At 41.2% G+C, this 42617-nt stretch carries 33 protein-coding genes, 6 tRNA genes, 1 other RNA gene and 1 pseudogene; 13 read left to right on the forward strand and 28 right to left on the reverse strand.

Features of this window, described 5'->3' with window-relative positions; translation table 11 throughout:
- Window positions 1-205: 205 nt before the first annotated feature.
- On the forward strand, window positions 206-2080 hold the full coding sequence (locus JIG41_RS07725) for a hypothetical protein (RefSeq protein ID WP_199524533.1): 1875 nt from the start codon (window positions 206-208) through the stop codon (window positions 2078-2080).
- A gap of 82 nt (window positions 2081-2162) precedes the next feature.
- Here JIG41_RS07725 and JIG41_RS07730 read toward each other — a convergent pair.
- The 12 genes from JIG41_RS07730 to rppH all read right to left on the reverse strand — a co-directional run bounded on the left by JIG41_RS07730 (window position 2163) and on the right by rppH (window position 12420).
- Window positions 2163-2237, reverse strand: a tRNA-Arg gene (locus tag JIG41_RS07730).
- Between the two features lie 132 nt (window positions 2238-2369).
- Window positions 2370-3035 (reverse strand): FlgO family outer membrane protein, encoded by a 666-nt coding sequence (locus JIG41_RS07735; RefSeq protein ID WP_199524534.1) that lies wholly within the window; start codon window positions 3033-3035, stop codon window positions 2370-2372.
- An 8-nt stretch (window positions 3036-3043) separates the two neighbouring features.
- Window positions 3044-3721, reverse strand: a complete 678-nt coding sequence (locus JIG41_RS07740) for a FlgO family outer membrane protein (RefSeq protein WP_199524535.1) — start codon at window positions 3719-3721, stop codon at window positions 3044-3046.
- Window positions 3722-3735: 14 nt separating this feature from the next.
- Window positions 3736-4329, reverse strand: a complete 594-nt coding sequence (locus tag JIG41_RS07745) for a FlgO family outer membrane protein (protein ID WP_036970392.1) — start codon at window positions 4327-4329, stop codon at window positions 3736-3738.
- A 67-nt stretch (window positions 4330-4396) separates the two neighbouring features.
- Window positions 4397-4987 carry a hypothetical protein gene (locus JIG41_RS07750; protein WP_199524536.1) on the reverse strand — a complete coding sequence of 197 codons (591 nt, stop codon included), beginning with the start codon at window positions 4985-4987 and terminating at the stop codon, window positions 4397-4399.
- Between the two features lie 75 nt (window positions 4988-5062).
- Window positions 5063-5647 (reverse strand): SPOR domain-containing protein, encoded by a 585-nt coding sequence (locus JIG41_RS07755; RefSeq protein WP_199524537.1) that lies wholly within the window; start codon window positions 5645-5647, stop codon window positions 5063-5065.
- A 465-nt stretch (window positions 5648-6112) separates the two neighbouring features.
- Window positions 6113-6994, reverse strand: coding sequence for a UTP--glucose-1-phosphate uridylyltransferase GalU (gene galU, locus JIG41_RS07760; RefSeq protein WP_065978397.1), 882 nt, complete (start codon window positions 6992-6994; stop codon window positions 6113-6115).
- A 26-nt stretch (window positions 6995-7020) separates the two neighbouring features.
- Window positions 7021-7872, reverse strand: a complete 852-nt coding sequence (locus JIG41_RS07765; protein ID WP_036970397.1) for a thymidylate synthase — start codon at window positions 7870-7872, stop codon at window positions 7021-7023.
- A gap of 13 nt (window positions 7873-7885) precedes the next feature.
- Window positions 7886-8689 carry a prolipoprotein diacylglyceryl transferase gene (gene lgt, locus JIG41_RS07770; protein WP_036970400.1) on the reverse strand — a complete coding sequence of 268 codons (804 nt, stop codon included), beginning with the start codon at window positions 8687-8689 and terminating at the stop codon, window positions 7886-7888.
- Between the two features lie 14 nt (window positions 8690-8703).
- Window positions 8704-9513, reverse strand: a complete 810-nt coding sequence (locus JIG41_RS07775; RefSeq protein ID WP_074989477.1) for a sulfite exporter TauE/SafE family protein — start codon at window positions 9511-9513, stop codon at window positions 8704-8706.
- Window positions 9514-9588: 75 nt separating this feature from the next.
- Window positions 9589-11865, reverse strand: coding sequence for a phosphoenolpyruvate--protein phosphotransferase (gene ptsP, locus JIG41_RS07780; protein WP_074989476.1), 2277 nt, complete (start codon window positions 11863-11865; stop codon window positions 9589-9591).
- 36 nt (window positions 11866-11901) lie between these two features.
- On the reverse strand, window positions 11902-12420 hold the full coding sequence (gene rppH, locus JIG41_RS07785; protein WP_036970409.1) for an RNA pyrophosphohydrolase: 519 nt from the start codon (window positions 12418-12420) through the stop codon (window positions 11902-11904).
- A 540-nt stretch (window positions 12421-12960) separates the two neighbouring features.
- On the opposite strand from rppH, the gene mutH reads away from it, so the two are divergent.
- The gene (mutH, locus tag JIG41_RS07790) at window positions 12961-13632 is read left to right on the forward strand and encodes a DNA mismatch repair endonuclease MutH (protein ID WP_036971710.1); all 672 of its coding nucleotides are present in this window, start codon (window positions 12961-12963) and stop codon (window positions 13630-13632) included.
- Window positions 13633-13738: 106 nt separating this feature from the next.
- Here mutH and nagP read toward each other — a convergent pair whose 3' ends face one another.
- The 5 genes from nagP to JIG41_RS07815 all read right to left on the reverse strand — a co-directional run bounded on the left by nagP (window position 13739) and on the right by JIG41_RS07815 (window position 19519).
- Entirely contained in the window at window positions 13739-15043 is a 1305-nt protein-coding gene (gene nagP, locus JIG41_RS07795; RefSeq protein WP_199524538.1) for an N-acetylglucosamine MFS transporter NagP, read from the reverse strand.
- Between the two features lie 212 nt (window positions 15044-15255).
- Window positions 15256-16422, reverse strand: coding sequence for an FAD-dependent monooxygenase (locus tag JIG41_RS07800; protein ID WP_199524539.1), 1167 nt, complete (start codon window positions 16420-16422; stop codon window positions 15256-15258).
- Complete coding sequence (gene ubiH, locus JIG41_RS07805) at window positions 16419-17600, reverse strand: 2-octaprenyl-6-methoxyphenyl hydroxylase (RefSeq protein WP_199524540.1); 1182 nt, start codon at window positions 17598-17600, stop codon at window positions 16419-16421. The genes JIG41_RS07800 and ubiH overlap by 4 nt, the downstream gene beginning before the upstream one ends.
- A gap of 15 nt (window positions 17601-17615) precedes the next feature.
- Entirely contained in the window at window positions 17616-18935 is a 1320-nt protein-coding gene (pepP, locus tag JIG41_RS07810; protein ID WP_065978400.1) for a Xaa-Pro aminopeptidase, read from the reverse strand.
- A gap of 20 nt (window positions 18936-18955) precedes the next feature.
- Window positions 18956-19519, reverse strand: a complete 564-nt coding sequence (locus JIG41_RS07815) for a UPF0149 family protein (protein WP_036970422.1) — start codon at window positions 19517-19519, stop codon at window positions 18956-18958.
- Between the two features lie 194 nt (window positions 19520-19713).
- On the opposite strand from JIG41_RS07815, the gene ssrS reads away from it, so the two are divergent.
- A non-coding RNA gene (ssrS, locus tag JIG41_RS07820) (6S RNA) lies at window positions 19714-19897 on the forward strand.
- Window positions 19898-20267: 370 nt separating this feature from the next.
- On the opposite strand, the gene JIG41_RS07825 is transcribed toward ssrS, so the two are convergent.
- The 8 genes and pseudogenes from JIG41_RS07825 to JIG41_RS07860 all read right to left on the reverse strand — a co-directional run bounded on the left by JIG41_RS07825 (window position 20268) and on the right by JIG41_RS07860 (window position 26933).
- On the reverse strand, window positions 20268-23348 hold the full coding sequence (locus JIG41_RS07825) for an efflux RND transporter permease subunit (RefSeq protein ID WP_065978401.1): 3081 nt from the start codon (window positions 23346-23348) through the stop codon (window positions 20268-20270).
- Window positions 23348-24646, reverse strand: a complete 1299-nt coding sequence (locus JIG41_RS07830; protein WP_065978402.1) for an efflux RND transporter periplasmic adaptor subunit — start codon at window positions 24644-24646, stop codon at window positions 23348-23350. Before JIG41_RS07830 ends, JIG41_RS07825 begins: the two co-directional genes overlap by 1 nt.
- A pseudogene (locus JIG41_RS07835) lies at window positions 24627-26055 on the reverse strand (efflux transporter outer membrane subunit). Before JIG41_RS07835 ends, JIG41_RS07830 begins: the two are co-directional and overlap by 20 nt.
- Before the next feature lie 305 nt (window positions 26056-26360).
- Window positions 26361-26436, reverse strand: a tRNA-Phe gene (locus JIG41_RS07840).
- Window positions 26437-26463: 27 nt separating this feature from the next.
- A tRNA-Thr gene (locus tag JIG41_RS07845) sits at window positions 26464-26539 on the reverse strand.
- Window positions 26540-26596: 57 nt separating this feature from the next.
- Window positions 26597-26672: transfer RNA gene (locus tag JIG41_RS07850), tRNA-Phe, on the reverse strand.
- Between the two features lie 35 nt (window positions 26673-26707).
- A tRNA-Thr gene (locus tag JIG41_RS07855) sits at window positions 26708-26783 on the reverse strand.
- A 74-nt stretch (window positions 26784-26857) separates the two neighbouring features.
- A tRNA-Phe gene (locus JIG41_RS07860) sits at window positions 26858-26933 on the reverse strand.
- 265 nt (window positions 26934-27198) lie between these two features.
- Here JIG41_RS07860 and JIG41_RS07865 point away from each other — a divergent pair.
- A complete protein-coding gene (locus JIG41_RS07865; RefSeq protein WP_199524541.1) occupies window positions 27199-29961 on the forward strand; it encodes an ATP-binding protein in 2763 nt (920 codons plus the stop codon).
- A gap of 25 nt (window positions 29962-29986) precedes the next feature.
- Here the strand turns inward: JIG41_RS07865 and JIG41_RS07870 are convergent, their stop codons facing one another.
- Window positions 29987-30259, reverse strand: coding sequence for an oxidative damage protection protein (locus JIG41_RS07870; protein ID WP_036970432.1), 273 nt, complete (start codon window positions 30257-30259; stop codon window positions 29987-29989).
- Between the two features lie 15 nt (window positions 30260-30274).
- Complete coding sequence (mutY, locus tag JIG41_RS07875) at window positions 30275-31351, reverse strand: A/G-specific adenine glycosylase (RefSeq protein WP_206770731.1); 1077 nt, start codon at window positions 31349-31351, stop codon at window positions 30275-30277.
- A gap of 372 nt (window positions 31352-31723) precedes the next feature.
- On the opposite strand from mutY, the gene trmB reads away from it, so the two are divergent.
- The 5 genes from trmB to arcA all read left to right on the forward strand — a co-directional run bounded on the left by trmB (window position 31724) and on the right by arcA (window position 36579).
- Complete coding sequence (trmB, locus tag JIG41_RS07880; RefSeq protein ID WP_074989461.1) at window positions 31724-32449, forward strand: tRNA (guanosine(46)-N7)-methyltransferase TrmB; 726 nt, start codon at window positions 31724-31726, stop codon at window positions 32447-32449.
- A gap of 17 nt (window positions 32450-32466) precedes the next feature.
- Window positions 32467-33495, forward strand: coding sequence for a methyltransferase (locus JIG41_RS07885; protein ID WP_199524542.1), 1029 nt, complete (start codon window positions 32467-32469; stop codon window positions 33493-33495).
- A gap of 118 nt (window positions 33496-33613) precedes the next feature.
- Window positions 33614-35236: an ATP-binding protein gene (locus JIG41_RS07890; RefSeq protein WP_036970444.1), complete on the forward strand. Its 1623-nt coding sequence runs from the start codon at window positions 33614-33616 to the stop codon at window positions 35234-35236.
- A complete protein-coding gene (locus JIG41_RS07895; RefSeq protein ID WP_036970447.1) occupies window positions 35236-35757 on the forward strand; it encodes a YfiR family protein in 522 nt (173 codons plus the stop codon). The genes JIG41_RS07890 and JIG41_RS07895 overlap by 1 nt, the downstream gene beginning before the upstream one ends.
- 105 nt (window positions 35758-35862) lie before the next feature.
- Window positions 35863-36579, forward strand: coding sequence for a two-component system response regulator ArcA (gene arcA, locus JIG41_RS07900; protein WP_036970449.1), 717 nt, complete (start codon window positions 35863-35865; stop codon window positions 36577-36579).
- A gap of 6 nt (window positions 36580-36585) precedes the next feature.
- Here arcA and arcB read toward each other — a convergent pair whose 3' ends face one another.
- Window positions 36586-38913 carry an aerobic respiration two-component sensor histidine kinase ArcB gene (arcB, locus tag JIG41_RS07905; RefSeq protein WP_199524543.1) on the reverse strand — a complete coding sequence of 776 codons (2328 nt, stop codon included), beginning with the start codon at window positions 38911-38913 and terminating at the stop codon, window positions 36586-36588.
- Between the two features lie 174 nt (window positions 38914-39087).
- Here arcB and folE2 point away from each other — a divergent pair, with 174 nt between their 5' ends.
- The 4 genes from folE2 to JIG41_RS07925 all read left to right on the forward strand — a co-directional run bounded on the left by folE2 (window position 39088) and on the right by JIG41_RS07925 (window position 42454).
- Window positions 39088-40008, forward strand: coding sequence for a GTP cyclohydrolase FolE2 (gene folE2 / locus JIG41_RS07910; protein WP_182396174.1), 921 nt, complete (start codon window positions 39088-39090; stop codon window positions 40006-40008).
- Window positions 40009-40088: 80 nt separating this feature from the next.
- Entirely contained in the window at window positions 40089-40688 is a 600-nt protein-coding gene (locus JIG41_RS07915) for a DUF2726 domain-containing protein (RefSeq protein ID WP_036970456.1), read from the forward strand.
- A gap of 103 nt (window positions 40689-40791) precedes the next feature.
- Complete coding sequence (gene mtnN, locus JIG41_RS07920; protein ID WP_065978410.1) at window positions 40792-41499, forward strand: 5'-methylthioadenosine/S-adenosylhomocysteine nucleosidase; 708 nt, start codon at window positions 40792-40794, stop codon at window positions 41497-41499.
- 1 nt (window position 41500) lies between these two features.
- The gene (locus JIG41_RS07925; protein WP_065978411.1) at window positions 41501-42454 is read left to right on the forward strand and encodes a regulatory signaling modulator protein AmpE; all 954 of its coding nucleotides are present in this window, start codon (window positions 41501-41503) and stop codon (window positions 42452-42454) included.
- The last annotated feature ends 163 nt before the right edge of the window (window positions 42455-42617 follow it).

Here is a 42617-nt window from a genome sequence, read left to right on the forward strand (position 1 = left end):
ATATTACCGCGGTTAACGAGGGCTTGATTATAGTGAGACCAGTTTGTGATTTTGCTCATTGTTGTTGCACGGGCTAGTAGGATATAGATGATCTGATCACAGGCTGGCAAGATAGTTCAAACTTTTAGGAAACAACGCCTTTAGTAGTACTAACATACTTAATGAAATGATTAATTCCGACCTACACAACCAGACACAGTTTGAATTGGAGGAAATAAAAAAGTCAATTAAAACATACGTTAGAACCAGCAATTACTATAGTTCCAAAAACAAACTAGATCAGAACAACTGTATAATAATTACAGGTGCACCTGGTGTAGGAAAAACCACATTATCGAGGGTTTTAGTTCATGAACTAATTGTTGAAGAAGAAAAAAGAAATAAAAGCAACTATGAATTTATATACATTGATTGTATTAATGACTTTAACAGAGCATACAAAAGCAAACTAAAGCAAATATTTTTATTCGATGATTTCTTAGGAAGAAATTACCTATCTGAGGTAAGAAACAGTGACGATAGAAAATTAAAAGAAATCATCGATAGGATAAGAAAATCAGCAAACAAAAAGCTGATACTAACGTCTAGAGTATCTATTTTAAATCAGGCTAAAAATATTTCAGATGACTATGACAGCTCAACGTTCATTTCAAATGAAGAATTAATTGACGTTTCAGATCTATCAAGAATAGAAAAAGCTAAAATACTTAGCTCATATTTCTTCAATACAATGAGTACTATAAAAGAAACTGGTGAGTGTACAATTGAAATTGAAGATTTCACAAATCAAGATTTTTATTTGAAAATTATTGATCACAGAAATTATAACCCTAGACTTATCGAACACATATTAAACAAAGATAATTTCAACGCTTCCGAACACACATCTTTTAAAAATTTTTCTTTAGCCGCCTTAAACAACCCATCTAAAGTTTGGGAAAAACCAATAAAAAACAATTTAAATGATATACAAAGAGAGATTCTATATTCGGTTATATTTACTAAAGAAAGAACAAACCAAGAAAAAATTTACGATCTAACTTTAAAAAATAACAATATAAAATCACAGGAATTCTTCGACTCATTAAAAGTTATGAATGAATCCTTTATAAGCATTTCAATAGACTCAAATAATTGCAATAGATACATAAAACTACTTAACCCATCAATAGCAGACTTCCTGATTCCTAAACTAATTAACGAGTCACCATCAGAACTCGCTAGTTTAATTGTAAGTATGGGTAGCTTACTTGACATATACACGCTCCCAAACAATATGGAATTAAAGAGAGAGAAAAATAAGTATATAAACAAACATTTATTTTTTAAAAAACTAGTAGAGAACTTAAAAGATAAAATAAAGTTTGATAAAGAAACCATAACACTAAGCATTTATGCGCTGAAGAATGCTAACAGTGAAAAAAATAATTGTTCTGAAAGCCTACTGCTTGACAAGATAATAGAGAATACAAGCACAATAACCCAATACAAGCAAATAAGCGAAATACTTGAAATAACTAAAAAATTTAAACACTCAAAAGAATTTGATTTTGAAAAGTTGAGTAAAGAACATCTAGACTTATTAGATGACCATGGTGAACTTGCTGATTTTTCATTCTTCTACAACTCAAATACAACAGATTGGCATTTAGATAAAGAAATTGAATACAAGGCTATAGAATACTGGAGTAGTAACCTCGAAGAAAAGTTAAAATCAGAAATAAGTTCAGTTGACTTTATTAATGATGACATCATTGATCATTACAATCAGTTTGATGAAGTTGATGAAGTTGATGAAGAAAGCGTAACTGAAGAAATATATGATGAAGTAGAAAAAATTGTTTTAGATATTTGTAATGAATACGACATCAATATACATGAAGATGGCATCTTATCATGTTTTGATATTGACAGTTATTCTGAAAGCTTAATAGATGAAATCCTTAACACTCTTGAAAATACTGTAAAACATGAGATTGATGAAAATCAAGGCACACTTGGTTTGGAGTTTGAAGATGAAGATGAAGATATAGATGATGAAGATAGCGAAGATGATGAGATTAGGAACCTATTTTATTAAAGGTGAAATTTAAAAATCTCTACAAATATGCTACACCAAAATGAAAAACGACAGACAATAACCAATAAACTATTGATTTTACTGGTAGCCCCTACAGGAATCGAACCTGTAACTGCCCCTTAGGAGGGGGCCGTTATATCCATTTAACTAAGAGGCCACGTTTGCGCTGGGTTTTCTAGTGAAGGTCACTAGCGGTATGCAACTCGTAAAATTATAACGGGCTAAGGCTTTGGTAATCAAGAGATTATACCAACCGACTACGGTTTTAGCCGGTTGGTATTAATTTTTGTTAGTTTAGCTGGGCTGTTGCCGACTGTATCGACTCATTTTGCAGCACAAAGTACGGAATTACTTTGTTTGAGGTGGCGACAACTTGCTTGGTGGTTAAGTTGATCACGCGGGCATTCACTTCAACGCCATTGGGGCGATAAATTAAGGTGCCCGCTAGCACATGACTTGCAATTCGGCGCTTGGTTAATTCGTTGATATCGCGTGAAAAAACAAAATCACCTGTTTTATCAATAACCACACTATCGCGCGTCTTAAAATCAATAACACCGTAGCCAAATTTTTGCAGTTGATGATACAAGGTTTCTGCCACTTGATTACCAAGTTGGTTACTTTGTTGTAGGCTTTCATTTAAATCGACAAACGAGGTCACGGCTATGCCAAGCTCGGACTCTTGTTGCATGGTGTCGGCTATATCAAGCGCCATTTGTTCAACGTAATTACCTAACGTTTTATAATGCTGATAAGGCTTAAATTGACGACTATTGGTTTGTAACTCTGATTCATTTTGCTGCTGAGCAAGTAGCATCATGGTGTTTATATCATAGTTAGTTGGTGCGTTGCTCGCAGTCTGGTTGCTTGGCTCAGGCGCTTGGCTAAGTAACTCACACCCAGATAAACTGAGTGTGATAGCGGCGGTTAATGCAACAAGTTTAAACTTGCTCATAGCTTACCTCACTCACTCGCTTGTTTAAGCATAATACCGTCGGTACGGTTGCTACTATCAAGAGCATCAACCACTGACTGCGGAATAAAGCCTTGTGCCGAGCCAACCACAGCTTTGCTGGCAAGCCCAATAATACGTGCATTTACCAACACACCACCTTGGTGGTTTACTAACGTGCCTGCAAGTATGTAATTAAAGTTTTGATCTTGACTCAACTCTAAATAATCACGGCTAAACACAAAATCACCGCTTGGAGTTACACGAATGTAGTCTGTGGTTTTAAAATCAACAACAGGCACACCAAACGTATGCAGTTCGTGCATGAAGCTTTCGGCAATTTGATTACCTAGTAAGCTCGATGTGTTGTATTGATCATCTAAAAAGATGAAACTCGATACGGCAAGGGGTGTTTTATCACTAACGTATTGAAGATTTTGTGCCATGTCTTGCATTAATCCACGTACATAATGATTTATATTTTTGCGCGTAGGGGCTGCAGTAAAGGTGGTGTTATTTTTAACGGCCTGACTACTTTGATAAACCGACACATTTGTTTGTGGTGCGGCAACCGCGCGCTCACTGCGGGTAAGCTGTGGCTCTTTGGTGTCTATCGTTTGTGAGGGTGACATCATTTGTGCGCAGCCGAACCCTAATGGTAAACATAAGCTGAGTAGTAAACGTCTCATGAGTGGACTCCTAATTAGTATTCACTGCGGTAGATCATGCCACCGCGCTGCTGAACTTTTTCACTTCCCCACATTACATTAATGGGGATCTCGGTACTGGCTGCAGACACGATCCGCTGATCGGCTGCATCCACTAAACGGGCATTAACAATATAGGCATGTTGTTGCCGCGTTAAGGTGCCGGTGATCACAAAGTCAATATTCTGACGTTGGCGCAAATTTTTTGTATTTCTGCTTAACATACTATCGGCAGATGATTGTAAATTTAAATTATTTTCTAATCGGTACTCAATGGTATGGTAACCAAGCTGAGCAAATTGCGTCATTAAGCTTTCTTGAATTTGTTGACTAAGCCCTGCCCCCTGACCTTCTGCAAGGCCCGAATCAAGTGCATCAGCCAAGTAAAAGCTGGTTACAGCAATGCGTGCATTACTTTTAAAAGCCCCTTGAATTCGGCTTAATTGCGAACTTAAATCAGCCACATACTGGTGTACCGTATAAGGCGCCATAACGGCTTTTGGTGCTGCTGTACTTACCACTGGTTTTGGCTCTTCAGAGAGCTTACAACCCGCTAAGCTTAAAAATATTAATGACACTAGTAGACGCATAATTGCCATCCCATATCGAACATGGTTAATTAAAAGCAATAACTGTGCCTACTTAGTATAAATCGTTTTAGCGACGTGATAAGTCGAGTGGTTCGCCTAGAAAAGGCGCGGTTAAACAGTGCTGTTGTAGCTGTTTAGCAAGGTAACAAAACACGGTTGCTTCGTTGTAGTTGGCAAACGGGCCAACACGCAGTGCATACCGTGTTTGTGATTTTGTGGGGCGTTCTAAAAATACAAACTCTAGTTTATCAAATGCACCGGGATACTGTTTTTTCATTATTAACACTTGGCGCTTAATTTGGCTCGGGTCTAAATACACTCCAAGCTGAGCCCCAGCAGGCGCCTGAGCATTTCGCGCTACGGCATCATTGTAAGTTATTGACGCGTTATCGGAATGAGTTTGATCACTCTCAGATGCTTTAGAGAGCATTTGCACGTCTGGCTTACTATTGAGTTCGGCCGTCATAATGCGTAAATCATTTTCCATTTCGGTTAAACGGGCAATACTTTGCTGCTGTGATTGATATTGAGCCGCAAATTGCTGTATTTGTTTCTCTGTATATAGCGGCTCTGGTTGCTGTTGCAGCAACATACATGCAGGCAACAGACTTACACTGGCAGTAATTAATAAGTGTTTGAACAACGTTGAAATTGACATATTTATCATCAGCTAAAAAAACAGAACTTAAGCACAGCAAATAAAATGCCAGCTTTTAGCCTTTATATCAGCACGCTATAGGTAAATGCGATTATCGGTATAATTACTTACCCAACAATCAAGCCCTTGACGCTTAATGGCTTCACAATCAGCGGTTGCGTTTTTAAGGTATTTATAGCCACCAAATTTTAAACGGTAATAGGTGTTTTGATTAACATCAGCCACTTCAACATTTAATAGCGGTTTGCCCTGAAAAATCTCGGGGGCTAAGGCCTTCATTTTTTTAAATGTAATAGCTAAGTTTTTTTCTGAATTTACTGCAACAAGCTGTAATGCAAAACTGTATTCAGGTTTAACCTGTTCGCTGCTCTTACGCTCGTCTGATTTAGCCATAGAATCTGGCTCTTCTATAGTAGGCAGCCCAGCTGCAGGTAACGCGCTATCTTTGCCATCTGCGCTCTCTGTGCCTAGCTCAGGCAGCGATTGCACGTTTGCTAATAGGCTTTGCTCATTGGCCTGAACATTCATTGACTGAAATAGATGACTAAACGACAAAAAATTAAATAATGTGGTAGGTAATGAATGGTGACTACAACCCGATACAACAAACAGCACCATTAGGCACGCGCTGTAACGCAACGGTTTTAAGCAATATTTCATAAGCAGGATTCTTAAACGTACCATTATATATTTGCTTCTTAATCTGAGAAGACCGTTTGTTAGTACTTACCTGCCTGTAAAAAGCCTGAAATATCGTTTAGATATTAAACAAGAAAACACTAACAAATTGCTTTTTTATTATTATATTTTCAGTACAGTGCTTCTACTAACTGCAATAAAAACTTAGTAGCACCCTCAGCTTAAGTTTTCATATACGACAACCTAAAGCAGTAAAAATCCGTTTCATTATAGGTATTTTTATGAGTATAGCTTAATTAGCTATTCTACAGTGGGTAACTAAGCACTTTTCTGTAATAACTATCTTAGCAATCTGCTAATACAAAGGTATATCAGAAAAGTCCTTAATTAGGTAATAATCGACAATTGTGGATGACATGTAAATAACAAAAAAGTGCCATATAGGCACTTTTTTTACATCATTTTTAACTAATCAAATAGAATTGATTATTTAACCAGCGTTTTTATGAAGTCGGTGAGCTCATCTTTAAATTCATCGCGTCGTAATGAAAACTCAACAATCGCTTTTAAATAGCCTATTTTGCTACCACAGTCATGGCTTTTCCCTTTCATTGAGTAGGCATCAACGGTTTCTTTTTCCATTAACATTGCAATCGCGTCTGTTAACTGAATTTCATCGCCTGCCCCTGCTGGGGTTTTTGCAAGAAGTGGCCAAATGTTTTTACTTAATACATAACGACCAACCACGGCGAGGTTTGAAGGCGCTTGATCAATTGGCGGCTTTTCAACCATATTTAAAATAGCGGCACTTTCACCTTGTTTAATTTTCGCATCACCTAGGTCAACCACACCAAACTTATCAACTTCGTTAAGTGGCACAGGCTCAACCATAATTTGGCTTTGACCAGTACTTTCAAAGCGTCCAATCATCTCTGCAAGGTTGTCTTTTTTTAGATCGCTCGCCACATCGTCAATAATCACATCGGGTAAAATAACCACAAACGGTTCATTACCAATGATTGGCGCAGCACAGTTAATTGCGTGGCCTAACCCCTTCGCTTCACCTTGGCGTACTTGAATAATCGTGACATCTTTAGGACAAATAGACTGTACTTCTGCAAGTAGTTGACGTTTAACACGCTTTTCTAATGTTGCTTCTAACTCAAAGCTCGTATCAAAGTGGTTTTCAATAGAATTCTTACTTGAATGCGTCACTAATACGATTTCTTTAATTCCCGCTGAAATCGCCTCATTAACCACATATTGAATCAAAGGGCGGTCAACGATAGGTAACATTTCCTTTGGAATCGCTTTTGTTGCAGGCAACATACGCGTGCCAAGACCAGCAACTGGGATCACTGCTTTCATTGATTTCTCCTTAAACTTTTTTCTTTTTACACTGAAAACGGATACTTAATTGCATCGTGACACTGATAACCTTCTACTTCAAAATCGTCTTTTGTGACCCAAGTTTCAATGTCTTCAAGTGATTTAATATTTGGATTTATTTTAAGTGTAGGTGATGCAAATGGCTCACGCTTAAGCTGTACATCACGCATTAACTCTAACTGATTTTCGTAAATATGTGCATTTGCTATTTTATGATACGCCTTTCCGGGCTTGTGTCCGGTGATTTGTGCAACCAACGCTAATAACACAAAACATTGAATTTGATTAAAATTCAAACCCAGTGGCACATCACAACTACGTTGATACGAGGTTAAGTATAGAGTATCACCCAGTAATGAAAAAGTGTGCGTATGCATACACGGACGTAAACAACCTAGTTCAAACTCGCCCGGATTATAAAACGTGACAATTTCACCTCGGTCATCAATGCCGTTAGATAAGTTAGTAATTACCTTTTTAAGTTGATCAAGGTGTGTACCATCTGGGCGCTGCCAGCTACGGCCTTGTACGCCGTACACACGGCCCATATCATCTTCACCACGTCGATGCGGGTTTTCGAGCCAAGCTTTATTTTCGTTCGCGTTGGCATTCCATGTCATGCAACCGATATCACGAAACTGTGCCGCACTGTCGTAACCACGAAGGTAGCCTAACAACTCTGCAATGGCTGCTTTATAAAAGCTTTTACGTGTTGTTATAAGCGGAAACTTATTGTTTGCTACATCGTACTCAAGGTCAGCATTAATAACGGTTAAACATTTGGTGCCTGTACGCTTATTTTCGACCCACACGCCTTCATCAACAATGCGTTGACATAAATCTAAATACTGTTTCATTGACTTGCTCTAATTATGCTTTGCTTGCAACGCGTCGTTGCGGCTTCATGTAGGCCCATATTAACAAACCAAGGCCCCCAAATACCATTGGCAGCGAGAGTATTTGTCCCATTGAAATCACACCTGCAAATAGGCCTAAATGCGCGTCTGGCTCACGGAAATACTCAACAACAAATCTAAATACGCCGTAGCCTAATAAAAATAAACCGGCGACACTCCCTGCTGGGCGTGGCTTTTTAATAAACCATTGCAAAATTAAAAATAGCACCAAGCCTTCTAAAAATGCTTCGTATAGTTGTGACGGATGGCGTGGTTCTGGCCCACCGGTAGGGAAAATAAACGCCCAAGGTACATCGGTTACGCGTCCCCATAACTCACCATTAATAAAGTTACCTATGCGGCCGGCTAGTAGGCCCAAAGGCACTAATGGCACCACAAAATCGCCGACCTCTAACAATGATTTTTTACGTGTCCAGGCAAAGACCATAATTGCGGTAATAACCCCCAGTGTGCCGCCATGGAATGACATGCCACCTTGGTCGATTCTGAATAAATAAAACGGGTTTTCAATAAAATAACTAAACTGATAAAACAACACATAGCCAATACGCCCACCGAGTATTACCCCGAGCATACCGTAAAATAATAAGTCGCTTACTTGCTCTTTCGTCCACCCAGAATTAGGTTTTGCAGCTTGACGGTTTGCCAGCCACATAGCTAAAGCAAAACCAATTAAATACATTAAACCGTACCAACGTACGCTGAGCGGTCCTACCGAAAAAATAACCGGATCTATCTCTGGAAATTGAAGAGCCATAAAAATAAAAACCTTTAACTAAACACCATTTTAAGCGCAATTATGACAAGTAATAGCGCGAATACTTTTTTTATTGTTGCCACAGGTAAATAATGCGTCGCTTTTGCACCATAAGGAGCAATTAATGACGACGTGATAACGATGCCGACTAATGCGGGTAAATAAACAAATCCGGCAAAACCATCACTAAAGGAGGTTACTTGCCAACCTGCAGACACATAACCAACCGAGCCAAACAGCGCAATGACAATACCACATGCTGCGGCACAACCAATGGCCTTTTTAATATCGACAGAGAAATAATGCAGCAAAGGCACAATAAGTGCACCGCCACCAATACCAATCAGTCCTGATAACGCCCCCATTATTGCACATAAAAAGCCAATTACGGGACCTGAGGGCAATGGTTTTTCACTTGCAGCCTTGGTACGTGTAGATAACACCATGCGTAACGCGATAAACACCACACTCGTGGCAAAAACTAAACGTAATAACTGCTCAGGAATAAAACTCGCCGCAAAGCCACTCACGAGTGCACCAATACCTACACCGGTCATGACCCAAGGAGCAATTTCCCACGGCACATTAGCATTACGATGATGAGCCAACGCTGAAGAGGTAGACGTAAAAATAATGGAAGCAAGTGAGGTGGCTATGGCAATAACTAATACATGGCTTGAGTCAGCAACATTAAATGATACCAACATGGCGCTCAGTACAGGCACAATAATTAAGCCACCACCAATGCCAAGCAGACCGGCTAAAAACCCTACTACACTGCCTAAAATAGCGCAGTACACCATTAAAAGTATTACGTCATGCATAGCACACTCATATATTCAGTTTGTTATATGTATATACTAAACGAATATATAAACGCTTCACAGTACAATTTACTCTCATGCTTGCCCTTGGCTAGGGGTGTAAAATAACTCACCCAATTGGTGCTCTATCATAAAGTTACGTGTGAGCCTCAATACTTGCTTAGCGGTAGGCTGCAATAAACATTCGCTAAGCAGCTCCTCCATATCGCTTACTTTTAAGCGACGCAGTACAAATTTAATTTTACTGATTGATGAAAGGTTCATACTTAAGCGACGATACCCCATGGCGATTAGTAATAATGCCCCTTCTGGGTCACCACCAAGCTCACCACATAAACTAAAGGGTAATTCATGGTTTTGGCACTCTTGAGCAACTTTAAGTAGCACTCGCAGCACACTAGGATGATAGGGGTTAAAGAGCTCTGCAACACGCGCATTAGAGCGATCAACGGCCAGCATATATTGAGTTAAATCATTGCTACCCACAGAGCAAAAGTCGACTTTTTGTGACCACTCTTCGAGCATGAATATACTTGAAGGGACCTCTAACATAATGCCAACTTCTGGGCGGTCAATGGCTTGCTCTGGGTATTGTTCTTCTAGTTCGAACAGCGCTTGTTCAACTAACTTAATTGACTCGTCGACTTCTTCAGAGCCACTGATCATGGGTAACATTATTCTAAGGTTACCTAAACCGATATTGGCCTTTAACATCGCTCTGAGTTGATCTAAAAATAGTTCAGGATGATCCAAGGTGACGCGAATACCCCGCCACCCTAAGAAAGGGTTCTCTTCTGTGATATTAAAGTAGTCTAATACTTTATCACCGCCGATATCTAAGGTGCGCATTACCACAGGATTCGGGTGATAGCTGGTAAGCACTTCTCGGTACCACTTTTCTTGCTCCGACTGCGAAGGAAATTGCCCCTTTTGCATAAACCAGGCTTCGGTACGATACAAACCCACTCCATCACAAAACAGTTTGTTGTCTTGCTCTGTGTTTAATTCAAGGCCTGCATTTAACAATAAGCTAATGTGCTCGCCATCTAAGGTGACCGCATCTAGGTTCTGCTCTGCGACGAAACGATCATTCAGTAATGTTTCTTGGTATTTTAATTGGCTGTATTCATCGTGGAGCATTTGCGAAGGTGAGATATATAAACGCCCTGCGTAGGCATCTAAAATCATCGGCTTACCTTCAAATTGCAGTAAGGGAACGTCTTCAATACCCCAAATAGCGGGTATCCCCATTGCTCGCGTTAATATTGACGCATGGCTGTTTGCTGCCCCATTTACACTAACCACCCCCGCTAAATGCCCTTTGGGCACTTCGGCAAGCATGGCAGGTGTTAGCGTACTGGCAATTAAAATGGTGTCTTTAGGGTAAGGTTTTGCCGCATGCTCGGTATTAACTAAGTGGTGTAAAACACGCAAACCAATGTCTTTAACATCTACTGCGCGCTCTTTTATGTATGGGTCTTGCATGGCGTTAAACTGCGCCACCAGCTTTTCGATAACTATTTTTAATGCGCTTTTTGCACTCCAGCCTTGTTGAAGTTGCTCTTCAACATTTTTGCCTAGGCTTTTTGCATCAAGTAGCTGCTGATACACATCGAATACCGCAAGCGCTTCTTGCGGAATCGAATCGCTTAATGTCATCGATAACGTATTAAACTCGTTGCGTGTTGCCGCAACAGCCTGCGTAAATAATTTACGTTGCGTACTTATGTCATCGTCTTTTTGCAACTCAATCGATTTAAAATCGAGTTTAGGCAACACCACAAAAGCTTCACCAATGGCAATACCCGGCGCGCTCGACACCCCTTTGAGTACCGAAGTCTGATGCGAGAACTCATCAAGCCTTAAAATCTCTTTGATCTCGGCATGTGCAAGCTGCGATGCAAGTTGTGCCGAAAGAGTAATTAAAAAAGATTCTTCATCGGGACTAAAAACACGCGCTAACTTTTGCTGAACTACAATAACGCCCAGCACTTTTTTTTGATGCACCACAGGCACAGATAAAAACGCGTTATAGCCTTCTTCATTAACTTCTGGAGAGAGTTTAAAGCGAGGGTGTGATTTAGCGAACGCTATATTAATTGGCTCTTCGCGTTGCGCCACTAAGCCAACTAAGCCTTCGGTAAAACCAATTCTAAACTTACCCACAGCATCTGGGTTAAGTCCTTGCGTGGCCATTAATACAAAGTTGTCTTGGCTATAATCAGCAAAGTAAATTGAGCAGCACTGTGTTTGCATGGCATCTTTTACCATTTGCACAAAACACGCTAAGGCACTGTTTAAGTCCGCTTGTTGCGACACAGCCTCAGCAATTGATCTGAGCGTGGCTAACATGATGCTGCTCCTTTCATTTAGTTGATAAAGTTGCCCTTATCGCTTTTGTCGCCAATTATCTTTATGTTGTTCTCGTTTATTAAACGGCATTGCAAACGGGGCAAACTCTTTCATTACACGACGGTAAACATCGCGCTTGAATGACACAACTTGCCTCACCGGATACCAATAGCTCACCCATCGCCAGTCATCAAACTCTGGATGATGAGTTTTAAGTAAGTTTACATCTTCGTCTTTACAACGTAATTTCAGTAAAAACCATTTTTGTTTTTGCCCAATGCACACAGGACTTGAGTCTCTGCGAATTAAACGCTTGGGTAATTTGTAGCGTAACCAATGTTTTGAACTTGCGACGATCTCGACGTCTTCAGGAAGCAAGCCCACTTCTTCGTGTAATTCTCGGTACATGGTTTGCTCTGCTGTTTCACCATCATCGACACCACCTTGGGGAAATTGCCAAGAGTGCTGACCATAACGTCGAGCCCAAAATACTTGTCCCTGATTATTGCAAATTACAATTCCGACATTGGCACGAAAACCTTCGGCATCAATCACCTTAGTGCCTCATTTGTAAGTCGATTTTTATTGATTGTTCCACATAACCTGCGATACAGCAAACACTTTACACCTTCGCCGAAACCAGATTTGAAATTAGCATTTTAACAAGCGCTTTTAATCAATATGTTAGAAAGCAATTATTACGAAAATACGCGCTTTTAATAAAATAGTAGTTTACAACCGTATTTTTCTCACCTTACCCACAGCTTGTGCATAACTTTTGTAAATCATGCTTATTTTGCAAACAAATCCACAATAGCCAGTTCAAAAAAGCACTTTCTCCACAGAAACTGTGGATAAACATGTTCATATATCTGTATTTATACAAACAACTGTCTAATTAATACAACAGCCAAAAATCAAACACCGACAAAAGTCATTAAATTTCAATAGATTAAGATGTTATTCCCACAAAACAAATTGACTATTTTTAACTCACTTTCAACATGCGCAAAAAACACCCAAATACAAAGATATCCACGGCAATGCGCATTTGTTATCATGTTAAGGTTAATAACACAATCAAATAAACGCCGTATGCGACCACTAAAACCAAGCTCAATCAACGAATTAATGCAACGCGTGAATGCAATAGCGGGGCTTACACTCGGCCAGCTTGCAGAGCAGTACCAATTTAAAACACCCGATGACTTGCTGCGTGAAAAAGGCTGGACCGGTCAGCTTATTGAATATGTATTAGGGGCAACCGCGGGCTCGAAACCCACTCCTGATTTTGAAGAGCTTGGTATTGAGTTAAAAACCTTGCCTATTTCGTTTAAGGGTAAACCCTTAGAGACAACTTTTGTCTCTGTTACGCCGTTATTGAACGTAACAGGTCTTACATGGCAGCAAAGTACGGTGCGTAAAAAGCTCAATCATGTGTTGTGGTTACCGATTTTGGGAGAACGCGAAATTCTGCCATTTAATCGTACCATTGGCAGTGGTTTTTTATGGCAACCCAGTGCTGAGCAAGATGCACAGTTGCAACGTGACTGGGAAGAGCAAATGGAACTTATCGCGCTGGGTCGTATCGATGAAATTTCGGGACACTTGGGTGATGTCATGCAAATAAGACCAAAAGCGGCTAACAGTAAAGCGCTTACTGATGCTATTGGGCCAAATGGGCATGTGATCCAAACCCTGCCTCGCGGCTTTTATTTAAAAACAAGCTTTACCGGCGAGATTTTAAAACGCCAATTTCAGCTGTAAGGGTCGCAACTCTTTGTATTTATATGCGGTTTGTCGTGCTAACTCGTAAAAAAGCCGCGATGATGGTCGTCGCGGCTTTGTTCTAACTTGAATTCTTAACGTATTGTTATTTCCAACTTTTCATCTTATGGCCTTTAAGAGCATAAAATAAAATGAATAGATAACTTGGGATCATAACAATATACGCACCTTGCGCGCCCAGCCCTGCTACGTTACCTAAACCAATCAGCAGCGGACCTAAAGCACCACCTGCAATACCCATGATCAACAACCCCGATGCAGTGCCAGTTAAGCGGCCTAAACCCGCCAATGCTAATGGCCAAATTGCAGGCCACACCATCGCATTCGCAAAACTAAGTAGCGCGATACACAATAAAGGATCGGGGAGTTCAGGGCCTCCAAATGGCACAAGTAATAGATTAGAAATAATAAACGAGTCATTGCTACCAAATACCACCAGTAGCACGGTGATTATGCCTGCGATACCCGACATTAATAGCGCTGTTTGCTGGCTCATAAAACGTGGGATAGTTGCAATACCTATCGCGTAGCCAATCAACATACACGCCATTGTGTACGAAGTCATAACGGAGTAATCAGCAACGCCAATTTGCAAAGCGTAAGAGCCAATCGTATCGGCAGCAATCACTTCAACTGCGACATACAAAGCAATACCCACAACACCTAGAACAAGGTGCGGATGAGCAAGTGTTTCTTTTAACTCACCTTTACCATTTGATGACTCGCCTTCGTCAAACACTAAATCTGGAAGAGGCGCAAATTTTGCGAACGCAGCAAATAACATAATAAGACCCGCAATTAATACATACGGCATAATTAAGCTATTGGCCATAATGTCTTTTTGCTCTTGCGACAGTTTACCCGCACCATCGACTACACCGCTTACAACGACCGCAGCAAAGATCACCGGTACGATAACTCCAGCAAACTTATTCAATAAGCCCATAATACATACACGCACCGCGGCTGATTTTTCAGAGCCCATTTTTACTACATAGGGGTTAACAGCCGTTTGAAGAATTGTTTGACCTACACCTATCATAAGCTGTGCAAATAAAAATATTTCGATCATTTGCAGTTTCGCGGCAGGAATATACATTAACGCCGACAGTGCCATGACAGCACAGCCAATCGCCATTCCATTTTTATAACCAACGCGTCTTATGAGCATCGCTGAGGGAATACCTGCAACAGTAACCGCAATATAAAACGAAGAAATAATAAACGAAGCTTGTAACGGCGACAGCTCAAGCATTTGCTGCAAAAATGGTGTAATTGCACCATTAAGCCACGTTATACACCCCAGAATAAAAAACATTGATCCTGCCAATACCATTGGCAGCCAAATGCTTTGTTTTGTGTTGTTGTCACACTCAACCGTTGCTTCCATAATTTTTCTCAACTAGTTATTTTAATTAATTATTTTTATTTGGCTGGCTTTAAAACATCATTGTGCTGTTTAATTTCCATACCAATCACAAAAATTTAATCATACACTAACAAAAATGACAGCGCTATCATTTTGCATTCAGCTAAACGTAAAAAAGCCGTAACTAGCTGGCTAGTTACGGCTTTATTTAAATATTTACAACGACTTAGTTATTACTTACCAATCGCTTCTTTTGCGAACAAGTGTTTAATTGGCCCCAAGTTATCAACAAGGCTAAGCCCCACACCGCGCACGAGCTTTTTAAGCGGATTAGCACCGGCAAATAACTCTTTTAGTCCTTGCATCATGGCAATGTGTTTTTGCGCATCAAGCTTACGGGTACGTTCATAATCACGCAGCGTGCGTGTACTTGCAAACTCACCTTGCTCATTGGTTAATAACTCAATTAGGTAAGCGGCATCTTTTAAGCCTAAGTTCATACCAAGCCCGGCAAGTGGGTGAATAGTATGCGCTGCATCGCCCATTAACACGACTTTGCCCGACACCCACTGCTGTGCATAACGCATTTTAAGTGGAAACGCCATGCGCTCACTTTGAACTTCGCATAAACCGCATTGGCCATCCAGTGCAGCCAGTAGTGCTTTATTAAATTCGGTATCGTCAAGTGCTAGTAACTGCTCGCAGTGCACAGGGCTGGTTGACCACACAATCGAATGCGTGTGTTTATCAGGCAGCGGCAAAAACGCTAAAGGGCCGGTTGGTAAAAACACTTGGCGTGCTGTGTGATTATGCTCATCATCGGTTTTTACAGTCGCAACAATGGCATGATGATCATAATCTTTAAACGTAATTGGCATATTGAACTGCTTTCGAATCGCCGAGTTTGCTCCGTCGGCTGCTACCAGCAATTTAGCAATCACAGGCTCACCGCTTTCAAGTGTAATAAAGACATCGGATTCTGTTTGATGTATTTGTTGATAACGGGTTTCGAATAATAAGCTGGCATTACTTTGCTTTTCAAGTTCGCTAATTAAAGTGTAGCGAATAATGTCGTTTTCAACGATATGACCAAGCTGTGGTAAGTCGAGATCATTGTGATCAAAATGAATTTTGCCAAAGCTGTCTTTATCGCGTACATCCATCGAGGTATAAGGCGTGGCGCGTTGCTTAATAATTTCAGGCCACACATTCAGTGACTCAAACAAACTTTGGCTCGCCAAACTCAGCGCACTAACGCGAAGGCCGTACTCATCCCCCGGAAGCGCCTGCTTTTCACTGGCATCAATCACCACCACACTAATATTGGCTTTAGCTAAACCAAGTGCAAGCGTAAGGCCTACACAGCCACCGCCAACAATACAAACCTGTGCTTGTTTCATATCCGTTTACCTTGCTTAACTTGACCCATTAACTGTTTGGCTAACGGGGTTTTTAACGAGGAGAATAAATCCATTGAGAAAAGACCAATGCTACGACCAAGCGCAAGCATTCGCGATGAATTTGAAAATAACCGCACCAAGCTGTCAGTTAAAGTCATAACCGTGGCAATATCTTGACTACGCACTTGGCTATAGTAGCGGGTAAAAGCGTAATCACCTAAATCGCTGCGGTGCGCCATATCACAAAGTAGTTGCACATCACGTAAGCCTAAATTAAAGCCCTGCCCCGCAATGGGATGAATAGCATGACCAGCATTACCTATAAGTACAGTGCGATGGCTGCTTAGCGCATCTACTTTTCCATACACCAGCGGGTAGCTGGCACGCATACCAACTTTACTGAACGTGCCGGCACGATAGCCAAACGACTTTTGCAAGGCAGCTAAAAATGCATCATCTGAAAGCGCCATGTGCGCATCTATATGCTCAGGCTCCATGCACCATACTAACGAGTAACGGTTATTGCTCATGGGCAAAAGCGCCATCGGGCCATGCTCGGTAAAGCGTTCAAATGCGTGATGATGATGACCACCCGCCACTTCAATATTGGCAATGATCGCGCCTTGCTGATAAGGGCGCGTATTAAACTCAATATTAGCCAGCTTTCGACTACTCGAATTAGCACCGTCGGCTATAACCACCAGTTTTGCACTCAGCTGTTCGCCCGAACTTAAAGTAACGTTCGCAGCATCGGCTTGGTACTCAATTTTAGCAACCGTGTCAGGACAAAACAGGCTCACATCTGTGCGAGTTAACTGCTGGTGCAAGCTGCGACCAAATGGATTCACCTCAACGACATACCCAAGTGCATCTTGCGCATATTCATGGCAATCAATGTGGGTTTTACCAAAGTGGCCACGGTCAGAAACCGTTACTTTTTCAATTGCAGCAGCAAATTGCGCTTGGCAATCAAATGCATTAATGGATTGTAAGTATTGAACCGATTGCTGAGCCAGTGCAATACTTCTATCATCAAAGCTTGGGTGATAGTTTGCACTTACTTCATTTGCTTCAATCACAGCGATTGATAACTGTTTATTGCTGTGTTTTAGGCCTAATGCACAACTTGCGCCAGCCAAACCACCGCCGATAATGACAACATCAAACTGCTCTGCCACGTTTGCTCCTAGCCTTTATTTGCCTTGCATCACTGCTTCAATGTCACTGATAGTTTTAGGTACTGAGAGTGTCAGGTTTTCATGACCCTCTTTTGTGACAAGTAAGTTATCTTCTATACGAATGCCAATACCTTTGTATTGCGCAGGTGCTTTGGCATCTTCGCTGATGTATAAACCGGGTTCGATAGTTAAGACCATTCCTGGCTCAAATACGCGCTCTTTTTCGTCAAGCTTGTATTCGCCTACATCATGCACATCAAGGCCTAACCAATGGCCAAGGCCATGCATATAAAACGCTTTACAGGCTTGGTTTGCCATTAGCTCATCAAGCTCACCCGTTAAAATACCCAAGTCAATTAAGCCTTGCGTTAATACCGTTGAAGCCAGTTCATTGGCTTTAGATAAACTACCACCGGGTTTCACTTGGCTAAATGCAGCCTCTTGCGCCGCAAGTACAATATTATAAAGCGCGGCTTGTGGCTCACTAAACTTGCCATTCACAGGGAATGTTCGAGTAATGTCTGCTGCATAACCCTCAAGCTCACACCCTGAATCAATCAGTACTAGGTCGCCCTCTTTTAGTTCGGCGTCGTTTTGTGTGTAATGCAGTATATTGGCGTTATCACCACTGCCAACAATGGTGCCATATGCTGGGTGGCGAGCACCATTCATTGCGTAGTGATGGTGCAGTTCTGCTTCTAGCTGATATTCAGTTGCGCCTGGTTTTGCAAATTGCATCGCACGAATATGGCCTTGCGCACTAATTTCACAAGCAGTGCGCATAATGTTTAGTTCAGCGTCAGATTTAAATAAACGCATTTCGTGTACTAGGCCACGAATATCTTTAATGGTGTGAGGCGCTTTGTAACCTTTTTTTGGTGCGCCACGAAGCGTGCTTAATAAGTCCCAAATTTTCGTATCGAAATGTGGGTAAGTGCCTTGTGCATAAAATAAAATCTGCTGGCCGTTCACCAAATCTAATAATTGTTCATCTAGTTCACTAAGTGGACAGGTTGCGTCGAATAAGTACTCAGATTTCGCTTTTTCGAAGCCAATTCGACGACCATGCCAAATTTCAGCTAATTTATCTTTATTGCGACAAATAAGCGTACTTGGCGTGTCACTTGATGGGCAAAGCACTAACACTGCATCGGGTTCGTTAAAACCCGTTAAGTAGAAAAAGTCACTGTCTTGGCGAAATGCGTATTCGGTATCACGACTGCGTGTAACTTCAGCAGCCGCAGGAATAATCGCGATGCTATTTTTGTCCATCATCGCAAGTAAACGCTCGCGACGGGCTTTAAATTCAGCTTTATCGATAGCAATAGACAACATGCTAAACCTCTGTAATTTAATTAGTGAAGGGTCTTTTTAGTGCTTTTATCTGTTTGCTCTTTACCGAGTTCAGCAAAACATAATAAGGCAGAAACGCGCACGTACTCGATCACCTCGTGTAGTGCTTGGCTGTCTTCTTCGGTTTCTTCGAATAAAGTATCCAAGCGAGTAATTTCGCTAAAATCGCTAATAACTTCTTTTACGTCCGCAGACAATTTGCCATAGTCTTTTTGCTTTAAACCGAAACCAAGCATAAAACCCGATACCCAAGACACTAGGCCGTTTGCTACGTCAACTAGGGTCTCGTCATCACTTGGCAAGAATAAATCGAACTGAAATTCATCGTCACCAAAACTCGCCACAACCTGTGTATATATAGTGGCAAAAAACGCTTTTAGATCGGTATTGAATGCTAAACCATCATTGAAAACATCGCTTAATAAGCCTAAATACTCGTCGGCTTCAATATTAATGCCACAAGCAAGTAAGCCACTTATTACGCCATGGGCTTCGGCGGGTGCGACAAAAATTTCATTTTTTTCTAATAGCAATTGCGCTTGCTGGTAATCAGGTAACGTACTCATAACTTTTTCTTTGTTCGTCTCAGTAACGCCATGCTACCACTCGATAAATCGCAACTCCAATTAATTGTATGATTGAGGTCAAAAAGCAATCTGAAAAGTAAATGCCTCGTTAAAGGTGGGGAAAAACTACCCGAACGATCCGCTTTTTTGGTTTCTATGGTTTAATGATTGAAACTTGTCTTATATACTGAATATGTTCCCTAGGGTGTTGGAGCTTGGTTAAGTCCCTGAGCCGATAAATTTTATGTTAGGGTTTCTGTTCGTTTACTATTGTGCAAGCTCGGCATGTACCGAGAAGCCTACGGTAGACCGCAGATTCCCGCCCTGAAACCTCAAGGTTTCAGGACTGACACCGGGCACCGCATACTTGGGGAACACCTTCATTACTTCATGCTACGAGCTACGAGCTACGAGCTACGAGCTACGAGCTACGAGCTACGAGCTACGAGCTACGAGCTATCAATACTTTCATTTTATATTTTTCTAAACTGTATTTTTTGCACGCAGAATAAATTCTCACCTAGACCATTTGGCATTTAATTTTTTGGCGTTTAAAGGTCTTCTTCGGTTTATCTTTAATCTTTAGAATTTGCTAACTTACTTGATTTGGCTACGCTCGAATCTACCTACGAATAAAAACGCGGAATAAATCCGCCGCCACCTTTTTACCTGTAGCAGCGGGTTTACCCCGCGTTATAGCACTGAGTACTTGTATTTAGAATCTAATAACGAGTACCTAGTCTCAAGCCTATTTAAACCATCCCTGAAAACGTTCCATCAATAAGTAATTAACCGGAACAAGTAATAAGGTAATAAGGGTTGCAAAAATAATTCCAAACCCAAGGCTTACCGCCATCGGAATTAAGAATTGTGCTTGTGTGGCTTTTTCAAATAACAACGGCATTAAACCAATAAAAGTGGTTAAACTGGTGAGCATTACTGGGCGAAAACGCGATGCTCCCGCCATTTTAACTGTTTCAAGAAGGTCACCGCCCTCCTCGCGCTTTTTATTGATAAAATCAACCAGCACCAGTGAGTCATTCACAACCACGCCAATCAAGGCCAGCATACCGAGCAAGCTCATAATGGTAAGCTCCATCCCCATGATCCAATGCCCCATTACCGCACCTATCATGCCAAAGGGGATCACACTCATGACAATCAATGGCTGCATATACGATTTAAACGGTATTGCCAACAGCGCATAAATAATGAAAAACACAAACACCAGCCCCCAAGCAAGCGACCCAAATGACTCGCGTTGCTCTTTAGCTTCACCTTCAAGCGAATAGTCTGCACCAGGGAATTGCTGCATTAGTTCATCAAGGTACGATTTTAGGTCTGCCTGCAGCACTGTCATGTTGGTGTTTGACTTTTCAACATCGGCAGTCACATTAAGCGTACGGTATCGGTCAATACGGTAAATTGATGACGGGCTTTGTCCCGGCACTAAAGTGGCAACATGCGACAATGGCACCGTACCACCGCTAGGTGTATTTATAAGAATATCTTTTAAATCGGCTACTGAACGGCGCTCATCAATGGGTAAGCGCACCATAACACGTACATCGTCACGACCACGCTGAATGCGCTGTACTTGCGCACCAAAAAACGAGTTACGTATTTGCTGCGACACATCAACGCGATTCAAACCAAGCGCTAAACCTTGCTCTGTTAGCTCAATTTGCAGCTCTTCTTTACCATCGGACATGCTGTCGGCAATTTCGTACACTGTTGGGTATGTTGCCAAACGTTGCTTTACTTTTTCTGCAACTTGCTCAAGTGTCGATATTGAATTGCCTGTTAGCTGTACGTCGATAGGGCTTGATGTTCGACCAAATTCAGCACGAAAGGTTACGCTTTCCGCACCAGGGATAATACCAATTAAATCGCGCCATTCACTCGCAAGTTCTCGAGAGCCAATGTCTGATTCGCGTTTTTCTGCTGGCATAATTTCAAACCGAACACTCCCCGAATTAGACGCGCCACCACGGCCACCTGTAGTAGCCAAAATGTTTAAAATAACACTTTGACCGTCTTCGTCACGGTACTTATCTTGCAGCTCTTTTGCTTTATCAGACATTTTAATCACGTATTTATTAGTGACTTCAAACGGTGTACCCGCAGGAAATGTTACTGAGGCTCTCACTGTTTCACTTGGAATGCGCGGGAAGAACACAAACTTTGTCCAGCCACTGGTAATTAACGTTAAAATAATAACGAAAATCCCCACAAACAAGCTGACTGTTGCCAGTTTATTCTTAAGAGCGTGATTAAGCAGCGGTTGGTAATATTTCATAATGGCATGCTCAAAGCCATCGGCAAAACGCTGTTGTAAGCGCTCCAGCTTAGTAGGCTCACCCTTTTCGTGGCGCAGCTTTAAATACTTTAAATGTGCCGGTAATACAAACTTAGACTCAATTAACGAGAACAGTAATACAGGAATAACCACCACAGGGATTTGCGCGAAAATAGCACCACGCGCACCTTCAATAAAGGCAAGCGGTAAAAATGCAGCCACCGTAGTCAATACCCCAAATGTCACTGGGGTCGCTACTTCTTGTGTACCACGAATTGCAGCCTGCTCACCTGTTTCGGCTGTTTTTAAGTGGGTATAGACATTCTCGCCGGTGACAATCGCATCATCCACAACAATACCCAGCACTAAAATAAAGCCAAATAAACTAATAACATTTAATGTGATACCAAATAGTGGCATCACTAAAAATGCCCCCATAAACGATACCGGTATACCAATAAACACCCAAAATGCGATAGCGGGACGTAAAAACAGTGTCAGCAAAGCAAGCACCAGAATGCCACCTTGAATCGCATTGCTGGTGAGGGTTGCAATACGACTTTTCACCACTTCTGAGTCATCATCCCAGTAGCTTAATTCGAAGCCTTCAGGCAGGTTATCTTGCTGTGCGACAATAAAGTTTTTCACGGCATCTGCAACTTCAATCGCACTTTGTGGGCCAATACGATAAACATCAATAAAGGCGGCTTGTTTACCATTAAAACGCGTGCGTACCGGGGTTTCTTCAAAATCGTCTTTAATGCTAGCAATGTCTCCCAAGCGAATGATCGTGCCATCGGCTTGATGCTTAATTACAATCTTTGAAAACTCATCTTTACGATATGCCTGCCCTTTAGAGCGAATAAGCACATCGCCCCCTTCTGTTTTTAAGTTACCTGCTGAGACATCGGTACTTGAATTACGAATAGCAGAAGAGATATCCGACAAACTTAAATCGTATTGACGCAAGGTATCTTTGCTTACCTCAATAGCAATTTCATAATTGCGCACCCCACTTAGCTCAACCTGAGTCACGCTAGGTAGGCGCAATAATTCATCGCGCACTGTTTCTGCATATTCTAAGGTTTCTTTTTCACCATAAATACTTGAAACAGTGACCGCTATTACTTCACGTTTCCATTCAGCGAGCGACACTATCGGCTTTTCAGCATCAACCGGAAAGGTATTAATCGCATCGACTCGGCTTTTTATATCCGCTAATAACTCTCGCGGGTCATAACCTGTTTCGACTTCAATTGTGACAGAAGCCGAGCCTTCAGCTGAACGGCTCGTTATGCGTTTTACACCTTCTAAATCTTGCACCGCTTCTTCGATTCGGATTGTGACCCCTTTCTCGACGTCTTCAGGTGTAGAGCCACGTAATGAGACGCTGACGCTGATGCGATCAGATTCAAATGATGGGAACACCTCAAGCGGTATTTGCGTTGAAACGCTAAATAACCCCGCTAATAAAATGCTGATCAGCAATAAGTTAGCTGCAACATGATTTTTTGTGAACCAAGCTATCATTATTGCGCTCCTTGCTCACGAGCGGCGCGGCGTTGCTCAATCAATTTTTCAACCGTAATGCCTTGTTCTTTTGCTTGCTTTTCAAGCTCTTCGCGACTTAGTCGCGGTGTATCCGCGCGCGTAGCTTGATAAGCTTCGCTGCCCATTACCGTTACTTGCGTACCTGAACTTACTTGCCCAAGTGGCGTAAGCACTAAATTATCTCCAGCCGATAAACCATCAGCCACGATTGCCTGAGTTGCATTTTGCCAAGCCAGCGTAATGTCTTTTCGACGTAAAACCCCTTTTTCCTCGGTGTACACATAGCTGCCTTGGTAAATTGCACTGTTTGGAATAACTAAAGCATTCTCAACGGTTTTACCTTTAATCTGCGCTTTAATATATTGACCAATTTTAATGGGGTACTGGTTGTCGCTTGTGGCTTTATACGGGTCGTGAATTTGCGCCACAACATAAAGTTGCTGAGCACTTTCATCAATCGCACCTTCGGTACGAATCACTTGGCCTTGCCAATGCTGTTTGCCTACTAGGTTTGAGCTGAACTCGACAAGTGAACCCGCACTATTTTTAGCACCATCGCGGAATTGCTCCGGCAAATTAATAAACGGTAAGTCTTTATTTTTAATCGGTAGCCTAATTTCAACACTGTCTACAGCATAAATAATGGCTATTTCCATGTTATTGCTAACAACTTGGCCTAAATCAACACTGCGGCTTAACACTCGTCCTGCATAAGGCGCGGTTATTTTAGTTCGCTCTAAATCAAGTTTTGCTTTTTCAAGGTTGGCTTGTGCCGATAATACACTCGCCTCTGCGGCTGCCAGTTGAGGTTTGCGAAGTACTAAGCTACTCGCTTCTTCGCCTTTACCTAGGCGCTGCCAATCTGTCATAGCTTGTCGGCCACGCGCTTGCTCTTCAAGTAAACTTTGTTCAGCGGTTAATAGTGCGGCTTGCGCTGATTTAACTTCAGCGCGGTGATCTCTATCATCAAGCTGTACAAGTACATCGCCTTTTTCAAAAAAGCCTCCTTCACGGAATTGCTCACTTATTTTAATGATTTGTCCTGAGGCCTGCGCAACCAACTTGCTCTGTGTGCGCGGTTTCACTGTACCAAAACTGTCGATCATAATTTGAAAGCTTTGCGGTGTGAGGCTCTCAACTGCAACATTCACTTTTGCTTTAGGAGGTGATGAAAAGCGATTAGCTTGCGGCGGATTCCCTTTTATAAACATCACTAAAAGTACCGTCACGATTATCACTACGAGTGGAATTAATATTTTACGAGTTTTGCTTTTCATGATTATTGCTCTGCTACTTCGGTGCTTGCTTCACTAAAATCACCCCCGAGGGCAATATGTAAGTTGATTCTGTTGATGATAAGTTGGTTTTTAATTTGAATAACTGAACTTTGTGCGTTAAAAGAGCGGTCTTGTGCATCCAGAACCGTGGTGTAGGTTACCAAACCACTTTGATATTGCTCAAAAGCAAGTTGCTCTGCCGCGATGGCATTTTTTTGTGCTTCAAGTGTTTTTTCGTAACGCACTTTTAGCGCTTGCTCTTGGCTTATTGCTGTTTCAACATCGTTAAATGCATCATAAAGAGTCGCTAAGTAAACTTGTTCTTGGCGTTTAACATTGAGCCTAGCTTGCTCTTCGTTCGCTTTTAAACGTCCGCCTTCAAATAACGGCATCGAAATGCTGCCAAGTAAAGACCAGGCAAGGCTTGAAGGCGAAAATAAATCACTCATTCGATCAGTGCTATCACTGATTGAGGCTGATAAGTTCAAGCTTGGAAAACGCTGTTTGTGCGCATACGCAAGACCGGCATCGGTGCTGAGTAATTGATACCAACTGGCCATTAAATCAGGTTTACGGGTAATAAGCTCAGACGGCAAACCAAGCGGTATGGCATTATCAAGTAAAGGTAAGTCTGCGCTAACCGTAAGCGCTCCTCTAGGGTATTGCCCTGTTAAACGCTCTAAATCACGAATTGATTTTGTTAACGTAGCTTGCTGCTCTGCAATGTTTGAACGCTCTGTATTTAGCTCATTGCGAGCAAGGTAAACATCCAGTGCTTCGTTTAGACCTTGGCGGTAACCAGATTCAATGATTGATAAGTTTTGTTCTGCATTTTGTTCGCGCTGCTTATAAAGATCGAGCAATTTATGATTGCTGATCACATTAAACCAACCCGAAACAACATCAGCAACTAACTGCTGCTTAGCTTGCTCAAACGACGCTTTCTCTGCTAAGTATTCTAAGTTAGCTTGGCGCTCTGACGCCGACAACTTACCCCATAGATCAACTTCGTATCCGAGCTCAAGTGATGCTGAACTTGCATTATTATAATTTACCGGGCGGTTATCTTTACTGCGGCTAGTTCGTGTTGATAAGTCTAAGCTTGGCCACAAAGCCGCACCCGCAGCAACGAGTTGTTGCTCTTTAATTGCAACATCATAACCCGCTTGTAAAATCCCCTGATTATTCGCTAAAGCCTGTTCAACTAAGCTCAGCACCTGTGGATCTTGTAACTGCTGTAACCAATTACCCTTCACAGCTAATACTTTTGAAGCACTGTCTAGTTGTTGCCAAGCGTTTGGTATAGCTTCAAGTTCTGGTACTCGTTCACTATTCGTTGGCTGGCTTGCGCATGCACTTAGCAAAACCACACTTAAGGCAACTAAACTTGGCCTACATTGCCAATTCATCATAAAAACCTGAAAAATAACTATTTATGAGTGTAATTCAAGCATTGCATTAAGTTTTGCTCAACTGACTTTACATAAAATTACACTCGTTGACGTTGTAGTACGATAAACGGCAGGTATTTAGCGATGAGATTAGAGTTACAACGTTCAAACGTAAGCTGTGAGCAATTTGAGGAGAAAAAGCAACCATGAGTGAAACTGTATTAGGAGCGACCGGTTTAACACTCAAAGCCTATGACCATTACTTGTTACTATTTTTTGCAACAGAAACAAAAAAGCCCCGCAATAGCGAGGCTTTTAAATAATGGTGCCCAGAGGCGGAATCGAACCACCGACACGAGGATTTTCAATCCTCTGCTCTACCGACTGAGCTATCTGGGCATAACAATTTACTAATTGTTTAATAAATGGTGCCGACTATCCGAGTTGAACGGATGACCTACTGATTACAAGTCAGTTGCTCTACCAACTGAGCTAAGTCGGCACACTAAAACTGTGTGCGTTGCGCACTATAATCACTTTAAAAGTAATTATCAAATAATGGTGCCCAGAGGCGGAATCGAACCACCGACACGAGGATTTTCAATCCTCTGCTCTACCGACTGAGCTATCTGGGCTTAAAAACTAGTTAATTAACTAGACTTTTAATAAATGGTGCCGACTATCCGAGTTGAACGGATGACCTACTGATTACAAGTCAGTTGCTCTACCAACTGAGCTAAGTCGGCACACTAAAGCTGTGTGCTGCTGCACTATATTAATGTTATAATCTTTTGATTTAAAACACCAATATTTTTAATAATGGTGCCCAGAGGCGGAATCGAACCACCGACACGAGGATTTTCAATCCTCTGCTCTACCGACTGAGCTATCTGGGCGTGCGGCGTATTAAACGGGTTTTGCCTTCGCAAGTCAACTTTTTTTTTGAGCTTTATAACTGTTTGAACAGTTTTCCATCAAGATTGCTATTTTTAATACTTTTACGGTTATTTAAGCATCAAACTGACGCTTTCTGATAGTTTACTCTAATTGTTATTTGGTTTCCTTAGGTAAAAACGTGGTGAATTTTTCTTCGTTGATGGTAGGATTGTTCTACCATCAAGGAACTGCTTAATTTTGCTGTAAAATTATTGGATAAGACCCATGCCGAGTAAATCGACCTCTACTGTAAAAGGCCTATTACCTCTCTTTATAATAACAAACGTAGTTATCACCCTATTAGCGGTGGTTGCTTACTCCTTTTACCCAACCAGTAACGCGCCGAAGCAAACAGAGCCCCCTCGCTTAACTGCAATAGAAGTTTCAGAGTTATTATCTGCACCACTTATCAGCGCACTCACTATGCCTGGACAAGATAAAGTTAAAGAAGTACTCGATTTAAGCCTATTGCTTAATAAAGATTTTGATTACTACTTATATAGATACGAAATTAATGGCGATGCATCGCTTGTCTACGCTAATAACAAAGAGGCGCTTATCGCTTCAAGTAAAGTGGACCAGCAACTTGCTCAAGGCACAATTATTCATACGGTGCTTGAGCTGAATGATCAACCCGTTGGTGAGCTTATAGTAAAACAACATCCACAGCAGCAACCGATCATAGAATCAGCCGCGCTCTCGTATGCCCTCGCGGGTTTAACGCTTTTAGCTTTAGTTATTTTATCATTTGCCTTGAGTGTATTAATTAATAAGCGTTTTATGAAAAACAGCGAATCACTCAGCAACGAATTAATGGTAATAACACAAAATGCCGATTATCAAACGCAGGTGACAGAAGAGCTCGATTTTGGCTTAGATAAAGTCGCTAAAAATATTAATCAATTACTTAATAAAGTGTTGTCGGTTATTACCGAAAACAAAGCCGCTCAGCAAGACTTAGAAAAACTACAAAGCGGTCTTGAAGCAGAGGTACAAAGCAGAACACTGGCCCTTGAACAAGCCACCTTAAAAGCAGAACAAGCAAACGAAACCAAAACGACCTTTTTAGCGACCATGAGTCATGAAATTCGCACTCCCATGAATGGCGTGATTGGTACAATTGATTTACTGCGTCAAACAGAACTTGATGGAGCGCAACATAGACTAAGCACCATTATTAGAGACTCAGCGTTTTCATTATTGGGAATTTTGGATGATATTCTTGATTTTTCTAAAATCGAGGCGGGTAAACTTAATATAGATAATACGCCATTTTCAGTGTCAGACACCATTGAAGAGGTCGCGCGGGTGTTGTCATCTGTCGCGAGAAAGCGCGATCTTGACCTTGAGCTTGCCATTGCCCCCGACATTCCAACCAACCTGATTGGAGATACTGTTCGCGTACGCCAAGTACTGTACAACCTATGTAGTAACGCCATTAAGTTCACCACCACCGATGATAACCGTAAAGGCTGCGTAAAAATATCAGTAGAAGTGGTGCAAAATACCACCGATCACTACACCTTACGCTTTGGTGTTTCTGATAATGGCAAAGGGATGACACGCGCACAACTTGGCGAAATATTTAATCCCTTTATACAAGCCGAAAGCTCAATTACGCGTGAATACGGTGGAACAGGCCTAGGGTTATCCATTTGTAAAAGCTTAACAGAGCTTATGCTGGGCACTATTTCTGTCACCAGTGACTTGGGTATCGGCAGTGAATTTATTGTAGAACTTCCTTTTAGCACGCAAGGTAAAGTCGATTTTGCACATAAACACGTCATTAAAGATCAGCGCGTTGTGGTTGTTACGAATCATGATGGCCGTAAAAAACTATTAACGCGCTATCTCTCGTTTATGGGGGCCACCGCCGTCATTGCCGACAGCAACGAAAAAATAGAAGCAGAACAAGACAGTAAAGATATTATTTGGGTTCTCGATGGGATCGAAAGCATGGAGGACATTAATTATATATTGCGCCGCCTGCTTTACACGCTAGAAGATAACCACCAACAAGTAATCGTTCTCAGTAAATTAGATGAAGCAGCCGTTAATCATAAAAATATTTTCTATTTAAATGCTGCCCCACTGTGTAAGTCTAACTTTATGATGTCGCTACTTGTTGCTGCGGGCTTACATCAGCCAAAGCAAATTACTTCTGCAAAAACATTTAACAACTACTTAAGCGTTGAACAAGCGCGCGAGGAAAATAAGCTTATTCTGTTAGTGGAAGATAATGTTTTAAACCAGCAAGTGTTAACTGACCAACTTCATTTACTCGGTTACGGGGTCGAGTTGGCAGAAAATGGCCAACAAGGTTTAGAGCTGTGGCGAAAAAATCACTATGCGATTATTCTCACCGACTTACACATGCCAAAAATGTCAGGTTACGACATGGTAAAAAGTATTCGCGAAGAAGCTTCTCAGCTAGAAGACATTAATGCACAACCGTATATAGTAGCAATCACAGCAAATGCGCTTAAAGGTGAAAAAGATCGTTGCTTGAGCATTGGTATGAATGATTACATCACTAAGCCTGTTGAATTAAATGTGCTTGAATCCACCTTATTAAAGTGGTCTAACAAAAGAAATCCACAAAGCACATCGGTTGAAGCCAAAAAATCAGCTATGCCTATCGATATGAACATGCTCGCTAAATATATTAATAACGATGAGGCTAAAAAACTGCGCTTCTTTAAAATGTATTTAGAGCAAAGTAATCAATTGACTAAAAATATTAATGCGGGTGTCATTGAACATGACATCGACAGCATTATTTCGTCGTGCCACCAGCTAAAATCAATTTCGAAAACGATTGGTGCGATGAAAGTCGCCGAGCTTGCCGCTGAATTTGAGCACTTTTGCAAAAACGAAGAGCCAACCAGCGATGAGCTAATTGAGCTGCGTGATGGTTTTGAAATTGAGTACTCTAAGGTAGCGCAGTTTCTCAAAGAGCAAATTAAAAAAGCTGAAACCGAGCAATAAAAAAGGGCCTTTTGGCCCTTTTCTATTATTTTTCAGGTGGACGGTAGCCTTCAATTTCTACGTCTTTACCTTCAAATAAAAACCCTACCATTTGCTCTTCTAAAAAAGCACGGTGCTCTGGGTCCATCATATTTAAATGTTTTTCATTGATCAGCATTGTTTGCTTATGCTGCCATTGGCCCCACGCTTCTTTGCTGATGTTGTTGAAAATCTTTTCACCAAGCTCACCTGGGTATAGTTGGAAGCCTAAGCCTTCAGCTTCTTTTTGTAACTTTTGACAAAATACTGTACGTGCCATAATTGCTCTCTACTCTTATTGCGTGATGCTATTGTAATCTATTGTGCTTAATTGTTTAACCAGCTTTTTAGTGGGTGCAGCCAACCCAACTTCAACCGATTCGTCAAGCGGATACCAAACAAGTTGGCGCTCGTTAATAAAATCAGGAATTGCCGGTAAGGTTAGCACATGTGGGTTAATGGTTAATTCAAAATGCGAGAATACATGGGTAAATGCCTCAAGTGCTTGCGTGTTATCAGTTAAACCATGTTGTGCTAAAAAGTGTTCTAACTCGCTGTACTCGGTAAATTCAAAAAAGCCAAATAAACCTCCCCAAATACCGCTACTTGGCCGCTTTTCCATTAATACTTTATTGTCACAGGCTAAAATAAGTTGATGACACGCTTTTTTAGGCACCGCTTTTTTAGGTTTTGAGTGTGGAAACTCTTTCACTTTACCTTGATTAAATGCCTGACATTTACTCTTTAACGGGCATGGCTGACAATCAAACTTACTGCGAGAGCAAAGACTTGCTCCTAAGTCCATCATGGCTTGGTTAAATTCAGTAACCGACTCTTTGGGGGTTAACTGAGACGATAACGACCAAAGCTGGTTTTCAACTTTTTTAACCCCGTACCAGCCCTCAACCATAAAGAACCGCGCAAGAACTCGCTTAACATTACCATCTAAAATAGGGTGATGTTGACCCAGCGATAACGATAAAATAGCGCCTGCAGTCGAGCGGCCAATGCCAGGTAAATCCATGACTTCTTCGAGGGTTGTAGGAAACTTGCCTTGGTATTTATCACGGACTATTTTTGCTGTTTTATGTAAATTACGGGCACGGGCGTAATAACCAAGCCCAGTCCAGTGATGTAATACCTGATCTTCATCAGCATTAGCGAGCGCGATAATATCAGGGAAGCTTTGCATAAACTTCTCAAAGTATGGGATAACAGTGATCACTTGCGTCTGTTGCAACATCACTTCGGAGATCCATACTTTGTAAGGGGTTTTATTTAACTGCCATGGCAGTGTCTTACGACCATGAAGGTGATACCAGTCAACCACTTGGTTAGCAAACCAAGTTGACTCCTTATTGCTTAAATTCAAAATAACATCTTTACTTGCTGAAGCTCATTGCGGCTCAGTCTATTGCAGTTAGTTAGGCCAAGCAAGTGAAAACCCAGCATCGAGGCGTGTTACCCTTACAGGATTAAATAAGAGTTAATATAAGTGTTAATCCGTCCTTAAATAGAGCAAAAGCGCTTCGCATATTTATTCGCGTAATTAACAGCGACACAGCGCTTTTGCCAATTATGCCCCCTCTCCACGTCATAAACTCCGCCATGCCTCAATATCAAATTCACTACAGCAAAATTAATCTCGAAAGATAAACAGGTCCTAACTATTGTACTCAAGGCGCTGGTCAGGGATAATACGCACCCTTTTTCTATAGTCCGTGTTTTTATCAGGCCAAATTATATGAATGACTCAAGTAACCCTAACCTCGAGCAAGCAAAGCAAGAGGGTAAATATATCCGCACTATTCGTAGTTTCGTTAAGCGCGAAGGTCGCCTAACTAAAGGCCAAGCAGCCGCCATCGAAAAGTGTTGGCCAACAATGGGCCTTGAGCATAAAAACGGCATGCTCGACCTGAAAGACGTCTTTGGTAACGATAACGATATCGTATTAGAAATCGGCTTTGGTATGGGTAAATCACTTGTTGAAATGGCTAAAAATGCCCCTGAGTTAAACTTTATTGGTATCGAAGTACATCGCCCAGGTGTGGGTGCATGTTTAATGGATGCCGATGAAGCGGGTATTACCAATCTACGTGTATTTGAGCACGATGCTATTGAAGTGTTGGCTGACTGTATTGCCGATGAAAGCTTATCTAAGCTGCAACTGTTTTTCCCTGATCCATGGCATAAAAAGCGTCACCACAAGCGTCGTATCGTGCAACCTGAATTTGCACAAAAACTACGTAGCAAGTTAAAAATAGGTGGGGTTTTCCATATGGCAACAGACTGGGAAAATTACGCAGAACACATGCTAGAAGTTATGCAAGTTGCAGAAGGTTACAAAAACCAATCTGAAACAAACGATTATGTTCCTCGCCCTGATTCTCGCCCGTTGACTAAATTTGAGCAACGCGGTCACCGTTTAGGTCACGGTGTATGGGATTTAATGTTTGAACGTACGAAGTAACATAAGGTAAAGCCAGAATGAGTAAGTTAACCAACCCCAGTTTATTATTACTTCGCAACGACGAAGAGTTAGTTGGGCAATCCATTTTAGTGGTTAACTTTGAACAAGATGGCTTTTTACGAGAGCTAAAAGCATTAAACCCAAATGCGGCCATAACTGCATTTAGCTATAACCACGCAAATGCACAGTATGCCAGTAAAATTAATGGCATACGCGCGGTGGTTGATCACACTATTCCTGAAGGGAATTACGACTTAGTTATCTATTACTACCCTAAAGCGAAGCCTGAAGCTTTAATGTGTCTTGATAATATTCGCGCTATTTGTAAAGAAGATGCACAGCTTCTTATTGTTGGTGAAAACAAAGGTGGCGTTAAGTCAGCAGAAAAACAGCTTAAGGATTTGTGTGGTTTTAGTAACAAAATCGATAGCGCCAAACACTGTATTCTATACCTTTTTTCTGAGCTGACATTAAACGATAGTTTTGATATAAGCCGTTACCACAAGCCATTTCAAGTTAAAGCGGGCGATCTTGAATTTACCGCTATCAGTGTACCGGGGGTATTTAACCATGGCGCACTCGATGTAGGGACCGCTGTGCTATTAAATAACGCTCCTAATATCAGTAAAGGTAAAGTACTCGATTTTGCCTGTGGGGCTGGTGTAATTGCCGCCTATCTAGGAATTAAACACCCTGACCTTGTGTTTACTTGCAGTGATGTCAGCGCACTTGCAACCTATGCCACCACACAGACTCTTGCGTTAAACAATTTACAAGGTGACGCAATATTAAGTGATGGTCTTGAAAGTATTGATGGTAAATTTGATTTAATAATCAGTAATCCACCTTTTCATACCGGCATTGCGACCGACTACACAATTGCTGAAGCGTTTTTAGCTAATGCAAAACAACACCTTACTAAACAGGGTAAGCTTACAATCGTCGCGAACAGCTTTTTGAAATACCCTCCTATTCTTGAAGCACAATTTGGTCAATACACAACTGACTTCAAAAATACTAAGTTTTCAGTTTACTCAGCGGTTTAGTTTTCGTTAATTAATATTGGTTGTTGAAATATTTTTCTTATTATTTAGTTACTTTTTGTTGTCTTTGCTAGACTAAGAAGTTACTAATAATACTAAAAAGATTGGCTTTAGACAGCGCATGTCAATATTCTCTGCACAAACAAGTATTCGCAAAGCTTTAACTAACGCAGTAATGTTAGTTACCGCACTCTGTTTGTCGCTATCTATTTCTATTTCGACCTACCTTGATGTAAAAGAGCAAAAATCACTCATCATCGATAAGATTACTATTTTATCTAAAATTGTCGCATACAACGCACAAGTTACCGTGCTATTCGACGATAACGAAACAGAAACTGAGCGCTTAAAATCATTTGAGTCAGTACCTTTAATAAAAAACATTCATATTTACTCTATTGACGAGCTTTCTAATGAACCGGTTTTTTTCAGTAGCTTTAACGCCAGCAAAACGCCGCCCGTTCCGATTAAAGTAGGTAGTATTAATGACTTATTAGTACCTAATGTTAAAGATAAAGTTATTGAGCTTGTTACCCCTATCGTTTACGAGGGGAACACCATTGGCTATGTGTATATTCGCGGTGGTCTAGACCGATTAAATGAATACATTAATCATAAAATTATGATTGATATCCTACTGACGCTGTTCGTACTGGTATTAGTGTTTTTTGTTGCGCGAAGTATTCAAAAGCGTATTGCAAACCCCATTGATGAGCTGAGTGTGTTGCTGCAAGACGTTTCTAAAAATCATAATTATGAAACGCGCGCGCAAAAAACCAATATTGATGAAATAAATCAACTCGCGGGCAGCTTAAACATCATGCTTGCGCGCACTCAAAAACAAATTGAGCGCCATGAAAAAGATAAACAAGAGATAAAACAACTCAACCAAAGCCTTGAAGAAAAAGTAAATCAGCGAACCATTGCCCTTCGTGAAGCAAACCAAGAGCTACTCAACACCCTTGAGCGAATGCATCAATATCAAAACCAAATCGTTGAAAACGAAAAAATGGCTTCGTTGGGCCAAATGGTTGCAGGGGTCGCACACGAAGTTAACACCCCAATTGGTCTGGGGATAACCGGGTCGACGCTGTTGCGTGACAAGCTGGCTGAAATCAATACGCTGTTTGAACAAAAAACCTTAACATCGGCACATTTAAAACGCTTTATAGATGATGGCATTGAAAACCTCGACTTAATTTATCGTAACCTCAACCGCGCTGCCGAACTGGTGTCGAGCTTCAAAAAGGTGGCTGTAAACCAAGATGGCGAAATGACTTCTCTGGTTAACTTACATAACCTATTAAGTGATGTTGTGCTCTCAATGCGTTCAGAAATTGAATACCGCAGCCCTAAAGTAAACATTAATTGCAGTCACGACATTAGCATCGAAACAAAGTCAGGGCCGCTGCAACAGATCTTACAACAACTGTTAAGTAACTCCGTGATACACGCTTTTACTGACAATCAAAATAACGAAATAACCTTTGACGTTGAGCGTAATGAGAGCAGCTTAGTCATTCATTATTTCGACAATGGCGTTGGGGTAGACAAATCGATTAAAAAACGAATTTTTGATCCCTTTGTTACCACCAAACGTGGCGAAGGTGGAAGTGGTCTAGGCATGCACCTCGTTTATAATTTAGTTACCCAAGCATTAGGGGGCAGCATTATTTACGATGAGCTAAGTAATGAAGGCGCTCACTTTATTATTACTCTGCCATTGAACGAAGGTGCAGTTTAATGAGAGCGCTCTTTTATCTATTTGTATTAGTGCTTATAACATACCCCGCGCAGGCTAAGTCGCCTGACCAAGTAAAGTCGGCATTTTTATTTCAAATTGCGAAGTTTGTTGAGTTCACACATGATGACACTGCACGCCCTGTGTCATTTTGTTTTTACAGTTTAAATAGTGGTCCTGGTGCATTTATGAAGGACCGAGATGAACTGCAAATTAACAACAAACCAATTAATGTGATATTAGTTAAAAAAACTCAGCAAATTTCTGAACTTTCTCAACTTTGTGATATCACATACATTGATGAAACATTAGAAAATGATATACTTCCACTTTGGACCGATACAATTTCATTGGATACTTTAACAATAGGTGAAAGTATCAGTTTTTTAGAAAACGGCGGCATAGCCTCTCTGGTTCAAGAAGGGAATAAAATCCGACTGTATATCAATAAGCAGCACGTATTGCAGCAGAACTTTAAAGTGCAATCTCGATTGTTAGCTATGGCTAAGTTTTATCCAAATTGATTTTACTTGTTAACAATTGGATCTACTCCTATAATCTCTAGTATTCGGTTTTGCTTGATAATACCGAATTTTTGTAAATAAAATTTCCGAAAAGGTTAATATACAATGCAAACGCCAGTCATTCTGATCGTAGAGGATGAAGACGTAACTCGACTAAACCTCGTTAGTTTATTTGAAGCTGAAGGTTACAAAGTTATTGAAGCCATTGATGGCGATGATATGCATGACAAGCTTACAAATAATGATGATGTGAACCTTGTAGTTATGGACATCAACCTACCAGGTAAAAACGGGTTAATCTTAGCTCGTGAATTACGTCAAAAACGCAATGTTGGCCTGATTTTCTTAACAGGTCGTGACAACGACGTTGACCGTATTCTAGGTCTTGAAATTGGTGCAGATGATTACATCACTAAGCCGTTCAACCCTCGCGAACTAACGATTCGTGCGCGCAACCTAATCTCTCGTACAGCGTTAGGTGGCGAAGAAGCTAATATCGAAACAAATGGTGTTATTACATTTAACGGTTGGGAACTTGATGAAAACAGCCGTTGTTTAACATCACCAAGTGGCGATGCTAAACGTCTACCTAAAGGTGAATACCGTGCGTTACGCTTAATGCTTGACTCTCCTGGCCGTATCTTTAGCCGTGAGCAACTTATTAAGCATATGACTGGCCGCGAGCTACGTGCTAACGACCGTACAGTTGATGTAACAATTCGTCGTATTAGAAAACACTTTGAAAGCGATAACAGCACATCTGAGCTTATCAGCACCATCCATGGTGAAGGCTACCGCTTCATTGGTAAAATTGACAACTAATTAGAACTAATCTTCTAACTGTTGTAAAAATAATTGGAGGGCTTCATGCCCTTCATTTATTTTATCTGCTAAAACACTTAACCACTCTTGCAGTTCTTCTGCACTCTCATCAAGCGCACCGTGTTCCATCTTTTTAGCATGTAATTGCACATCGTTTAAACCAACAGAACCTGCAGCACCTTTTAGCTTATGGGCTACCGATTTATATTCTTCTCTGTCGTCTATAGCCAGAGCATCGGCTAATTCTGTTTGATACTGCGGGTTAAGCTTAGCAAATAACGCAGCGCTGCGTTTAAACACCTCTAACCCCATAGAGCCAACAAAATCTTCAATGGTTTCAATGTCGAGTAATTCTACGTTGATACCGGAAAGATCTTTCGGCTTAGCGGCTTTAACAGATGCAGAGTCAGGTACTTTTTGCTGTTTAATATCAAATAGCTCACCCAGCATTTTATCAAGCTTCGTGGTGTTAATTGGTTTTGCTAATGCACCTTGAATACTTATACCAGCGAGCTCCTCTTCGGCGCTTCTTACGTTGGCGGTAAGGGCAACTATCGGTAAGTTATCAAAATGCTCATCATCACGAATTTGCCTTGCTACTTCATCACCATTAATGTCGGGTAATTGCATATCTAATAGCACTAAGTCTAAATCATCCTCGGTGTAAACAAACGACAGCGCATCTTCACCGGTTTCAGCCCAAATAACTTCGTGACCACGCTGCTCTAACAGGTTAGTTGCTATTTCAGCATTTAATGGCACATCTTCAACTAACAAAATGTTTAAGCTGCGAACTGCATAGCTTTGCTCGGTTGGCGCAATACAAAGTTTAAGGGGGATTTCTACCACGAATACACTGCCCTCGCCCTCTGTGCTGCTAACATGTATTTCACCTTTCATAGCACTAACCAACGCTTTGGTTACGGCTAAACCAATTCCCGAGCCAATTGCGTTGGTGCCATTTATATCTGGCGCTTTATAATACATGTCAAAAATACGGTGTAGCTGCTCTTGAGGGATCCCTTGTCCTGTATCACTCACTCGCATTACTAACCAAGGCCCATCAGGGCGATTTTCACGGCGGCATTCGAGTTCTACATGACCTTGCTGGGTAAATTTCACCGCATTATTAATAAGGTTCCAAACAACTTGGCGAAGGCGGGTTGGATCTAAAGACGCATACACATCAAGCGTGCCTTTACGCTTGATATTAAAGTCGAGGCCTTTTTGTTCAGCAATTAAACCCGCAAAGTTCACAACATCATTGATAAAGTCTGCAACATTCACTGAATCGGCTACAATATCAAGTTGCTCACGGTCAATTTTATCTAAGTCTATAATATCATTGAAGATATTACCCAGCGTTTCAGCACTTGAGAACACCGTGTTACACCAGCTTCGTTGCTGCTTATCGAGCTCAGTATCGAGTAGCATGCGGGTTAAACCAACAATGCCATTAAGTGGGGTTCTTAATTCATGGCTCAGAGTAGCAATGAATTTCCCTTTATCTTTGTAGGCTGCCTCTAGCGCTTGAGCAGCTTCTTTACGGCTGGTGATATCACGACCGAACGCAAGTAAGCCTATGTATTCACCTTTTTCATTAATAAACGGCAATTTACGCATTTCAAACCAACGTTTCTCCCCTCCTACAGGGTATTCAACGTCTAAAGTGAGTGCTTGATGAGTCTGCGACACTTTTTTGTCGGTGCGTAATACTTCAGGTAGATAATCGCTTGGGTAAATTTCTTCGACACTTTTGCCAATCAGGTCTTCGCTACTTTTACCAATCACCTCTTCAAACATTTTATTACACCCAGCGAACACACCATTGTTATCACGGTAGTAGAATAAATCGGGTGAGGAGTCGACAATAGAGCGAAGTAACATGCCCTGTTGTGCTAACTCTTGTTGTGTTTTCTTACGCTCGGCAATTTCTCGTCTTAACTCTTCAATTGCTCGGTGTTTGGCATGAAACGCCATTTTACGTTCGTCAATTTCTTCATTAAGGCGACTAATATTGTCTTTTAACGTTTGGTTTAAGAGCTTTTCTTGTTTGGTTGCACTGTCTAAGTAACTGTATGACGCTTCTAACTGACGAATAGAATTTAACAGTACAGAAATTAAAATTGGCGATACGACAGCCGTAAAAAACATTACAGCCAATACATCAACTAAGGTTACGGTTCCAACTGCCACGTAGTAAAACATACACGACAATATTAAAGACATAACCAATAACAGGGCATAGCAAGCTGCGGCGGTTTTGAATTCACCGTATTTTGATATAAAGCTTGAGAGTGTGCGAGCCCACGGACTCAAAGAAGAATCAATCATAGATAAAGCTTAGGCACATAATCTAAAAAAAACAGCATAGCTAATTTTATCACTATTCCTTATGAAATATTCATATTGTGCGATAAACACAGAATTTTTTCATCAACGCCGCGTTTTTTATATTTTTTCATGTAAAATACCGCGCTTTAATAATTGCAAAGAATGAGTATTACCATGCAGACCACGATGCCAGATATTGCTGATACGGCTCCCGCCTTACGAACAGGAAAATTAGACTGGGTTGGCATGGGCGAAATTGAACTTCCTTTCATTTTTGAATCTCGCAATATTGCCCCTGTAAATGTAGTTGCTAAAGCACGCGCATTTGTAAATTTACATAAAGAAGATGCGAAAGGCATTCACATGTCGCGCTTATTTTTAGCACTCGATACCTTATCAACTGAGCAGCAAGTGAACCCACAAACACTTGCTCAGGCACTTGATACCTTTATTAGTAGCCATGATGATTTAAGTGACCAAGCACAAATTGAATTTAAGTTTGAGCTTCCGTTGCGTCGTGAGTCTTTGTTGAGTGGCAAAGTGGGTTGGAAAAACTACCCAATCCACCTAATAGCCAAAATTAATCAAGGTGTATTAAGCTTTGAGCTAATGGTTGATGTCACTTACTCATCGACTTGCCCATGCTCAGCTGCGCTCGCAAGGCAATTAATTCAACATGCATTTGATGAAAAATTTGCAGAGCAACAACTTGATAAACAAACAGTTTTAAACTGGCTTGGCACAACAGAAGGGATTGTCGCCACACCGCACTCTCAGCGATCAATTGCAAATGTGAAAGTGAAGCTTGATAACGCTCTCACCAGCTTTGATGTGGTTGGCTTAATAGATGCATTAGAAGGTGAATTAAAAACCCCTGTGCAAGCGGCAGTTAAACGTGAAGACGAGCAAGAATTTGCACGTTTAAATGGCCAAAACCTGATGTTCTGTGAAGACGCGGCTCGTAAAATCAAAGGGCTGTTAGAAGAGCAAGATTATGCCGATTACTGGTTGCAAATCAACCACTACGAATCACTCCATGCGCATGATGCTGTTGCAATTGCCGTAAAAGGAGTTGCTGGCGGTTATACTGCTTAAATAATTTGGTAACTCCCGACACTTAGGCACACATATTGCTTTTATATTTCAGTGTCAATTTGTTGTTGTGGAGTTACCTTATGGAATTCGCTTTATTATCAATTTTAGTTTTAGTCGTAGTGGCTTCTGTTGTTGCGTCAAAGTTCAGCGATGATGGCGGAAACCCGTACCCTTTCACTCGTAAACAAAGTGTTTTTACTCAAGTTGAAAGTGCTTTTTTAAACCTTCTTGAACGTGCCGTTGGCGATCAATACAAAATTGTAAGCCGCGTAAAACTAATCGATTTAATTGACTGCAAGCAAGGCTTATCTGTTAAAGCAAAGCGAGCAGCCATGACGAAGGCAAAAGGTAAGCAATTAGATTATGTGCTTATCGATAAAGAAAAGCTAACAATCGTTGCAGCTGTTGATTTAGTAAATAATACCAACAAAGACGGTCATAAAGCACAGCGAGATTGGTTTGTTAGTGGCGCATTAGAAGCGGCTGGCATTCCTCATATTCGTATGAAGGTGAAATCGGGTTATCAACCAAGGGAAGTCCGTGATGCGATTATGTTTAAGCTAGGGAAACCTGCAGCAGCGCCGATAAGACCAACACGCAACCGTGTTACAAAGCCTGCAGTATTGTCGCCATCTCAAGCAAAAGCTCATACGAGCTCTACCGCACTTGCTGAAATATAAGTTGTCATAATAGTGGCAAAAGCAGACTTTCGGGTCTGCTTTTTTGTTTGTTTTATACATTTTTAGGTATAATCATCCTATTCAATCTAAGGAATCAAATATTATGCACGTTGGTATTATTGGCGCGATGGAGCCAGAAGTAAAAATTTTACGCGAAGCAATGGCAAACCCAAGCACGATGACAAAAGCAGGGTTTACATTCTACACAGGCGAATTAGCAGGTAATAAAGTAACACTTGTTCAGTCTGGTATCGGTAAAGTGGCGTCTGCGGTAGCGACCACGTTACTCATTGATAACTTTACACCTGATTGTGTGATCAACACCGGTTCTGCGGGTGGCTTTGAACCGTCATTAAATGTGGGTGATGTGGTTATTTCATCTGAAGTGCGTCACCACGATGTTGATGTTACTGCGTTTGGTTACGAAATCGGTCAAGTACCACAAATGCCTGCTGGTTTTGCAGCTCACCCAAAACTGATTGAAGCTGCAGAACAAAGCGTTAGCCAAATCAGTGATGTTAAGACCATGATTGGCCTAATTTGTACTGGCGACTCGTTTATGTGTGACCCGGTACGTATAGAAAAAACACGTGCTGAATTTCCAACAATGCTTGCCGTAGAAATGGAAGGCGCTGCAATTGCTCAAGCTTGCCACGTACTTGAAACGCCGTTTGTGGTTATTCGTTCTATGTCAGATATAGCGGGTAAAGAATCACCGCAGTCATTTGAAGAGTACATTGAAACAGCATCAATTAATTCATCAAAAATGGTTGTGGCCCTATTAGAAAAACTGACCTCGGTGAGTTTATAAGGTGATTACACATTTTGTTCAAACCCATTTGGACATTATTGTATTTTTTATAGCGCTCCTTGCTGAGCGCTTTTTCCCCTTAGTTAGCTGGTATCACCCCAACACTTTTTTAAGCATTATATTCGCAGCCTTGGGAGAGCGTTTATATAACCGTTCAAACCCCACGAGTTATCAATATCTTGCCTCTACCCTTGCCTTTACTTTGACCGTTTTAGTGATTGTCGTTCTTGTTGTATTGTTCTTAGAGTTTGCTTTCTACCCCGAGTTACTGAATGGCTTAATCTTATATTTACTGCTAAGTAGCCGCTTACAAGAAAAGAAGTCGCTGCGTATTGCTAGACTCATAAAACAAAATCAAAAAGCTATCGCAAAAGAGCTACTATCGAGTTTGGTTGCACGTGATGTGTCACGACTTTCATCGCCAGGTATCTGTAAAGCCACCATGGAGTCATTGGTGCTGCAAAGTGCGAGGCATTATTTTGCCGTTATATTCTTTTATTTAATCGGCGGGCCTATTAGCGCAATCGTTTATCGTTTATTAACGCTTATTCACCAATCATGGCGTAAAAAGCAACAGCCAAATAGTCCATTTTTAAAACCTATCGCAAAGCTGTTATTTGTCCTTGAGTGGCTACCCACTCGATTAGTTGCCATCACGATTGCGGCAACCAATGCCAGTAAACACAGTATTCATTATATTAAATACTACGGTAGACATTTTTATCAAACGAATACAGGCTGGTTATTAAGTGTGACCTCAGCAGCCTTACACGTACAACTTGGCGGCCCCGCACTTTATCAAGGCGAACGTTACAATAAAATGCGTGTAGGCACCGAACGATTACCCACTGCCGATGATATTCCTGTGCTTGTAAACCGTTTAAATCAAGCAAAAGCATTCTGGCTGCTATCAATCGTTGCAATCGAAATAGCCACACTATTGCTCGTTAACTAATTGCGACAAAAAAACCAGCCGAAGCTTAATGCCAGTCAGTTAAGCAGTTTTTTGAATAAATATGTGAATATTATTCAGTTAAAGCTGCTTAAAGCAGGTGGGGACAAAATTAGCTAAAGACCATATAGCAAAAGGGCTTCAGTAAGATTTTTATAAATCATCG

Origin of the sequence: Pseudoalteromonas sp. bablab_jr011 (assembly GCF_016464045.1) — a bacterium.
In the GTDB taxonomy this organism is placed as follows: Bacteria; Pseudomonadota; Gammaproteobacteria; order Enterobacterales; family Alteromonadaceae; genus Pseudoalteromonas; species Pseudoalteromonas lipolytica.

Coding starts and splice junctions, on each gene's coding strand:
- JIG41_RS07735 (WP_199524534.1), bottom strand. CDS start 3,035: ATGAGCAAGTTTAAACTTGTTGCATTAACCGCCGCTATCACACTCAGT.
- JIG41_RS07740 (WP_199524535.1), bottom strand. CDS start 3,721: ATGAGACGTTTACTACTCAGCTTATGTTTACCATTAGGGTTCGGCTGC.
- JIG41_RS07745 (WP_036970392.1), bottom strand. CDS start 4,329: ATGCGTCTACTAGTGTCATTAATATTTTTAAGCTTAGCGGGTTGTAAG.
- JIG41_RS07750 (WP_199524536.1), bottom strand. CDS start 4,987: ATGTCAATTTCAACGTTGTTCAAACACTTATTAATTACTGCCAGTGTA.
- JIG41_RS07755 (WP_199524537.1), bottom strand. CDS start 5,647: ATGAAATATTGCTTAAAACCGTTGCGTTACAGCGCGTGCCTAATGGTG.
- galU (WP_065978397.1), bottom strand. CDS start 6,994: ATGAAAGCAGTGATCCCAGTTGCTGGTCTTGGCACGCGTATGTTGCCT.
- JIG41_RS07765 (WP_036970397.1), bottom strand. CDS start 7,872: ATGAAACAGTATTTAGATTTATGTCAACGCATTGTTGATGAAGGCGTG.
- lgt (WP_036970400.1), bottom strand. CDS start 8,689: ATGGCTCTTCAATTTCCAGAGATAGATCCGGTTATTTTTTCGGTAGGA.
- JIG41_RS07775 (WP_074989477.1), bottom strand. CDS start 9,513: ATGCATGACGTAATACTTTTAATGGTGTACTGCGCTATTTTAGGCAGT.
- ptsP (WP_074989476.1), bottom strand. CDS start 11,865: ATGTTAGCCACGCTCAGATCAATTGCTGAGGCTGTGTCGCAACAAGCG.
- mutH (WP_036971710.1), top strand. CDS start 12,961: ATGCGACCACTAAAACCAAGCTCAATCAACGAATTAATGCAACGCGTG.
- nagP (WP_199524538.1), bottom strand. CDS start 15,043: ATGGAAGCAACGGTTGAGTGTGACAACAACACAAAACAAAGCATTTGG.
- JIG41_RS07800 (WP_199524539.1), bottom strand. CDS start 16,422: ATGAAACAAGCACAGGTTTGTATTGTTGGCGGTGGCTGTGTAGGCCTT.
- pepP (WP_065978400.1), bottom strand. CDS start 18,935: ATGTTGTCTATTGCTATCGATAAAGCTGAATTTAAAGCCCGTCGCGAG.
- JIG41_RS07815 (WP_036970422.1), bottom strand. CDS start 19,519: ATGAGTACGTTACCTGATTACCAGCAAGCGCAATTGCTATTAGAAAAA.
- JIG41_RS07825 (WP_065978401.1), bottom strand. CDS start 23,348: ATGATAGCTTGGTTCACAAAAAATCATGTTGCAGCTAACTTATTGCTG.
- JIG41_RS07830 (WP_065978402.1), bottom strand. CDS start 24,646: ATGAAAAGCAAAACTCGTAAAATATTAATTCCACTCGTAGTGATAATC.
- JIG41_RS07865 (WP_199524541.1), top strand. CDS start 27,199: ATGCCGAGTAAATCGACCTCTACTGTAAAAGGCCTATTACCTCTCTTT.
- JIG41_RS07870 (WP_036970432.1), bottom strand. CDS start 30,259: ATGGCACGTACAGTATTTTGTCAAAAGTTACAAAAAGAAGCTGAAGGC.
- trmB (WP_074989461.1), top strand. CDS start 31,724: ATGAATGACTCAAGTAACCCTAACCTCGAGCAAGCAAAGCAAGAGGGT.
- JIG41_RS07885 (WP_199524542.1), top strand. CDS start 32,467: ATGAGTAAGTTAACCAACCCCAGTTTATTATTACTTCGCAACGACGAA.
- JIG41_RS07890 (WP_036970444.1), top strand. CDS start 33,614: ATGTCAATATTCTCTGCACAAACAAGTATTCGCAAAGCTTTAACTAAC.
- JIG41_RS07895 (WP_036970447.1), top strand. CDS start 35,236: ATGAGAGCGCTCTTTTATCTATTTGTATTAGTGCTTATAACATACCCC.
- arcA (WP_036970449.1), top strand. CDS start 35,863: ATGCAAACGCCAGTCATTCTGATCGTAGAGGATGAAGACGTAACTCGA.
- arcB (WP_199524543.1), bottom strand. CDS start 38,913: ATGATTGATTCTTCTTTGAGTCCGTGGGCTCGCACACTCTCAAGCTTT.
- folE2 (WP_182396174.1), top strand. CDS start 39,088: ATGCAGACCACGATGCCAGATATTGCTGATACGGCTCCCGCCTTACGA.
- JIG41_RS07915 (WP_036970456.1), top strand. CDS start 40,089: ATGGAATTCGCTTTATTATCAATTTTAGTTTTAGTCGTAGTGGCTTCT.
- mtnN (WP_065978410.1), top strand. CDS start 40,792: ATGCACGTTGGTATTATTGGCGCGATGGAGCCAGAAGTAAAAATTTTA.